Below are 55867 nucleotides of genomic sequence, written 5' to 3'. Positions count from 1 at the left end.
TGTGAGTAATTTCTGTTCCCCCCCTCCCTTTGCCCGTAAATTTAGGGGGGTGAGCTCTTTTGGTAAGGTTCTGGGTTCGGCTGAGGTAATGACAAGATTTGGTGAAAAAACTTTAATATATTTTTCAAGAATTGCCCGAGGAAGTGCAGGGTCTAGGGGGCATACAACATTTTCGCTTGCGAGAGAGGCGAGTAAAAGGGTTGTAAGGGACAGGCTGTTATCGGATAGGATAAAGATCAAATTCCCGGTTTCTCTCGGCAGGACAGAAAGAAGTAGGTCGTGCATTGATCTGATTGTAGAAAAAGAAACTTCTTGGCCGCTGTGCCCGTCGACAAGAGCCGTTTTATCTGAGAAATGATCTAGGGCTGACAGGAGAGTTTTCAAACTCTCAAGCCTCCGTCTACCTGTAGTGTTTGCCCAGTTATAAAAGAAGATTGATCGCTAGCGAGAAACAGGACGGTCTGAGCAATCTCTTGTGCAGAACCCAAACGTTGGAGGGCTGTGTTCGCAATATGATCAGCAATTTGTTCAAGACTTAAATGAGCAATCATGTCGGTCTTGATAAGCCCGGGGGCGATGGCATTAACTCGAATTCCTTGAGGTCCGAGTTCTTTTGCAGCAGATTTTGTCAACCCGATAACTGCGGCTTTAGATGCTGCATATGCGGCTTGTCCTGCTGCACCCTCAACGCCAATGATTGATGAAAGATTGATTACGGAGGCGTTGGAACTTCTTCGCATTAAGCGTGCTGCAAGTTGTAAACAGTGCAGGGTGCCAAAGGTATTAACCGCGAATATCTTGTTGAGATTGTCTTGGGTGATCATTCCTAGAAGACGATCTTCTAAGATGCCGGCATTATTGACCAGAATATCAAGCCGTTTATGAACGGAAAAAATTTCTTTGAACATCCGGGAAATTTCATCTGGATTTGATATATCGGCTGCCATAATAAAGGGACTTTTACCACCGTGAGCAACAATTTCTTCAGCAGTAGTCTGACAGTTTTTCTCGTTAAGGCTGTGCAAGATGACAGTGGCATTTTCCTTGGCGAAGAGGCAGGCAATCTCACGCCCAATGCCTCTGCTTGAGCCAGTAACAAGAGCTATTTTATTTTCAAGAAGTGCAGTCAATCCCGTGTTCTCCGAGTATCAGACAGGCTTTTTCAAAACAACTCATGTCAATGATCTGTTCTGTTTCCATCAATATATCGAACTCGGTTTCAATAGCCGCAACTAGCTGCATGTGGCCAATTGAATCCCATTTGGGGGTTTTGTTATATTCCAATATGTGGAGTGTATTAGAACCGGAGATCTCAAGTGTTTTGGTGAAAACTTGCTTTAAGCGCTCAAGTGTCGTGATAGTCATGTTTAAAGATACTTAATTAATTGCATGTCGAACGTTGTAATCTTCCGAGTTAAGAATGTGTTGCCATCCCAATTGTTTCACAGTGTCAAGAAACAGTGGTGCGCGGATATTCACCGTTTTGGTCAGACCACTCTGTTGGTGTCTCAGAGTTGTAACCAGCATAATGGCAAGGCTCTCGGGCGGTATTGCGAGTTGTTTTATAGCATTAGCCAAATCCTCGTCAGAAATAATGCCGCTGGATAATTCATACGGTTTTAAAATAAAGGTCAAATCTGGCTCATCAATGCACTGGAGAAGCATGAAGCCTTCTAGTACAGGATGGTTAGGAATCGAGAGGCCAAATTCCCGGAATTCTGAAAAGCCTACCATACCTTGGGGCATCTTGATTGTCCGTTCCCGGTCAATCTCCATAACACCGAAGCGGGTCTTCAGGGTTATAATGTTTTTTGGTTTTTCCTCGGTCATCGGCATTATGGTTCCGGCGAAATCCTGAGCTTTGTAATTCGGACTGATATTCAGCATAATGGGCCTTCCCGTTACAATAGGCAACCATGATTAACGAATGGTAAGCGTGAAATCACAAAGACTTATCAGACATAGTTCAAAAGTGTAATTTCATTGATACGTGAAATACTGATGTATGAGGCCTGAAGCTGGACCTGATCAAAGGCCAGTTTACTGGTTGATTCTGCAATATCTACATCTTCTATACCGGAAATTGTATTCTGAACATAGGTTTTGTAATCGGCGTGATTCTTCTTTGTACTATCAAGTACAGAGAGTTGTGCACCGATCTGGCTTCGCATTGCGGTAACACCATCAAGGGCCGTCTGAAGCACGTTATAGGCTTCCTGTAAAACGGTTGTATCGTCATTTAAGCCTGCATACTCAACATATGAAAGGCCCCGTAAAATTTTCTCCACAGTTGGATCATCCGCGGTAATCCCGTATGCCAATGTCGTATCTTGGTCAATACGGTTACTGAGCTTGACGTTGTCTCCCTGATAATAGTCAAAATCCGGAGTGAATGTCCCAGGTAGACCTGCCTGGGGGGTGTAGGCAGGGTCGTTGAGATTAACCGGAGCTGTGTCAGTAAGGCTACCTGAAAACAGATATCGACCCTCATGTTGGGCGTTGAAAACAGCTGTTAACTCGGAACGGTAACCCTGTGCAAATTGCTCAAAAGGAATCTCTTGTATGTTTGAGCCGTTAAGTCCGTTTATGAGGTCTGCCAACAACTTTGTAATACGTTCTGTAGCTGTACTCAAATTTGTTTCCATTATCTCTAAGCGCGTCTGAGTTGACTGTGTATTTCTTTCAAACTGGGTTGTTCTGGTATTGTCTCGTTGCAGATTGACCAGCTCCAGAGATTGTAAGGCAATATTGGTATACTCTTGGGTAACTTTACCACTTGATATCTGTACAGTTCTTTCAGAAACCTTGGCTTGAGTAGATGCCATGTTTGCTTGCAGGACCTGATTTTGAGCATAGCTGGATACGCGAATCATGATTATTCTCCCTATGCCAATTCAATGACGGTATCGAGCATTTCGCCGGTAATCTGGATTACTTTTGCTGCGGCGTTGTATGCATTTTGAAAAATCACCATATTGGCCAACTCTTCGTCCATATTTACCCCGGATTCATTTTGCATTTTGACTTGCAGGTCACCTGTGAGGGTCGATTGAAATTGCAATGCGTTTTGTGATACCTGAGTAGTTGTTGCACTATAAGACAACATAACTCCCGCATATCCGGCTAAAGTGCTTGAGTTTCTGTTTGGGCCATTGGCGATACTGTCAAAAGTGTAGTTTTTTTCGAAAGCAGCAGCCAGCTCTAGAGCTATTTCATTGTTTCCGCTACCGAGTTGTAAGTTCGGTGGTGTTCCGGTTAAACGACCACGGGAAATACTTGAGGGATCTGCAACGATGTCACTCCGAACGAGAAATCCGGATGAAATCCCATTTTGTGAGCCTTGCCCTGCAACAGCTGGTGTCGCTGCAGTCAATTGGGGGGTTACAAAGAAATCATTCAAACCAAAGAAATTGGAAAACCCACTATAATTTTCGGTAGTGCTATCGAGATCTGCGTCGTATTGCACAATACTGTCACCTTGGTTGGCAACTGTTCCTGCGTCTTTTATTGCAAGCCGGACATTACTGTTAAGTTTAATCTCTAACCTTCCGTTGGAATCAAACTGAGCTGTCCCGTTTGCACCAAGAAATGTATTTATCTGTGCCTGAACAGCAGCTGGTGTGGTCGCTCCTGCTGCAATAGTTCCCATGCCGCCAACCATAACACCATTTACATCTAGAAGGACGAGATTAACGTCATCACTAAGTGTCATGGCCTGCGCTGTATTTGTGAAGCTTCGTGAACTGAGGAGAGTTGCTGGAGAGGCCGCATTAGTACCTTTGCCTAAAGGGGTGTTTGCACCTCTGTTATGGGCAAGGTTCACAGCATCGCGGAGTTGAGCGCTCATCAGGTCAAGTTGGTTTGTGACTGCGGGGAGCGTCTTGTCCCTGGCTTCAAACAAACTTGCTAGTTTGCCTCCAGTAAGTCCTGCTGTTATATCGTTTGCAGCAGATGGCGATCCGCCTGCATTAAAATGTACTCCATCCAACGCAGTCGGATATGTTTCATTTGCTGTGATAAAGGGTGTCTCTCTAAAGGAAAGCTCAGCTGTAAAAGCTCCACTGACAAGTGTTTTCCCACTGCCGGTAAGGACATTGATCTGCCCACGATCTGTTTGGAAATATTGAATGTCAACATATTGGGCCAGGGTGTTGATTGCCTGATCTCGTTTGTCTTCAAGGTCTCCTGTTGGGAGGCCTTGGGCTTTTTGACCAGGTATAGTGCCGTTGATTTCGGCAATGATACTTAACTGGGATTTAATTTCCTTCAGAGCTTGAGAAATTTCAGCGTCTGCGCGAATGCGTTCTTTCTGGATTGTATCAGCCATATCCCTAATACGATCAGCTAAATTCACAGCATTATTCACTCCAGTGAAGTGATTGGACGAGATCTCAGGACTGTTTCCAATGTTTTCGAGTGAAGAAGAGAAACTGTTAACCAGATCACCAAGAGCATTTTTATTAGCGACGGAACCAAACATCTGCTGAATTCTATTCAAATAGTTATTCTCAGTTTGAATCGCACTTAGTCGAGTGGTTTCTTCACGAAAGTCTCGTTGCAAAAGAACATTTACACTTCGCTGAATTGCATCTGCGGTAACCCCGGATCCAATTCCTGCAATAACCTGGGTTTCCTGAACCAGTACCTTGCGGGAGTAGTTCGGATTGTTCAGGTTGGCCAGGTTGGTCGATGTAAGCGCCAAAGCACTTTGATTGACCCGCAGACCGCTTAGAGCATTGTTCAGGGCTAGAGATAGCGACATGATGTCCTCGAATTCAGCTGTTCAGTTTCAAAGGCGATCAGCAGTTACAGGCACTGGTTGAGATGCATTGGTGAGGATGACTTGGCAACCTGGGCCGCCAACACGCCTGAGTTTGAGTAGCTTGAGCTGTCTTGCTGTTTTTGCTGTTGAACGGCTGTTACAATCGCCTGCATCAGGCGTTCGTTACTGGCTTTGGCAGCGAGCAGGGCAATCTCGTTTTCTTTGACCATGTGGTTCATCTGGGTGATGACATCCCGAAGCTCCTCTTTGAGCAGGGGGTCAAGATGCTGCATGAAAGAAGGATTGCTTCTCAGCTGTGCAGTGCTTTGTTCGTAAATGTTGACCAGCTCCAGTTTTTCCTTTTGCAGCTGGCTCATTTCCTGGATCTGCATGGCGCGGAGGAGTTCTATCTCGCGACTCATGACAGCAATAAGGCCCTTGACCGTTTCAATCACACTGTGAACGGTTGTTTCGGGATACTCTTTAATCAGGGTTGCTGCAGACATTTATACCTCCTGCATTCTGATGATTTCGCGATATACGGCGTCTGATATTCCTACGCCGCCTGCTTTGGAAAGTGATTTGCCATACTCCTGAACCAGGAGAGAGCGGAAAACCTTTTCGCCGGAGCCACCACCCATGGGGCCGTCGGTTGGAAGGCTTTCAAACATCGGGGTCAGCATCTGGGTTAAAAATACTGCCTCAAAATCTTCGGCTGCGGCCCGGGCAGCTGCTTCGTTTTTCGGGTTGATCCGGGAGATCGCGGCTGCCTTTTCAGACAGGCTGTTCCCGAGGGCACCATCCATATAGTTCTGGGCCATAAAATTTGGGGCAAGATTTCCGGTTTCTATGGTCATTAGAGTAACTCGATATCAGCTTGCAGGGCGCCAGCCGCCTTGATGCTTTGCAGGATTGCAATCATATCCCGTGGTCCGACACCCAAGGCGTTGAGGCCATTGACGACTTCCTGCAGGGTGACACCGGAAGGGAGAACTGCCAGGCGACGGTCTTCATCCTCAGTCACTTCAATCTGGGTGCGATCTACGACCTCGGTATTTCCTGTATTGGAAAAGGCGTTGGGCTGGCTGACCTGCGGGGTCTCGGTAATCTTGACCGTCAGGTTGCCCTGGGCAATGGCGACTGTACTGATGCGCACTTCGTTACCGATCACGATGACGCCTGATTTTTCGTCGATCACGACCTTTGCGGGGGAATCAACCCGAACAGGCAGGAGTTCGATATCTGTCAGCATGGCGACCGTGTTGCCTCTATAACGGTCGGGAACATTAACCTGAACGGTTGAAGGATCTGTGCTGGTTGCGCTGTTGCCACCGAGCTGCTGGTTGATCGCATCGGCAATGCGCTGTGCCGTTGTGAGGTCGGGGTTCTTTAGCGCAATCTTGATGCTCTGCAGTTCTTTGAGGTCAAAATCGATCTCCCGCTCAACAATGGCGCCGTTGGAGATGCGGCCAACAGTCGGAACGCCCCGGGTAATGGTTTCTGCATTACCGGCAGCGCTAAAACCATTGATCGCTATCGGTCCCTGGCCAACGGCGTAAACTTCACCATCGGCACCCATCAGGGGGGTGACGAGCAAGGTGCCGCCCTGGAGGCTATTGGATGTACCGATTGCAGAGACTGTCAGGTCAATCCGGCTTCCCTGACGCGAGAAGGGGGGCAGGTTGGCTGTGACCATGACCGCGGCCACGTTGTCAGTGTCCAGATCATCATCGCGGGCATTGACCCCCAGGCGCTGGAGGACACCGATCAGACTTTCCCGGGTAAAGACGGCATCGCCGATATCATCGCCGGTACCGTTTAACCCCACCACCAGGCCGTATCCGACAAGAAGGTTGTCTCGGATACCTTCGAAATTTGTGATATCCTTGATTCTGGATTGAGCAGCCGCTTCTCCGCCAAACACGACCAGGCAGGTGAACAGGCCGCAAACGAGGGCTGTTGTTCTGGCTAGGACGCTAAGGTGATGCAGTCGGCTCATTTCGCTACTCACTTGGTTAAAGCATATGAAAACAAGATGATTTTCATACTTATCAAGAATGTTCTGTGTACGTTATGCGAATTTCGTGCCAATATAGGAAATGGCTGAATGTGGCTCGAATTTGCCAAATTTCAGGGGATTGTTTTACTTCTGGTCACCGGATGGGTAACAATGGCTCTGTTGACTTGGTAAATCTTGCCGGGGCTCTGGTCACAATTTTCTGACCAGGCGCAAAAGCTGGCGCGATTAAACTTTTATGGACTTGATATGAAGATACAAACGGGTTCTTCCGTCACTTCGACATCGGGGGCACGTTCCAAGAAAAAGACCGGTAGTGCGAGCGGGAGTTTTAGTGAGGCCCTGGAAACAGGCTCGGACGACACCCCTGTAAGCGCGCGGGGTGTTTCTGGGACCAGCAGCCTCGGTGGCCTGCTTTCCATACAAGAGGTTCCGGATGCCTTGACCGGGCGGCAAAAAGCGAAACGCCATGCCGAGAACATCCTTGATGAGCTTGATGAACTGCGCATTGGGTTGCTTTTGGGAACGATCCCAATTCGCCGGCTTGAACGCATCGAATCGCTGGTCGCGAAACGCAAAGAAGAGGTGGATGATCCTCGACTCCTTGAAATTCTTAATGAAATAGAAGTCAGAGCAGCTGTTGAATTGGCTAAGCTTGGACGGTAAGTTGTTGCTTTAATTTAATATAATTCAAAATTGCATAATTTGTTCAGGACAAACTTGTCGTTGTAGTCAAATCGCATATACTGCACGCCGAAAATTGCCAATAGACTAGGGGCGTTGCCATGACGATACCTCTTCCGCATGATTATCGTCCGTCAGAAGACGAAGAGTTTATGAACTCGACAATGCTGGAGTACTTCAAGCAGAAACTTTTGGCGTGGAGGGAGGAGCTGCTCGCTGAATCCTCTGCAACACTGCAATCACTTCAAAACGAAACACTGCAGGAACCGGATCTTGCTGACCGGGCTTCTTCCGAAACCGAACGCGCCCTTGAGCTGCGTACCCGTGATCGGGAGCGCAAACTGATCGGAAAAATCGATGAAGCTCTGAGGCGCATCGATGAAAACGAATACGGTTATTGCGAGATCTCCGGCGAACCAATCAATATCAAGAGGCTGGAGGCGCGTCCTATCGCAACGATGACCCTTGAAGCTCAGGAACAGCACGAGCGGATGGAGAAGGTCCACAGGGACGATTGATACCTTCGCAAAATATACAACAAAAAAGGACCGGCTGATTTTCAGCCGGTCCTTTTTTGTTGTGGCAGATTCTACCGTTCTAGAAGGGGAAGATGATATCGTAGAGTTGCTGGCCGTATCTTGGCTGCTGAACGTCGCTCAGCTGGCCGCGGCCACCATAGGCAATACGGGCTTCCGCAATCTGGTCGTAACTGATTGTGTTGGTCGATGTAATGTCTTCAGGGCGGATCATCCCCGATACGAGCAGTTCCCTGACCTCGTAGTTTACCCGAACTTCCTGACGTCCCGAGATGATCAGGTTGCCGTTGGGCATAACCTGGGTAACCAGCGCCGCAACACGCAGTTTGATACTTTCATTTCGATCAACAGAACCAACGCCTTTTGAAGAACTGCTGCTGTCAGCATCAACCAGAGAAGCGGGATTGAGATTGTCATTAAAGACACGGCCCAATTCGGTTTCATACCCGAGGAAGCTGGAAAGGCCGGCTCCTTCAGCGCTGGCTCGTGTCCGCTCGGTTGTGTTTGAAACTTTTGCTTCATCGGCAATCTGGATCACGACGGTCAGGAGATCACCGATTTGATCCGCACGCTGATCTTTGAGAAAGGCGCGTGAACCGGGACGCCACAGTGAATTGGGCTGTCGCTCGGCAACCTGCGGTGCCGGCATCGGCAAGGAAATGGGCTGAGGAGGGGCTGGGTTTTCGATCTTGCTAAGTTTAGGTTCTTCCCCAATTTGGGAAATCCGGCTCAGAGCATTACAGGCTGTCAGGGACAGGCCGATAAGGACGGCAACAGCACCTTTACCTAATGTGGTTTTGAATAAGTGAGACATGGGTGTTCTCCTAGTTACCGACGATGGTGCTACTGATGAGTTGAACTGTTGCCAGTCCTTCACCGGTGACTGTACCGTTAACAATCGTATTGGATTGGGTGTTCAATATTCTGATGACGTCGCCCATGGCGCCGCTGTCAAGTGCGCGTCCCTGGGTTCTTAGAACCAGCGGACCACTGTTGAGCTGAATCGTTACCAGGCTGTTTTTGTTGACGGCCTTTGGTGTGTCGAGGTCGTTGGTCCGGATCACGCTTTCTGGTTTGATAGAGTGTTTGGGTGTCATGCCAATCAGGCTCTCCAGATCGGTGATGGCATTTTTGCTTAACTTGGTCGATTTGAGAGTGATCCAGTTGATATCGTGATCGCGGATGATATCTCCCTTGCTGAGTCGACGGTTCAGTACAGGCACGTTCACCACCTTGATCAGATATCCTGAGACAACCTTGGTAATAACAGGACGACCTTCTGCGGGAATGACAATCTGGGCAGAAAAGCGGCTTTGGCCTTCGCGATAGTTTATGCTCTCGACGCGCAAGCTAGGTTCAACTTCTGCCGGGATTTCCAGGGCGCGGTCCTTCAGATCAAATTCGATCTGGTGGCCATCGGCGAGGCCTTGCTCCAAAAGTGCAACCTCAACACTGTTTTTGATCTGGTCGGCGTCGATCTTTTGACCGGCACGACTGACAGAGGTGGTGTCAAAGCGGGAATTCGGCTGCCAGTTGACATCATGTTTCTGGGCGAGGGCCCAAAGCCATCTTGCGTCGAGATCAACGTTTTTCCCTAACTCCGGCGCGTGCGCGATGGCGGTGTTCTGTTCTTCTTTCAGGCCAGAGAAAATATCGCTCAGATAAACGATGTCCCCTTCAACCACGATATCGCGGTTCAGGTTAACAACTCCGGAAAAAGCATCTGGTGCTGTTTCTGCCTGTACGGCCTGGCCCAGAAAAGCCAGGCTGGTTGTGAAGAAGAATACCTTGAGTAAACGCATGTCTCATACTCCCTTACTTGGGATTACCTGATGTTCGTAATCGAACGCATCATCTCGTCTGATGCTGAAATAATTTTCGAGTTCATCTCATAGGCCCGCTGGGCGGTAATCAGGCTGGTGATTTCCGAAACCGCATTCACGTTCGAGGTCTCGAGAGCCCCCTGAAGCATGGAGCCAAATCCGACCGAGTTCGGCGACCCTGTGGTTGCGGCGCCAGAGGCTGCCGTTTCGAGGTAGTTGTTGTCTCCGATGGCTTCCAGTCCGGCTTCGTTGGGGAAGATTGACAGGTCAAATTGGCCGGCAAGTGTTGCATTCACCTGACCGTCGAGCTTGATATAGACTTCTCCGGAAGCATTGATGCTGATGGATACGGCATTGGTTGGCACATTGATGCCCGGCTGAACTGTATAGCCATCGGGGGTGACAATGTCGCCTGTAGGAGAGAGCTGGAAAGCCCCGGCGCGGGTGTAGCCGGTTTCTCCCGAAGGGAGTTCGATATTGAAATAGCCTTCCCCGTTGATGGCGACATCAAGGGAGTTGTCGGTTATCTGCATTTCACCCTGGGACGTGATGCGATAGGTTGCGGTCGGTTTGACGCCGAGGCCCAGCTGGATGCCGGTCGGGACAACAGTACCGGTGTCCGAAGAGTTTGTTCCTACGCGCCGAAGATTTTGATAAAGCAGATCACTGAACTCAGCGCGCTGGCGCTTGAAGCCGGTTGTGCTGAGGTTGGCGATGTTGTTGGAGATGACCTCGACATTGAGTTGCTGGGCCAGCATTCCGGTTGCACCGATGTTTAACGATCTCATTTTGCTGTTCCCTCTATGCTCTCATGCTCGCCAGGCTCTGGATAGCCTTGAGCTGGCGTTCGTGTTCACCGTTAATAAATTTGGCCATGGACTCATAGCTGCGCGTGGTATCAATCATGCGCGACATCTCGATAATCCCCTGGATGTTTGATCCCTCGACCGCACCCTGGAGAATCTCTCCGGTGGCGTCTTCTATTGCTTCCTGGTTGTCCGCCGTACTGAACAGGCCGCCAGCTTCCTTGACCAGCAGTTGTTCATCTTCAAAGCTGACCAGTTTCAGTTTCCCGATGGGGCCACTGCTGGCGCTGATGCTGCCATCCCGGGTAATGGTTATATCTGTTGCTCCGGGAGGAAAGGTAATCGGGGCATCACCTTGACCCAGAACATTATAACCACCCGAGGTAACCAGTGTGCCTTCGGGGCTGAGGTGGAAAGATCCGTTCCGTGTGAAACGCTGGTCTCCGTTGACTTCTGCGGTGAAGTATCCCTCGCCGGTAATGGCCACATCCAGCGGGTTGTCTGTCGTCTGCAACTGTCCTTCGGCAAGGTTACGTACCAGGCGCAGATCCTGGGCAAAGCTGAGACGTTCTCCGGTTTTGGTCTTATCAAGATATTCGACAAACATCATCCCTTCACCCTTGTAGGCATTGGTGTTCATGTTGGCGACATTGTTGGCAATAATGGACATTTCACGGCCCAGTGCCATCTGTCTTGATAGAGCGATATAACCTGAATTTTCCATCCTGGATATTCCTTGCCTTCGTGGTTTGCCAGTAATCTATGCAGGATATATGCCAGAACGGGTTTCTTTGGATTAGCAAAGGGATGCGATGATTTGAGGGTGTAAATATCCGAATTCAGGCTGCAGTATTTTCTCAGTATTTTCTGGGGATGGAAACTTTTGCCACCGGCTATGGAAAAATATATCTTTTCCCATGTATTAAGTGATCGTCCGATAAGAAAGCCTGCGGGAATTGAGCAGATATTAACACTTTTCGTATAATCTGCTTTAGGTTACAAACCTATGGTTAGGAAGAGAGAGGCGGCCTCTGGGCAGTTTGTCTCTTAAGTGATTGATTTTGTGGACAGAGTGGTTAACGACTTTTTAACCATCTTGTATCCTTATATGGGATGTCCAACTGGAGGCGTAATAACACTGTATGGCTGATGAATCTGTCCGTGAAGGCGAAGACCTCGAAGTAGAAGCCCGTCCAAAAGGTGGCGCCTCTGGGAAAAAAATAGTTCTGTTTTTTATCCTGCCACTACTGCTGATTATCGGTGGAGGGGCTGGTGCCTATTTCACAGGCTTGCTTGATTCCCTTCTTGGAAAAGAAGAAGTACAGGAAGAGGTTGTTGCCGAAGAAACAATTCCGGCAAATGGTCCGGCTGTGTTCTATGACGTACCGGAACTCCTCGTGAATCTGAGCTCTTCGGGAAGCAAGAATCACTTTCTAAAGATCACCATCAGCCTTGAACTTGCTGTGGCGACAGATGTTCCGGCAGTCGAAGCCGTAATGCCAAGAATTGTTGATAATTTTCAGGTCTATCTGAGAGAGTTGCGGATTGAAGATTTGAGCGGTTCGGCTGGTATCCAGAGATTGCGTGAAGAATTGTTGTTGAGGGTCAATGCTGCAGCCGCCCCTGTGAAAATCAAGGATGTATTGTTTCAGGAAATGCTGGTGCAGTAACCCTGTAAGGTAGGAAATGGCAGACGAGACAGAAGAAGAAGTCGACCAGGAAGCCATGATGGCCGAATGGGAGGCCATGGCAGACGAGGATGGAGACGACGACGACGATGTCTTTGACAACGCCGACGAAGGTCCCGGTGGTACGCGTGTACTCGATCAAAGTGAAATTGACAGTCTGTTGGGTGTCGACAGTAATGTTGATGAGGGCGGTGATCAGTCGGGTATCCAGGCGATCCTCAACTCTGCGCTGGTGTCCTACGAACGTCTTCCCATGCTGGACATCGTCTTTGACCGTCTGGTCCGGATGATGTCGACGTCGCTGCGTAATTTTACCTCTGACAACGTGGAAGTCAGTCTGGACAATATTACCTCGGCCCGTTTTGGTGACTACCTCAATTCAATTCCCCTTCCGGCGATGCTGACGGTCTTCAAGGCAGAGGAGTGGGATAACTACGGTTTGATGACTGTCGATTCCGCAATGATCTATTCGATTGTTGATGTGTTGCTGGGCGGGCGCCGCGGTACGGCAGCGATGCGTATCGAAGGCCGTCCTTATACGACAATTGAACGTAATCTGATTCAACGTCTCGCTCATGTCGTTCTGGCAGACCTTTCCAGCGCCTTTGATCCTCTATCACCGGTAACGTTCCGGTTTGATCGGCTTGAGACGAACCCCCGCTTTGCCACGATTGCCCGACACGAAAATGCGGCAATCGTCATTACGCTCCGTGTGGATATGGAAGATCGCGGTGGCCGGATCGAACTGTTGATTCCCTATGCAACGCTGGAACCGGTCAGGGAACTCCTCTTGCAGATGTTTATGGGGGAAAAATTTGGCCGGGATTCCATTTGGGAAGGACACTTGACTGCCGAACTGTGGCAGACCGACGTTGCAATTCAGGCTGTTCTGGAGCAGGTGAATCTTTCCCTGGGGGATGTCATGAACTGGGAAGTCGGAAGTACGCTGGATCTGTCGGTGTCGCCAGAGTCCCTGGTTGAATTGCGCTGTGGTGATGTGTCCATGTTCAAGGGCAACATGGGGCGCAAGAGTGGCAATATCGCGATTAAGATAGCGAACAAGATTGTTCGTGATGATGGCGGATAAAACAGATGCCTGACTTAACAAACCTTGAACTCGGGTTTAATATCATCGTGGCGATTTTGCTGATCGCGACTATTGGATATGCCGTGGTGCTGAACAAAAAGCTCGATGCTTTACGTGATGCCAAAGCTGAAATGGAAATTCTGATCCGTTCTTTTGCGGAAACAACAGCCAAGGCAGAGAAGAGTCTTGCTGATCTGAAAGTCCACGCATCCCAGACCGGAACCGGTCTTCAGGAGCAGTCCCGCAAAGCTGATGGTATTCTGTCAGATCTCAGTTATCTGGTTGACCGGGCGGAAGTTGTGGCAGACAGGCTTGAAGGCAATCTTGGTGCGGCAAGAAAACAGTCTCCCGAAAGTTTGCTGCCCAAAGGAGTAAAAAAGAATGATCCCGGTGAGAATTTGGGACGAGAAGTTACTGATAAGCTGGCTGCCGAACTGGAGGAAACAATAACATCTCATAAGGCCAGCACTGCAACAAAGCCAAAAGATCTCTCACCAGCGGCCGAGGATCTCCTCAAGGCGCTTAAAGGGATGCGATAGGAGGAAAAGATGCGTTTATTACCTGTACTGATAGCTGTCTCCTCCATGACGTTGCTTGTAAAGGTTGGGGGCGTGTGGGAAGGCTTTAACCAGGCCGGAGAGGCCTTCGCCCAGAATGCCACGCCCGAGACTCCAGCAGCAGAGGCGCCAGCAACACCGGAAACACCCGCCATACCGGATACGCCAGAGAAAATGGCCGGGGATCAGGCCGGCGAGCAGTCAGCTGAACTTCCCAAGGTGCAGGGGCTTGAGGCCGATCCTTTCTCCATGACGGATGAAGAGGTTGTTTTGTTACAATCACTTTCTGCGCGCCGGGAACAGCTTGATGAACGCGAACGCGGAGTTGAGCAGAGGGAAATATTGCTGTTGGCGGCAGAGCAGCGGATTGACGAAAAAATTGCCGAACTCGGAAAACTTCAGAAAACAATTGAAGGTCTGATTGTTCAACACGATGCCCAGAGTGATGAGCAGATGACCAGTCTTGTCAAAATATATGAAAGCATGAAGCCCAAAGATGCTGCCAGAATTTTTGAAGAACTGGATATGGTTGTTCTGCTTGAAGTCGTCGAGAGAATGAAAGAGCGTAAAACTGCTCCGATTCTTGCCAGTATGAATCCCAAAAAAGCAAAAGAAGTTACTCTTGAACTTGCTCAAAGACGGGCGTTACCACTGGCAAAACAATAAAAGAAATCGTCTTTAGGTATTTATGGTTAAGATTTATTCGGTTAGATTTTGACACAGCAAAAGGCCCCGGGTCCTAGGACTTCCGGGGCTTTCTTGTGCTAACTGGTCGAGATAAGAAAAGAAAAGCTCTAAGATCTTGAAAAGCTATGGTTTGTTTACTCTGCGTTAATTCTATGCTGTTAGCTTAAAATCACGATTTGCGCTAATATTGTTTGCATATAGAGATTAGTTAAGGAGTTGCCTATGTCGGAAGTCGACATGAATATGCCAATTCTCATCGTGGATGATTATAAAACCATGCTGCGTATTGTGCGGAATTTGCTCAAGCAGCTTGGCTTCAATAATGTGGATGAGGCGACAGACGGCAGCAGTGCTCTGCAAAAATTGCGGGGCAAGCAGTACAGTCTTGTTATCTCTGACTGGAATATGGAGCCAATGAGTGGCCTTCAGTTGCTGAAGGAATGTCGTGCAGATGCACACCTGAAAGATCTGTCTTTCATTATGGTGACCGCGGAAAGCAAGACAGAAAACGTTATCGCTGCCAAACAGGCCGGTGTGAACAACTACATCGTCAAGCCTTTTAACGCTGCGACTCTCAAGAAGAAGTTGATTGCGGTTTTAGGTAACTTCTAAAGGAAGCTGTTATGACCAGATCGGTCAGGGAAGAGTTGCTGGAAAAGCTGAAGGCAGCAGATGTTGGCCTGAGTAGTGCTGACATTGACAGTCTTGTTGATAGCCTGACCTCCGATGTGGAGGGGGATGCAACTGCAACGAACAAAAAGCTTTTGAGCGAAATTGGTTCGGTTGCAAGCTATATTCATGACACCAAAAGGGAGCTTGCTTCCCTGCGGCCTGATGAAATCAAGAGCGATTATCTTCCTACAGCCGCTGACGAACTCGATGCTATTGTGGGGGCCACAGAACAGGCCACCCACAATATCCTCGAGGCAATGGAACTGCTGGAAGAACTGACAGAGAAGCTTCCAGATGCCGAAATGTCAGAGAAAATAAGCGAAGTTGTTACCCAGGTTTATGAAGCCTGCAGTTTTCAGGATATCATGGGCCAGAGGGTTTCCCGGGTCGTCAATGCGCTTCAGCATGTCGAGCTGAAAGTCGACAAGTTGCTGCAGGCTTTCGGCAACAGCAGCAATCTTCCGGCAACAGATAAACAACCCACACCCAAGCGAGCTGATGGTGTTAATCGGCCTGATGAAGATCTTCTCAATGGTCCACAGCTACCGGGGCAAGGCGTCAGTCAGGATGATATTGATGCCCTTCTCGGGTTTGATTGATTGACATGTTCGGCCCCCTGCTCAGGAAGCAGCACCAGGGGCACGATAGGAATATCGTTGCTCTCTTAAGCCTTAAGCTTCTGCTTTTGGCTTTTTTCATTATGCTTAATGCTCTTTCCTCCTTTGAAGAAGACAAAGCGAAGGCTGTTCTTGATTCTGTCAACAGCACCTTTAGCGGAGATGCCAGCAAGTTCGAGCGTCATGCCCGCTTTGACCAGAGTCTGGATAATCTCGACGACAAGGCAGAGTTGGTCAGCGAAGTGGAGCGCCTGTTCGAAACAACGATTCCTGCTGTGGAACGGGAAAAGGGCAGTACCCAAAACTTCTTGAGGCTCAGACTTCCTAGGGAGAGTATGTTTCCCCAGGGAGAAATGGATCTGGCGTCAGGCCGGGAGCTATTGCTCAAACGCTTGGCAACAACGCTGGGGCGCTTTGCCGATGGGGGCGGTTATTATGAGTTTGAGTTTCTCTATGGGATTGCCGGAACCGGAGCGGCTGCTACCCCTCAAGATCTTGATGTTGCCATAAGAAGAAGTGGCGTTCTGGCCCAGGCAATAGAAAGCGCCGGAATACCGGCAGATAAAGCTGCCATTGGCCTTCAGCCGGATGCCGGAGAAAATGTTTTTTTTGTTATACGTGTGTATGACACGGCAGTTAAAGATATCACTTTCGAAAACTATGCCGAGATTGAGTGATGTCAGAGAAAAAAGATCCTCAATTCACCTATAGAACATCTGGAAAAGATAAAGGCTCTGCTGATAAAGCATCGGCTACAAAAAAATCGACCAAGAAGACTTCGAGCCAGAAAACGGCGGATCAGCTTTATGCTGAAGGTGAAGTCGATGAGGACGTGGCCGTTCAGACAGTCAAGGTAACTGCCCCTGCTATTGTTCAGGAATACTATCTTACCCGCTTGCTAAAGGCGACTGAGAAACACCAGGAGCCTCAGGGGCCGGTGTTTTCTTCCAGCTGGATGGTGACCTTTACCGATCTGGTTGCTTTGATGCTTACTTTTTTTGTTCTGCTCTACTCGATGTCGGTAATGGAGGAAAAGAAGTGGCGAAATCTGGTCGACTCATTGTCAACCAGCTTGAAAGTCGAACGGTTTGTCGTTGAGCCCAAGCCGGCGAAGAGCCTGACCATGGAGCCTGTGGACTTTATCCCGGGGGAAGATCTGGATTATCTTCATTCTCTTCTGGGACAAAAACTTAAGGATGACCCAAAGCTTTCCAGTGTATTGCTGACCCGATTGGAGGATCGGCTCGTTGTATCTCTGCCGGGCGATCTGTTGTTTGAGCCAGGCGATATTACACCACTTGCCGAAACCGAAGCAGCGCTGATCCGGCTGGGAAGAGTTATGGGTTTCATCGATAACAGAATCGAAATAGCCGGTCATGCTGACCCTTCCTTGCCCGGGAATAGTAGTGCCTATCCGTCCAATTGGGAGCTTTCCCTTGCACGAGCTGACTATGTAGCTGTTTTATTGGAAAAATCAGGGTATAAAAATACTATTCTGTCGCGTGGCTATGGTGATTCACGTTATGGTAAACTTTCAGACAAACTGTCAGCCACTCAAAAAGACAAGCTCGCGCGCCGTGTTGATATTATCGTACATCTCTATGCCGGAGAGAATGGTTGAATAAAACCTTGTGCCAAATCTTTCTGGCAGGGGTATTGCTGTTCTTGTTTCCTCTCGCCTCTGTTGCTCAGGACGTGACAGTTCGTGCTGCTGTCCATCCTGGCTATGGACGGATTGTGTTTGACTGGCTGCGCGATGTTCCCTATCAGGCCCGGATTGAAAACAGACAGCTTATCGTCGAATTTGATCAAGAAGCAGATTATCAGTTTGGGGCGCTGGGGCAGGGACTGCGGGGCTATACCGGAAAACCTGTCCTGGCTGACAGTAAAAAACGAATTACCTTTCCTCTTCTGGATGACTTTGTTCAGGAGAGCTCAAAAAGCGGCAGCAAGGTTATTGTTGATCTTCGGATTGGAGATCCTGCAACAACGGTTAATCCGTCACAGCCTTCTGCTACAGCTCAGCCTGCAATAACAAAACAACCTTCCCCACCTGTCGTGGCCTCCAGTCCGGCATCGACAGTAGGTTTTCGCTTTGCCGAACATCCGGATTATAATCGCCTGGTTGTGGACTGGCCATCTGCGGTAAAGGGAAAGCTGTCCCAGCAGGGAGATCGACTGGTCGTTGACTTTGATAAAGCGGCAAAAGTTGACCTTTCTCAGCTTAACAGGACGAGAATGCCACTGGTTCAAGCAGGAAGGGTTCTGGAACAATCACCCGGTTTGAAACTGGAATTTAATCTGACGCCAGGCTCGGAAGCCCGTCTGTTTAATGTTGGCGCCAAGTCTGTCATTGATATCAAGCCTCGGGATAGCCAGAAGGCCGAAAACCAGAAAGCTCCTGAGCCTGCGAAACCTGCTGTGCCTATGCCTGCTGAGACCGCCAAAACAAATGAACCAGCTCAAGCGGAGACTTCGTCACCTCAAGTGACTTTACCCAAACTTGATGAGCTGGCGGGATCCGGGCCTTTGTCTCTTTTGCCAAAACCCGCAGGTGTAGAAGAGGCAAAGCCTGTAGTCGAAACCACGCCAGAAACAGCTCCGGCTAAATCTCCGCCTCTTGTTCCCGGGATTGCAGGTCTGACTCCTTCCGAGCAGGCTCCGTCAAAAGAAACAGTTTCTCCTGTGAATCCTGCTGATGCGACAAAACCGGGGCCTGGTACAACGGCGACAGGTCAGCCTGAAAATGGTCGAAAACGTCTGTCCGGGGAGTCCAGAAACAACACAGGACCGGTCAGACTGTCCGAGCTAAAACTCGTTGATGGCGGGACGGATGGAAACAGGGAAAAAGACAAGTCAGATCTGGTAGCCCAGGATCTGGTAACCTTAACAGAGCCACTGGATATTCCTTTCCTTGTCCCGCCACCGGGAAGGTCGGCAGATTTGTTGCCGCCGACAATATTCAATTTTAACTGGCCTGAACCAACTGGTGCCGCCGTGTTTCGGCGGGGTGAACATCTCTGGCTTGTTTTTGATCGTCAAGGACCAGAGAATTTACATCAGGCAATCGAACAGATGGCGCCACAGTTTGCCCCGGTTGACAGTCTGCCGATTGACGGAGCGACCGTCCTGCGTTTGTCAGCCCCGCAAACACAAGTTCCACGCATGAGTAAGGAGGGTAGTCGCTGGACAATTGACATCCGGCGTCGATCTTCTTTGCCAGTCCAGGCGATTGTCAGTGATCTTGGTCGAGGCGAAGACGGCCCTGAAGTCAGGTTCCTGGTTAAGTCAGTAACACGACTGCTTTCTCTGTCTCATCCTGAACTGGGAGATCGACTGATTGTGGCGCCGATTGCTGAACCCAATCTCGGTTCACCAAAAATTGATGAATTTCTGCAGTTCCGGGCTTTGCCATCCTATCAGGGGGTGGTGTTACAACCCACTGCCGAAGGCCTGATTGTGGCTCTCACACCGAGAGCTGTTGTGGTTCGCTCCAGAGAAGAGCTGCTGGTTTCCGGCGAAACAGCGCGATCCTTGCCCAAGGGTGGCGAGGTGGTGCCTGTTCCTCCGATCAAAATGCTGGATCTGGAAGCTGACCGGCGCGGGAACGAAAAGGTATATCTAAAGAATTTGCAAAATCTCCAGCGAGCGGTGACCGAAGCAACAGGGCTGCAACAAGGATTGGCCCGACTTGATCTGGCCCGTTTTTTCTTTGCCCATGGCCGCATTACCGAAGCTATTGGAATGCTCGAGCTGGTCGCACAGGAAAATCGACGCCTGAGCGAAGATCCTTCATTTAAACTGCTCCTTGGAGCAAGCCAGTTTTTGAGTGATAACTTTGAAGAAGCAGAAAAAACTCTTGCTGATCCTGCTCTGGCTGGTGAATGGGAAACGGCACTGTGGCAAGCTGCTCTGGCAGCTTCAGGGCAAGATTGGGGGCCGGCTGCCATTGGTTTTGCCGAGGCTGATGCTCTGATCTATGATTTGCCGTCGAATGTAGGTAACAGGCTATATTTACTTGCCGCAGATACGGCGTTGCATGTGGGGGATACGGGGGGTGCCAGTCTTTACCTTGGGAAAGTATTGGCAGGTGATCCAACAGAATTCGAAATGGCACAGGCAGATTTCCTCGAAGGTCAGCGTCTGTTTCAGGATGGTATGATTGAAGAAGCCCGGGAAATCTGGAAAGGCCTTAAATACAATCGGCATCGGCCAACCAGTGCGCGTGCCAGGCATGCTTTGACCAAGCTGGGGATTGACGAAGGCACATTAACCCAGGAAGAGGGTATCGAGCAGCTTGAGCAACTCCGCTTTGCCTGGCGGGGGGACAAGTTCGAATTTGCGATCCTCAACGAGTTGGGGGATCGTTATGCGGAAGCACTGGACTATCGAAAAAGTCTTCACTCCCTTCGGCAGGCAGCTTCCTATTTTCCGCATTCAGACCGGGCGGATCAGGTCGCAAAACGAATGAAAGAGATTTTCGAAGGTATGTATATTGAGGATGGCGGAAGCCGTATCCCGCCGCTTTCCTCTATAGCACTTTATGAAGAATTCAAAGAACTCACCCCGCTTGGCGAAAAGGGAGAGATGATGATCGCCAAACTGGCGGACCGTCTGGTAGATGTAGATCTGCTGGAGCAGGCAGGTGACCTGCTTGCAGATCAGGTTTCCTACAGGTTGGAGGGTGAGGAAAAGGCAAGAGTCGGAACCCGCCTCTCGCTCATTCGTTTGCTTGAAGGGACACCAGAACAAAGCCTGACAGCACTGGATGAGACAGAAATCGCTGACATGCCTGATAACCTCAAGCAGCAGCGGCTGCATCTCAGGGCGCGGGCAATGGCAGAGCTTTCTCAGGAAGATCAGGCCCTGGACCTGCTTGCGGGAGATGAAAGCCTTGATGCTTTACGTCTGAAGTCTGATATCCTGTGGAAAATGCGCAAATGGAATGAAGTCGGCAAGAGCCTTGGAAAGCTTATACCTTCATCTCCGCCAACAGATCGTGCCTTGAATGAGGAAGAAAGCCAGGCTGTGATTAATCTGGCAATTGCCCAGACTCTGGCAGGAGATAATGAAGGCCTGCAATTGCTTCGTGATAACTATGGCGCTGTAATGGAGGCGAGCCCTCGAAATGCAACCTTTAGGCTTTTGACAGGTAGCCTCGACAGTGGTGCGGTGAAGTCAATAGCGGATGAGCTGAAGCAGATTACACAAATTCAGGCTTTTATGGATCTCTATCGGGAGCGGCTTGAAAGTACCCCGCTCAGTGCGATTAATTAATACCAAGGAGCAATAATAAAGGCTCATACAGACGCTCTTCCGGCTTTCCCGGTCAAGGAGCGTGTTGCGGCAGCGCTATAGCATAGTGCAAGCAGGGCGCGACGCCGCCCGGGAAAACCGGAAGAGCGCAGTTTCTGTCGCTTCAGTTCGCCGCCTTGATCAGCTGTTGGGGCGGGCGTCAAAAAACCTTGCCGATGCCCTGTATAGCCTGACGCGCATCGCCTACGGCTTTTTCCTGCCCGACAACAAATTGAAGCGATCTGTATGGATCTTTATTATCGCTCCTTGGTATAACCACCAGAAGACGAATATATATACTTGGGGCAAGGCAAATGCCAAAGGCCCTCTCGTCATTCCCTTATTTTCTGTTTCTGGTTAAACAAAAAGTGCTTTAGCCGAAGCTTCTGACCAGACTGCCTGCGATCATATACCAGCCGTCAACCATGACGAAAAAGATCAGCTTGAAGGGAAGCGAGATCATAATAGGGGGCAGCATCATCATCCCCATGGACATGAGGACAGAGGCGACAACCATATCAATAATCAGAAAGGGCAAAAAGATCAGGAAGCCGATCTCAAAAGCACGCCGCAGTTCGCTGATCATAAAGGCCGGGATCAGGGCGCGAAGTGGAGTGGCTTCGGGGGTGGCAACTTCGCCTACGTTAGCCAGGTCCATGAAAAGTCCGAGATCTTTTTCCCTGACATGCTGAAGCATGAAGTTCCTGACAGGTATGACACCTCTTTCCCAGGCCTGGATCTCGTCAATTTCCTCTTCCAGCAGAGGTTTGACTGCGTCGTTATAGACCTTCTCCATCGTCGGGGTCATGATAAAGAGTGTCAGGAACAGTGCCAGGCTGATCAATACGGTGTTGGGGGGAGCCTGCTGAATTCCCATTGCGGTACGAATAAACGACAGGACGACAATGATCCGGGTGAAGGAGGTGACCATCATCAGGATTGCAGGTGACAGGCTCAGGATTGTGAGCAGAGCCAGCATCTGGAGAATACGCCCGCTGCCAGATCCCAGGATCTCATTGTTCAGATCAAGTGTTACTGCCTGTGACCAGGCTGATTCTGGCAGAGCCAGCAGGGTGGCTGTCCCAATGGCCAGACCGGTAAACAGGCTGATTGACAGTTTTTTTCTCATGTCAGCGGTCATTGATCTATTTTGCTCCCGCTCTTTTCTTGGTCGATCTTCTTGTTCTCTCCGCCCTGGAAACTGTCGTCACGATCAGAAGGGGAGGAGAGGTTGCTGTCTATCACAAGATCATGCGTGCCACCAGTCAGCAAGAGGTGCTCACGATCGTCACACCGGACAAGAACCAGTCGCCGGCGGGCATCGAGTGGCCGTACTTCGACAAGTTGAATTCGTTTGTGTTTTCCGCTCTTCTGGATCGGGCTGTTGCCCAAACCAAAACGCCGCGCAAGGAGTGCAATGGCGAGAATCAAGCCAAGTACAAAAACCAGTGACAGAAGGAACTGGACGTAGCTTCCATATTCCATGGATTATTTTTTTCCGGGGGTGTTCGCCGAGGTATAGGCACGCGCGGCTTTGTTGTGAGAGGTGGTCTCTTTCATCTCGATCTTAACAAGTTCGAGGCTGGACTGAATTGTAATGGTCAGATTATCAAGCTCTTCTATCAGTGCCAGTAATTTAGGAGAGAGGCGGGCACGCTCCTTGTCATCAAGTTTGGTGATTTCCTGGCAAAGATAATCGGTGACTTTCGGCATATCTGTAACGCTGAAGACCTGCCCGGATTTGGCCGCGCTGCTGGCATGAGCAACCTGTTGTGATAGATCCGCAATATCTTTTTCTAGTTCAGTATAGCTTGTCATTCAGGGGGTACCGACTTTTCGTGCTGATGTTTCTGTTCGTTATAGACGTAATTCAGAATTGTTGCGACTGCTGTGAGTGCTTCTAAAGGTATCTCACTTTCGATATCAACAGTAGAAAGAATTTCAACCAGATCAGAATCTGTTCGGACTTTTATCCCCTGGGCGAAGGCGATCTGGAGTATCTGCTCTGCCAGTTCTCCGCTACCTTTGGCCACAATTTTGGGGCGTCCAGCGGCATTGTGTTGAATGGCTACGGATGTTTTTGTTTTTTCATCAAGGCGCAGATTTTCGGTCTGGGTATCTTTTATCGATAGGTGACCGTTCGGGAGCAGCTTTGGGGCTGATCCCGGTCGATTTTTCTCTGTACTCTGCTCCCTTGTCCCGTCTGGGGGATCTTCGGTTGCGCTCATCGCGCTTTCTCCGCTAGAGACAGTCATTCCAGATAATTTTGTTCTGTTATATTTAACGACAGATTATCTGAAGGGGTAAAGCCGCAGCTTCTTTGGTTTTACAGGTTATTCTTTTTCTGGTTCAGAATCATCTTGGGGTTCAGAGACATCAAAGTGGAGCCCAAGAGCATCAAGGGCTGCAGTTGCTGCTGCCCGGTTTTCTTCCTGAATACGTTCGTGCAATTCCTGGCGGAGAACTGTTGCATCCTCGGGAAAGGTAAAGCCGATTTTTACAGACTTGCCACGTATATCAACAACCTGAACTTCAATGTTGTTGTTGATGATGACGGACTCACCAATTTTCCGGGTAAGATATAACATGTCGAGGCTTCGGACTCCCTGTCCCTAACGCCAAATACTGACTAAAGGATTAGATAAACTACTTGTTCTTCTGCTACGTCCGTATTTATACGTGGATTTTAGAGAGAGGTCGAGCCCAAGTTACCGACAGCGGGGATTTTTTTACTAGATCTGTCATTCATTAACAGGTTATTAAGGGAGGAAGAGGTAAATTATTCAGGTTTAATGGATCTTTCTTGCGCAAGGAGAGCCAGTTGTGGCTGACAAGCTGAAAATTACGGATGTGCTCGCCAAAAAGATGGAATGGCTGACCCGCCGGCAGGAAGTCTTGTCCCGCAATATTGCAAATGCGGATACGTTGAACTATGTGCCGCTTGACCTGAAAGACAACCACTTCAAGGCTTTGGTTAATCGCTCGGCGCCTCTGATGGCGCAGACATCGACCAAGGCGGGGCATATTACCAACAATCCGTTGCTTGGGGATAATCCAAAATCTTCAAAGTCAAAAGACCTGTATGAGACAGCTCCCGCAGGAAATTCGGTTATTCTTGAAGAGCAAATGATCAAGATGTCCGAAACCCAGCTGGATTATCAGGGGATGGTCCGGCTCTATAAGAAGCATCAGGATATGCAGAAAATGGTCTTGCGTGGGCCATAAGATATTTTTGAGTTGCCAGTTTTTGTTTGGGAAGACTAACGATGTCTGATTTATATAAATCAATGCAGGTTTCTGCTTCAGGGATGAAGGCGCAGGGGACACGTCTGCGGATTATTTCTGAAAACATCGCCAACGCTGATTCAGTGTCTCAGGAACCTGGTGGTGCACCCTATCGCCGGAAAATGGTCACTTTTGGCAATGAACTCAATCGTGAACTCGGCGTTGAGAAGGTTGTCGTAAAAAATATCATTTCCGACAAAAGCGATTTCCAGCGGGAATATCTGCCGGGGCATCCTGCAGCTGATGCAGATGGCTATATTCTGCGCCCCAATGTCAATTCATTGATCGAGATGAACGACATGCGGGAGGCGCAAAGAAGTTATGAGGCCAATCTGCAAGCTATTCAGGCTTCAAAGTCGATGTTGCAAAGAACGTTGGAAATACTCCAGTGAATATGGTGCCGGGTACAAAGGAATAGAGGGTCATGGCGGTAAATTTTTCAGACGCTGTAAGTGCTTATAACCGGATCGCTGGACAGGCGAAGACAGATCTTGGTCAGGATCAGGACCCGGTTGGAGCCGATTTTGCCTCGACTTTGCGCGGTGTTGCTGAAAATACTCTTTCAACAATGCAGAACGCCGAAACCAAGACACTTATGGCAGCTTCAGGGAAAGCGGACGTGACCGATGTGGTTACCGCGATGTCCGAAGCTGAAGTTACTCTGCAGACAGTTGTTGCTGTACGTGATAAGGTTGTCCAAGCCTATCAGGAAATTCTCAGGATGCCGATCTAGATTAGATTAATTAATTTGATACTGGACAAGCTTATCTAACTGACGATTATATTAATTATATAAGCTTAGATGAAAGACAGGCCGCGACGAATGAGCGAAGTCGAAGTTGTTGAGGTCGGGCGTGAAGCTGTTTGGGTAATGCTTAAGATGGGCTTGCCTGTATTGATGGTCGGACTTATCGTTGGGTTGATTATTTCTCTGTTTCAAGCGTTGACACAACTTCAGGAAATGACCCTTACTTTTGTGCCAAAGTTGATTATCATCAGCCTGACAATTATTGCATCAGCACCTTATATGACCCAGACCTTGGGTACTTTCACTGAAATGATTATGGACCGGATCGTGGCGTTGGGTTAGAAGGATGCTTTATGACCTTTTACCTTCCAGTATCTATGCTGTCCTGATTATCTTCGCCCGACTGGGGGGGGCAATGATGCTTCTTCCGGGTTTTGGTGAATCCTATGTATCTCCCCGGGTTCGTTTGGGACTTTCCATTCTGATTTGCATCGTCATAGCCCCGGCGCTTGTTTCTAAAATTCCGCCGATGTCCGAGAGTGTTGCGGATCTGGGACTGCTGATCTTCGGAGAGGTTGTTATTGGGATCTTTATGGGGACCATTGCCCGTCTGTTTCTGAGCGCCACAGCCTCGGCGGGAATGATTGCGGCAAACCTGTCATCTTTGGCAAATGCGCTTATCCAGGACCCGACGGCTGAACAGCAGGCTTCTATCATGGGGACCTTTATGTCCAGTGTGGCACTGGTCCTGATTTTTGTGCTGGATATTCACCACCTGTTTTTGCATGCGCTGGTGGACAGCTATGAGCTCTTTGTTCCAGGACAGTCTTTGCCGACAGGTGATTTTTCGAATATGATTTCCCGGGTAGTAGCCGATACCTTCACACTTGCAGCACGTATGGCAGCCCCTTTCATTGTGGTGGGTGTGATCTTTTTTCTGGGATTGGGCTTGCTCGCCAAGCTCATGCCCCAGATGCAGGTTTTCTTTATTGCCATGCCTCTGCAGGTATTAATGGGAATTGTTGTACTGTTTTTGTCGCTGCCAGTTATGATACGGGTATTCCTGATCAGTTTGAATGAGCACTGGATTATTTTTGTCCGCTAGGAATTCCTGGAAGAATTTCAGGAAAATTCCCTGATATCGAACTTGAGGAGGGGCAGATTTGTCATCTGAAGATACTGACGAGTCCCAGAAAACCGAAGAACCAACAGGCAAAAAGCTCGCCGACGCTCGGGAAAAAGGGGATGTACCTAAATCTCAGGAAATGGATTCCTGGTTCTCTTTTTTTGGTTTCATGATTACAGTAAGTTTTTTTGCAGTTTGGATTGCAACGGGAATTAGTGAAAGTCTGAATATTTTTGTAGAACGGCCGGATATGATCCGACTTGACACAGGTCAGCTAGCCGAGGCTGTTAAAAGTATTATGGCAAATGTCGGCATTCTTTTTATTGTCCCAGCGGTACTCTTTATTTGTTTTGGTATTGCATCAGGCTTGATCCAGCATGGATGGTTAATCTCCGCAAAATCCCTTACACCTGAATTTAAAAAAGTATCACCTTTGGCTGGTGTTAAAAGGCTGTTTTCTATTCAGTCGGTCATGAATCTGGTCAAGGGGCTGGCAAAACTGATTATTGTTGGTTCGATTATCGCTCTGGTTATCTGGCCCAAACGCAGTATGGTTCCCCAGTTGGCTGAACTTGATGTGCCCCAGATGGCCATGGTTCTGTTGGACTGGACAAAACTTGTTCTCGTGGCTGTGGTTGCAGTTATGGCCATAATTGCAGGCCTGGATTTTCTGTTTCAGTATTTTCAGTACATAAAAAAACTGAAAATGTCGAAACAGGAGATCAAGGATGAAATGAAGCAGAGTGAAGGTGATCCCATGGTCAAGGGACGCCTGCGCCAGCTGCGTATGGAAAAAGCACGTCAGCGGATGATGGCTGCTGTTCCAAGTTCTGATGTGGTGATTACCAATCCGACCCACTTTGCGGTAGCGCTGGAATACAAAGGCGAGACAATGGAAGCACCAAGGCTGGTTGCCAAGGGTGTTGATGCCGTTGCTTTTCGCATTCGCAAAGTTGCAGAAGAGAATAAAGTGACCATTGTTGAAAATCCGCCACTGGCACGGGCACTCTATGCCGGGGTGGAAATAGATCAGGAAATACCACCGGAACATTACAAGGCTGTCGCTGAAGTGATCGGATACGTCTTGAAACTCAAGGGGAAAATGAACTAGCAGATGATATACTTTGTCTCTGAAAAAGCCTCTATTGGTTTCTGAAACCATGCTCCAGCCGAGATAACAATTGGGAGGATATGCCCAACTCAATTGTTTTAGATAAATTTTAAGGGTACCTTGATTTAAGCATAAATCCTTACCCGGTAACGGGAAAAGACGTTTCGTGGGGGAAGCATGGAAATGTCAGACTACATCTGGCTAAGTGTATGTGGCTTTTTGATTGCCATTATTGCGGTGTTGTCTGTCGTTGTCTGGCGGCAAAGAGGCATGCTCGCGATCCGTCGCTACGCCTTTGCCGCTGTGCCTCGCCCACGCCAGATTGTCGATCCTGAAGGAAAGAGCCTTTTTGCCAACCCCGCCTTTGAAGATTTTTTCGGGGGAGATTTGAGAGCTGTCCCCGACCTTATTCTTGATGAGAGTCAGGGGGATGAAGACATCGGACGCAAACTGGCAACCCTGCAACTCAATGCCCGTAATGGTGTGTCGGGGCATGTAGAAATTGAACTCCCCCGCAACGGACCGAGTGATCGGGACACCCAATGGCGCCATGTTGCGGCCTATCCCATTCCCAACCGTCCTGGCTATGTTTTTTGGTTCGTTGATGACATCACCATGCGCCGTCAAATGGAGCAGGTGATTAATGATCAGCAGCAACGTTTTGTCGATCTGCTTGAAAACGCCCCGATCGGCTTTTTTTCGGTTGATGATAAAGGTTGTTTTCTCTTTGCCAATCAGACTCTGACGGACTGGCTCGGTTATTCTTCTTCCGAGCTGGAAAGCGGCAAAATCAAATTGCACGATATTATTGCCGATGCCTCGCTGGAGGACGTTCCTGCTTATCATCCCTTTGAAGATGTCGAGAGTAGCGCCGGAGAGGTCTTCCTTAAAACCGGGGACGGGGAAAAACGGGTGCTCGCAGCCATCAGTCAGCATATTGCTGAAGGAGGGGCAGAGAAGGGATTCCGCACGCGGTCCGTTGTCCGGAACCTTACGCTGGAGCGGGAGATGGCAACCGCGCTGGAGCAATCAGAAAAACGTTTCCGGAAGTTCTTCAACGAAGCTCCTGTCGGTATTGTCTTGCTGAACGAGCGGGGCGTTATCACCGAGTGCAACCGGGCATTTCTTGAGTTTCTGGCGACGGAGGAAAGTGCCAAAGGCAAACCGTTACTCTCTCTGGTTGGCGAGGACGAGCGGGATCAGGTTCGGACGGCTCTGGTGTCTGCCTCGACTTTTGAACGTAAAGCCCTTGAGGTCCGCCTCGAAGGCAATCCCAACAGGGTCTGCAGCATGAATGTGACCCATGTTGACGAAAATTCAGGCTTGCCGAGTGGCTATATTCTCAACTTTACCGATACAACAGATCAAAGAAACCTAGAGGCACAGTTCGCCCAATCCCAGAAAATGCAGGCCGTCGGGCAGCTGGCAGGGGGGATTGCCCATGACTTCAACAACCTGTTGACGGCGATGATTGGCTTTTCTGATCTGTTGCTCTTGCGGCACCGCCCGGGCGACCAGTCTTTTGCCGACATCATGCAGATCAAGCAGAATGCCAACCGGGCGGCCAACCTTGTCCGGCAGCTTCTGGCTTTCTCTCGTCAGCAGACACTGCAACCCCGGCGTCTCAATGTAACTGATATCATCGCTGAACTGGCCCACCTGTTACGCCGTCTTATTGGTGAGAATATCGAACTGCGGATTACCCATGGCCGGGATCTTGGGGATGTAAAAGCGGATCAGGGGCAGCTGGAACAGGTTATTATCAACCTGGCGGTCAATGCCCGGGATGCCATGGATCATGGCGGCGTTTTGGAAATCATCACTTCTAACGTCATTGTCGAGAACCCCTACAAGGTAAAGGGAGAGGAAATCCCGCCGGGAGACTATGTTCTCGTCAAGGTTCAGGATACGGGCCACGGTATTCCCGCCGAAATTATTGACAGGATCTTTGATCCTTTCTTTTCCACCAAGGAAGTGGGGGCGGGAACGGGGCTGGGACTTTCTACGGTCTATGGCATTGTTAAACAGTCTGGTGGTTTTGTGTTTGTTGATTCCGCCGCAGATGAGGGCACAGTGTTCTCGCTGTTGTTCCCACATTTTAGAGAAGACAAAAAACAACTGGAAGAAGCCGTGGTAGAGGCTCCGCAAGCTCTTGATCTGACTGGGCGCGGTACAATTCTTCTGGTTGAGGATGAAGATGCCGTGCGGTCTTTCAGCGCAAGAGCCCTGGAAAACAAGGGATACAAGGTTCATGAAGCCAACTCGGGAGAAGCCGCGCTTGAAGTGCTGAAAAGTGACGGTGCTTCAGTTGATCTGATCATTACAGATGTGGTGATGCCACGGATGGACGGCCCGACATTGATCAAACACGCGCTGGAGATGCAACCGGATATGAAGGTGATCTTTATTTCCGGTTATACAGAGGATTCTTTCCGCAAAAGCCTGGATGACAATTCCGCGATCGAATTTTTACCAAAACCTTTCAGCCTCAAACAGCTGGCAACGAAGGTGAAAGAGGTGTTGGGGGCTTGATTTAGATCAGGATTTTTGGAGGAAAAGTTGATTTTGTGCACGCTTTGTTCTTTTTGATTGTTGTTTGAGAACAAAAAGGGTACATTGTTGCCATTGCAGAGGGTGAGGCCCTGTGGGATAAGGAACGCAGCAATGGCACAAAACGTCTTACAGTTAGTGGAGAGTAGCACGGTGGATAAACAGAAGGCATTGGAAGCAGCACTGGGGCAGATTGAACGCGCCTTTGGTAAAGGCTCGATCATGAAGCTTGGTGAAGGCGCCATAGTGNAAGCTGAATCGATTTCCACAGGATCCCTTGGTTTGGATATCGGGCTCGGTATCGGTGGTTTGCCGCGTGGCCGTATTGTTGAAATCTATGGCCCGGAGAGTTCCGGTAAGACGACGTTGGCGTTACATGTAATTGCCGAAGCCCAGAAGGCCGGGGGAACCTGTGCTTTTATTGATGCCGAGCACGCGCTTGACCCTGCCTATGCCAACAAGCTGGGCGTGAATGTGAGCGAGCTGCTGATTTCGCAGCCTGATGCAGGGGAGCAGGCGCTGGAGATTACGGACACGCTTGTTCGCTCCGGTGCGCTGGATGTTCTTGTTGTCGATTCTGTCGCTGCTCTGGTGCCGCGCGCGGAACTTGAAGGCGATATGGGCGACTCACTGCCCGGTTTGCAGGCGCGCTTGATGAGCCAGGCGATGCGCAAACTGACCAGTTCTATTTCCAAATCCCGCACACTTGTGATCTTTATCAACCAGATTCGAATGAAGATCGGCGTGATGTTTGGCAATCCGGAGACAACGACGGGCGGAAATGCGCTCAAGTTCTATGCATCTGTACGTCTTGATATTCGCCGGATTGGTGCGATCAAGGACCGGGATAATGTCACGGGGAACCAGACCCGGGTCAAGGTGGTGAAAAACAAAATGGCGCCCCCCTTCCGCGTTGTTGAGTTTGATATTATGTACGGCGAAGGAATTTCAAAAACCGGTGAAATGCTCGATCTTGGGGTCCAGGCTGGGATTGTGGAGAAGGCTGGTGCCTGGTTCTCTTGTGATGGTCAACGGATTGGTCAGGGACGTGAGAATGCAAAAACCTTCCTGAGGGAAAACCCTGAAGTTGCCAACAAGATTGAAGCCGCAGTCCGGAAAAATGCCGGAATCGTTGCCAATGCAATGCTTGAAGGCAAGGATGATGACGTCGTTGATGATGATTGATCGTCGTTTTGTCTCGGTAAGTAAAAAAGGGGCCGCGGCCCCTTTTTTACTGGATAATTTACGGACTTGCCTTACTGACCAAGAACCTTTGAATAAGCCTTGGTAAAACCTTTCAGGGAGAAGGGAATGGCAATGGTTTTCTTGGTTGCATCCAGAAAGACAACCCGTCCTTCATTCTGCCCCTGAAGATTCTGAACCAGCTCTGTATCCAGTTGGATCTCAGTTTGGCAACCCGACTTGATACAACGCTCAAAAGGGTATTTTCGTTTGAGGGACGCGCCAACTTCCAGGCCAAAGCCTTCGGGAAGGCGTATGCCAAGGGGAAGCGTCAGTATCATTGTGGAAATTTCTGTAGTGCTGTTCGCGGGGCGTCCGACAGCCAGTTCCAGAACCGGCTTGTCGCTTTCGCCAAGTAAAATTCTTTGAACGATATAGCAGGACTTGGCATCTGTTGCCTTACAGAGTGCAGCCCAGTCTCCGTGCTGTTCCACAGTTCGTTGGGCTGCTTCTTGGGCGCTGACCTGTGACAGGGACAACAGAAGGCAGATAGCTAGAGAAAATACAGATCTGGATAGAAGGCGTGGTTTGAAGTATGACATTTTGTCCGCTTCGTTGGTAAGAAAGCAAGCATCCTACAGATTGTCAGGATGCGGTTAAAGTGAATAACGCAGAGTCCCTTGTTTGTCATAAAGGACCATAAGAATTTTAAGGGGCTCATTGTCTTTTTGGGTGAAATCCATTCCTTTAACAGAGCCTCTGGCCGTGCTGCTTTTGTAGCTGGTATTGGCAAAAATGCGATCCTTGCACCTCTGTTTCAAAAAGCTGGAAAAATTAGTATCGGCGATAACCCGAAAAGCAAGCTGACTCTAGACAGTTGGCAAGCAGCACGCTACAACCGCCATTGAGGTTTCCTACCGGGCCGCGATAGGCTTGGTGCCCTGTCCAGCTATTAGGTACGTGAGTGAAATGATTACCGGCAACGAGATCCGCAGAACCTTTCTAGACTATTTCAACAAGAATGGTCATACCGTCGTTGATTCTTCCCCCCTGGTGCCGAGAAACGATCCAACCCTGATGTTCACCAACGCGGGCATGGTTCAGTTCAAGAATGTCTTTACGGGCAATGAGACGCGCCCCTACAGCAGGGCAGCGACCTCGCAGAAATGTGTGCGCGCGGGTGGTAAACACAACGATCTGGAAAATGTTGGCTATACCGCGCGGCATCATACCTTCTTTGAAATGATGGGGAACTTTTCCTTTGGGGATTATTTCAAGGACCAGGCAATTGAGTTGGCCTGGAACCTGATCACAAAAGAATATGGTGTTCCTGAAGAAAAACTCCTGGTCACAGTCTATTCTGAAGACGAGGAAGCAGCAGCTCTCTGGCGAAAAATCGCTGGACTAAGCGATGACAGGATTATCCGGATTCCGACGTCAGACAACTTCTGGTCTATGGGGGAGACCGGACCTTGCGGTCCATGTTCGGAGATTTTCTATGACCATGGAGAACATATTTTCGGTGGTCCTCCTGGAAGCCCCGACGAAGATGGAGACCGTTTTATCGAAATCTGGAATCTGGTGTTCATGCAGTATGAGCAGTTGGACAAGGAGAACCGGATCAATCTGCCCAAACCCTCGATTGATACGGGGATGGGACTTGAGCGCATCACGGCGGTGCTGCAGGGTAAACATGACAACTATGACGTTGACCTGCTCCGGACGATTATCGAGGCCTCTGCCGAGGAAACCGGGGTTGATCCGGACGGCGAAAATGCTGTCTCGCATCGGGTGATCGCCGATCACCTGCGCTCGACCTCTTTCCTGATTGCCGATGGTGTCTTGCCCTCAAATGAAGGCCGCGGTTATGTCCTGCGCCGGATCATGCGCCGGGCCATGCGTCATGTTCACAAACTGGGATCAAAAGATCCTACTCTCTACAAGCTGGTGCCTGCGCTGGTACGGATTATGGGCAATGCTTTCCCTGAACTGTCCCGCGCTCAATCCCTGATTACCGAAACGCTCAAACTTGAGGAAAAACGTTTCGGCCAGACACTGGATCGCGGTATGCGGCTTTTGTCTGAAGAAACGGACAAGCTTTCCGATAAAGGCACTCTCAATGGCGAGGTGGCTTTCAAGCTGTATGATACCTATGGCTTCCCTCTGGATCTGACGCAGGACGTCCTGCGCGGTCAGGGGTTGTCAGTTGATACAGCCGGTTTTAATGCAGCTATGGAGCTACAGCGCGCAGCTGCACGTAAAGCCTGGACCGGTTCTGGTGATCTGGCGACAGAAAAAGTCTGGTTCGAGCTGCAAGAGCGGTTTGGCGGCACCGAATTTTTTGGTTATGACACGGAAACTGCTGAAAGCCAGGTCCTTGCGGTACTGGTCGACGGCAAGGAAGTGGCCAGCGCGAAGGCTGGTGACCAGGTTATGATTATTACCAACCAGACGCCTTTTTATGGGGAAAGTGGTGGCCAGCAGGGAGATCACGGACTTCTGTTTTCTGCTGATGGCGATGAAATTATCATCCGCGATACCCAGAAAAAACTGGGCAATCTTTTTGTTCATATTGGTGAAGTAAGTCGTGGGGCTGTCAAGGTAGGACAGGCGCTGGAGATGAAGGTCGACAGTGTTCGCCGTTCAGCTTTGCGCGGCCATCACTCTGCTACGCATTTGTTGCATGAGGCTCTGCGTCGCCGCTTGGGAACTCATGTCAGCCAGAAGGGCTCGCTGGTCGCACAGGAACGTCTGCGGTTTGATATCAGCCAGCCCCGCCCGCTGGAGCCGGAAGACATCGCAGTTGTTGAAGCTGAAGTGAACGAACGCATCCGCCTGAATGCCGAAGTGACAACCCGTCTGATGACGCCGGAAGAAGCCATTGAAGAAGGGGCCATGGCCCTTTTTGGTGAAAAATATGGTGAAGAGGTCCGTGTTGTTTCCATGGGGGGCGCTGACAGTTCCACGGGCAGTGGTTATTACTCGACAGAACTCTGTGGTGGAACTCATGTCCGTCGCACTGGTGACATCGGTTTCTTCAAGATTGTTTCTGAAGCCGCGCTGGCCTCGGGTGTGCGCAGGATTGAAGCCGTAACCGGGCAGGCGGCACTGGATTATGTGTCATTGCAGGAAAGCCAGCTTGCTGCGGCGGCAGCAGTGATTAAGGCCGCCCCTGCTGAGCTGGAAGCACGGATCAGCAGTCTGATGGACGAACGCAAGCGTCTTGAGCGTGAACTGACCGATGCCCGTCGCAAGCTTGCAGCAAGTGGAAGTGGTTCTTCTGCCGCCGACGATGTAAAGGAAATCAACGGTATCAAGTTTGCCCCTCGCATTCTGGAAGGCGCTCTGCCCAAGGATCTGAAGCCGACAGCAGATGAAATGAAAAAACAGCTGGGCAGCGGTGTGATCGTGCTGATTGCCACCAATGACGGCAAGGCTTCGATTGTTGTTGCGGTTACGGATGATCTGACGGATCGGGTCTCTGCAGTAGAGCTTGTCCGGGCTGGTTCTGCAGCCCTGGGCGGACAGGGTGGTGGTGGTCGTGCTGATATGGCCCAGGCTGGTGGCCCTGATGCCAGCAAGGCGCCTGATGCGATCAAGGCAATTGAAGCCCTGATCTGACCAAGAAGTAGCCAGGAATAAAAAGAAGCCCCGGGAGAAATCTGCGGGGCTTCTTTTTATTTGTTCTGCAACTGTGCTCCTCGCTATTTTTTCCCGCAGGCCAGCTTTATCGCATCAGGATGTTTGCGCAGGCAGGCCATGGCCCAGACCCCGAGAAAAGGCCCGAGGGCCAGCGGGGCAAAGGCGTAGTGCCACCCGAGGAACTCCACGGCATAGGGCATGAGATGAATGGTGACCAGTGTAAGGGTAAAACCAAGGGAGGTTTGCAGGGTTAACATGGTGCCGATAATGCCTGTTTCGGCCAGTTCGGCGATGGAGGCGGAAAATTGTGCTGAATCAGCAACGATGCTGAACCCCCAGATCAGGCAGATGGGAAGAAGCAACCAGGGCGAGGCACCAAAGAAAAAACCGATCCCCAGCGCACAGCTGCCACTGATTAGCATGGCGGTGATGGTCAGAGTGGTCCGGCCCAGTCTGTCTGCAAGATATCCTGCAAGAAGGCAGCCTATGGCACCGATCCCCACTGTGGCGAATGTGGCCAGCTTCGCCTGGTATGCCGCTTGATCCGCAGACATGCTTTGGCTGAAGCTGGCCAAAAGGAAAAGTCCGATCCAGGCCCACATGGCATAGAGTTCCCACATGTGCCCCAGATAGCCGAGGTTTGCCAGCCTCAGGGATTTGATTCGCCAGGCAAAGAGAACCTGACGAATATGAAATTGAGGTGCGCGCCCATAAGCCGGGCCAAGTCTGAAGAAAAGAATGCCCAGTCCTGCTGCGACAGCAGCCCAGGAGGAAGCCTGAATGGTGAAGCGCCAGTCAATGCCCCCCACGGCATTAAAAAGATGTGGTGTTGCTGAGCCTAATGTCAGAGCACCAACCAGAACCCCTACCAGCAGCCCCATATCGCCTTTTGCCCAGGTTGCCGCCATGCGCATCCCGACAGGATAAATTCCGGCCATGCAGACACCGGTGATAAATCTGAACAGCGGGAGCAGGGGGGAGGTTGCCTCGGGCAGCAGCATTGCTGCATTTGCTGCTGCGGCAATCAGGGCCGAGATCAGGAAGAATAATCTTGGAGGCAAGCGGTCTGCCGCACCACTGAGGGTCGAAACAAGGCTGCCGACAACAAAGCCGACCTGAACCGAACTGGTAAAAAGCGCCTGCTGGAACGGGCTGAGGCTATATTCCAGGGTCAGGGCCGGAACGACGGCCGAGGCCGAGAACCACAAGGCCATGGCTGCGACCTGACAAAGTGCCAGAACAGCCAGAAATATCCATTTACCCTGTGATTGTTCCATGCTGTCCTGTGGGGCGATGAGAAGAGAGGTTTGTGACGCTAGAAAAGCAGAGGAAGCTTGTCCAGTCACGTTTTAATCAGATGATTGGTTTTGACGAGAACAAAGAAATTTTGAAGAAGAGATTACAGGGCAGATGAACAAGCCGACTATTATATTTTCAAGCCATGCTTCCCCTCTGGGTGAGATCATGACCTTTTATCATAACGGGGTTATATGTCAGCTCGACTTTGCTGATTGCAGAGCGCGGTGGCAAAAAAGTTTGAAACGTCGTTTCCCGGGTTACATCCTGGAAGAAAACGGAGCACAGGCAGAGGTAGGGGAGAGACTCAGGGCATATTTTGACGGGAACAAAAATGCTTTTTCCGGTCTTGCTCTGGATATGGGGGGCACTGATTTTCAACGTACTGTCTGGACGGCCCTGCAGCAAATTCCCTATGGCCAAAGAATGACCTACAGCGAAATGGCAGCCGTGATCGGCAAGCCTGAAGCTGTTCGGGCCATGGCCGCGGCAAATGCCTTTAATCCCCTTTCAATTATTACCCCCTGTCACCGGGTTCTGGGAAAAAATGGTAATTTGACCGGTTATGGCGGTGGGGTCGCTCGAAAGCTGGCGCTGCTTCGCCACGAAGATCCTGACTTCTCTGTTTCCTGACGTATTTGTTTTCTTGAAAGCACAAAAAAGACCGCGCGAGGCGGCCTTTTTTGTTGTGCAAAGCCACAGGGGTCAGGCCTTGGCTTCCGGGATGAGATGAACATCGCGTTGCGGGAAGGGAATGGAAATACCTTCCTTGTCAAAGGCTTCCTTAATGGCGCGGCGATTGTCGCTCTGTGCTGGCCAGTAGTTGCCAGTATCTGTCCAGTAGCGAACAGTCAGATCAACCGAGCTTTCTCCCAACCCGGTAACGATGACCTGTGGGGCAGGGTCTTTATGTACCCGTGCATCAGCATTCACGACAGCCAGCGCAACCTTTTCAGCTTTTCCAATGTCATCGCCATAACCTATACCGACAACCAGATCCGTACGGCGTTTGCTGTTTCGGCTAAAGTTTGTGACTTTTGCCGACCAAAGTCGGGAGTTGGGAACAGAAATATAAAGACCATCAACGGTGGTCATGTGGGTGACAAACAGGCCAATTTCCTCAACTGTACCGGAAATGCCGTCTGCATCAACAAACTCTCCAATCTTCATCGGGCGTAAAAACAGAAGCATAAAACCGGCAGAAATGTTCTGCAGCGTTCCCTGAAGCGCCAGGCCAATGGCCAGGCCTGCGGCACCGAGAACGGCAATAATACTGGTGGTTTCCACACCGAAACGGGCAAGAACGGCGACAATGACAAAAATCATGATCGTGTAGTGAACGATATTCACGATCATTGGCCGCAGAGTACGGTCGACCCGGCCAGATTTTTCCAGAAGCTTCCGGGTATAGCCACTGGTCTTCTTGGCGATAAAGCGCCCGATGACCAAAATGGCCAGGGCAGCCAGAATTTCCAGTGCCATATCCAGAGCCAGATTGCTGTAGCTCTCGATCAGTTGTTTGTATTCTTCAGTCATGTCTGGATTTCAATCCCTCTGTTTTTGAATCGCGGGGCATACCCGTAAGACAAAACCCCCGCTGTGGATCATACAGCGGGGGTTTGAAAAAATCATCCCGGGAAAATACTTACTGAATATAAATGCCTGGATGTATCAATTACTGGATATCAGCCAGAACCTTGACTGAAACCATGTGGTCCGGATCCGTTACAGAGCCACTGCCGGGAGCTCCGCGTTTGATGCCATCGACATGTTCCATGCCTTCGATAACCCGGCCCCAGACAGTATACTGGGTGTTTAGCGAAGGAGCGCTGTCGAACATGATGAAGAACTGGCTGTCGCCGGAATGCGGGTTCTGGGAACGGGCCATACCGACAATACCGCGGACGAATGGTTCTTGGGAAAACTCTGCACGGAGTTTTTTCCCGGAACCACTGGTGCCTGTACCGGTTGGATCACCCGTCTGGGCCATGAAACCTTCGATAACACGGTGGAATACGATACCATCGTAAAAACCCTCGCGAGCCAGTTCCTTGATCCGTGCAACGTGCGTCGGGGCAAGATCAGGCAGCATCTCGATGACAACCTTACCGGTTTCCAGTTCGATAACCAGGGTGTTTTCAGGATCGGCTGCAGAAGCAGTCGTGGTAGCAACAGTCATGGCAATAAGCCCTACAAGTAGATTACGAAAGATTTTGAACATGCTTATGCCTGATCCATAACTTTTTTCAAGTTTTCATCGATAGCATCCATGAAAGCTTCTGTCGTTAGCCAGCTCTGGTTCGGGCTGATCAGCAGGGCCAGATCTTTGGTCATCTTGCCTGATTCGACGGTATCGATACAGACCTGCTCGAGCGTTTCAGCAAACTTGACGACTTCCGGTGTGTTATCAAACTGCCCGCGGAACTTGATGCCCCGGGTCCAGGCAAAGATAGACGCAATCGGGTTGGTCGAGGTTTCTTTACCCTGCTGGTGCATCCGGTAGTGACGGGTAACCGTACCATGGGCTGCTTCAGCTTCAACGGTCTGCCCGTCGGGGGTCATCAGAACGGAGGTCATCAGGCCAAGAGAGCCAAAGCCCTGGGCAACGGTGTCGGACTGAACGTCGCCATCATAGTTTTTACAGGCCCAGACAAAACCACCAGACCATTTCATGGCAGCGGCAACCATATCATCAATCAGACGATGCTCATAAGTAATGCCCTTGGCAGCAAACTTGTCGGCAAATTCAGCCTCAAAGATTTCCTGAAAGAGATCCTTGAAGCGTCCGTCATAGGCTTTGAGGATGGTGTTCTTGGTGGAAAGGTATACGGGCCAGCCAAGGTCGAGACCATAGTTCATACAGGCGCGGGCGAACCCGCGAATGGAATCATCCAGATTGTACATGCCCATGGCAACGCCGGCCTCAGGGAAGTCAAAAACTTCGCGGGTGACGGCTTCGCCACCATCAGCGGGCTGGAAGGTCATGGTCAGTTTACCGGCACCGGGTACAAGGAAATCAGTCGCTTTGTACTGATCACCAAAAGCATGACGGCCGATGACAATTGGCTGAGTCCAGCCCGGAACCAGTCTTGGAACGTTTTCCATGATGATTGGCTGGCGGAAGACGGTACCGCCCAGAATGTTTCTGATGGTTCCGTTGGGTGAACGCCACATTTTTTTCAGTTTGAATTCTTCAACACGGGCTTCGTCAGGCGTGATTGTTGCGCACTTGACACCGACGCGGTGTTTTTTGATCGCATTGGCAGCATCAACAGTGATCTGGTCATCTGTTGCGTCGCGGCTTTCGACAGAGAGATCGTAATACTTAAGATCAACATCGAGATAAGGCAGAATAAGTTTTTCCTTGATTCTGTCCCAGATGATCCGGGTCATTTCATCGCCGTCGAGTTCAACGATCGGGTTTTTTACCTTGATTTTGGCCATGTTAGCCTCCTTGTTTGTCGGCTTATTGCGTCTGTTTTGGGAAACTCTAGAAGGAAAATAGCAGTCTTTCGCTGCAGTGCAAGATAATGGAGGATTTTCACCGGATACTAATCCAGGTTAAATCCGGATTAAAGGTGGATCAAAGCAGCGTAACGTCCGGTTTTACCCGTGAATCAGGTAGGTTTTCCAGGGTCACGAAGACTTCTTCAATGCTGTTGACAACAGAATAGATATCTTCCGGTTTCTGGCGGAGATAGCCGCACTCAATCTGGTGATTGATCAGATCTGTGAGAGGGGTCCAGAAGTTCTCCAGGTTGATCAGGATAATCGGCTTGTCGTGCATCCCCAGCTGTTTCCAGGTGGCAACTTCGAAAAATTCCTCCAGCGTTCCCAGTCCCCCGGGAAGAATGCAAAAGGCATCAGAGCGTTCGAACATCTGCATTTTCCGGGTGTGCATGGAATCGACAACAACGAGTTCACTGACACCCGTGTGTCCAACTTCAAATCTCTGCAGGTATTCAGGAATAATACCGGTAACCTGACCATTGCCGGTGAGGGCACCGTCTGCGACCCGGCCCATGGAGCCAACGCGCCCGCCACCATAAATTATTTCAATTCCTTTTTCGGCAGCCTGTTGTCCGAGAAGGGTTGCCTGGTCAAGATGTTTTTCGCTTACCGAATTGGAAGAACCGCAGTAGACGCAGATTGAAGTGATACCGCTCAAATCGTTTCTCCTTGAAAATACAGCATAAAATGTTTCAAATTTTGTTTAACTACATAGGGCGTTATAATTATGGCGCGGGTGATAGAAAAGCCGATCATCCGCGCCATCGTGGAACATCATATTCCAATAAGTGGCTTTTATGCTTGTGAAAAAATGATTATTTTGTCCCAAGGGGGATGCTTGCCTGAATGACATCTTGATTTATATCGGGTAAAAGTTGTGTCTTGTGCTTTTTTGCGCAGTCCTTAACCTGTCCACTCAACAGGCATCTTGGAGGAAAATCACCTTTGAGTGTCTGGTCGTTATTGTTCCGGGAGACTATCCTTTGAGTCGCGCCTTCGCCCTTGCTTTCGTTTTTATCCTTGCCCTTGCCGTGATCGGCGGGATGATCTGGTATACAGGTGATGATGATACATCGGCCGGGCTGTCTGACGGCGCTTCTGGAGACGCCGAAGTCGTTACCAAGAATCTCACCCCACGCGGCAAGGTTATCGAGAAAAAAACGGAAACACCAGAACCAGAGACACCTGAAGCTGGTAAGACCGCTGATCCTGATGTCGAGGGGGCTGGCAGCAACGACGTTATCGCCCCGACCGACCTGCCGGAGGCGCAAGCACAGGAAGGTGAGGATCAATCCAGCGAGAACCAATCTGAAGTCTCGTTTGATATTATCCGGGTCGAGAAAAATGGAGATACAGTCCTGGCAGGGCGCGCACCTGCTGACAAAGAGGTTCGGATATTGGACGGAACAACCATACTGGGGCGGGTTGACGCTGACCAGAATGGCCAGTGGGTCTATGTCCTTGAAACACCGCTTGAGCCCGGCACGCATGAACTGGGACTGGAAGTTGAACAGGAAGACGGCAACAAACTGAAATCTGCGGATGTTGCGGTTATTGATGTTCCCGAAGGTGAAAAATCTGCTCTGGCTGTTCTGGTTCCTGCCGACAACCAAGGGGCCAGCCGGGTGTTGCAGCTTCCAGAAAAGGTTGGTGAAGAAGGCATCAAGAGCGGCGAATTGGCGTTGGATAGTGTCGATTATGATGAGGTTGGCAAGACTGTTATCGGCGGAACCTCTACTCCGGGGCAAAAGGTTGTTGGATATCTCAACAACGAATTTGTTGGACAGGGTACTGTCAATGATCAGGGGCGCTGGACCGTCGAGCCTGAAAAAAATGTCGAAGAGGGGCTGCATCAGCTCCGGATTGATCAGGTTGACGAAGCCGGAAAGGTTACGGCGCGTGTTGAAATTCCCTTCTCCCGTTCCGGCAAGGTGGAAACCCGGCCTGATGAGCGGGTTGTAACAGTGCAACCTGGTAATAGCCTTTGGCGTATTTCCCGTAGTATCTATGGCGAAGGTGCCCACTTTGCGGTTATTTATGATCGAAACAAGGACCAAATTCGGGACCCGGACCTGATTTATCCGGGACAGATTTTTGTTCTGCCAAAAGGCGAATGATTTTCTAGGGTTTTTTGGTTGCCTTAAAAAACCTTACATTTGTGGCTGTAATAACGTATTACACAGAATTAACTGCTGCCGGACCTTGTGTGTTGTTGAAGGTTCGGTAGGAAAATTTATGAATCAATGAATGGAGAAGACTGTGCTCAAGCACATACTGGTGCCAATAAACAAAGCTGGATGGCCTTTCGTTGGGGGCGCTCTTGCCCTGAGCGTGATCTTCGCTCTTATCTGGAAGCCACTGGCAGTTGTCGGATTGATACTTGCTGCATTCTGCACGTACTTCTTTCGTGATCCAGAGCGTCAGACCCCGATACGCGCAGGGTTGGTTGTCAGCCCCGCCGATGGACATATCAGTGCCATCGAAACGGCAGCTCCGCCGGCAGAGCTTAACATGGGAACCGAGCCGCTGATGCGGGTTTCGGTTTTCCTCAGCGTGTTTGATGTGCATGTCAACCGTGTACCTGCTGCTGGTAAAATTACTGAGCTGGCTTATCATCATGGTGCTTTTCTCAATGCAGCCCTCGACAAGGCTTCTGAGCTGAACGAGCGCATGTCGGTCAAGATGGAAACCGAAGACGGCAAGGAAATCGCTTTTGTACAGATTGCTGGCCTGATTGCCAGACGGATTATCTGTAACCTGAGCATGGGCCAGGAAGTAAAAACAGGCGAAAGATTCGGCTTGATTCGCTTCGGAAGCCGGACAGATGTCTATCTGCCAAACGGTGTTGCTCCACTGGTTGCTGTTGGACAGCAAATGATTGGTGGGGAAACGGTGATTGCCGACCTGCAATCAGACGAATCTGTTCGTGAAGCCGAGGTGAGATAACATGGCAGGTCTCAAGCGCCGTCACCGCCTTCATGGGTTTTCCATAAACCGTCTGATTCCAAATGCAATCACTCTGATGGCTCTTTGTTCCGGTTTGTCCGCAATCCGGGCAGGACTGGCCCAGAACTGGGAATTGGCGGTTGCCGGAATTGTCGTGGCGATGGTGCTGGATGGACTGGATGGTCCGGTTGCCCGCTTGATGAAAGGGACCAGTGAATTTGGCGCTCAGCTCGATTCACTGGCTGATTTTGTCAACTTTGGGGTGACACCTGCTTTGCTTATCTATCTCTGGGCTATGGATGGCACCGGAGGACTGGCCTGGGCTGTTGCCCTGTTTTTTGCCATCTGTTGTGGCATGCGGCTGGCCCGGTTTAATGCCAGCCTGCAGGACGAAAATCCTCCCCCCTGGGCGACCAAGTTCTTTACAGGTATCCCGGCGCCTTGTGGCGCGGGACTGATCTTGCTACCGGTCGTACTTAGTTTTGAGCTGGGCGATGATTTTTTCCGCTCTTCCATCCTTAATGGTGTGATGCTGGTTCTGGTTGGCGGACTGTTTATCAGTACGATCCCGACCTATTCCTCAAAGCGTATCAGAATTCCCCGTCGCTATGTCGGGTTTGTTCTGCTCGGTGTGGCGATCTGTATCATGCTGCTCTACAGCACCCCCTGGATGTTCCTCAGTGTGGCCGGGCTGGGTTATCTGGTCAGTATTATTCTGGCCCAGTTTTCCTATCGTAACACCAAGGCCAAGATGATGGCGCAGATGACCCCGGAAAACAAAGACCCGGAAAACAAAGACCCCGAAGCAGGACCGGATCAGTCGCCCACAGGGAAATAAACCGAAGCAACCTGACAAAGAATAGGGAAACAGATCTCTATGTTTGATGCCTGGATGCGTAAAAGAATTGACCCGGCCCTTGAGCGGCTGGGTCGTTCTGTTTCGGACAAGGGGATCACGGCTAACCAGGTGACCTGGACCGGATTTGGCATTGGTCTGATGGTCATTCCGGCCCTGGCGTTCGGATACCCGCTGATTGCTCTGGTCTGTATTCTTCTGAACCGTATCTGTGATGGGCTGGACGGAGCTGTCGCACGGATCAGGGGGCTGTCTGATCTGGGCGGATATCTCGATATTACCCTGGATTTCCTGTTCTATTCGGCGGTGGTTTTTGGTTTTGCTTTGCTGGACCCGCTCCGGAACAGTCTCCCTGCTGCTTTCCTGATCTTTTCTTTTGTTGGTACCGGGAGCTCGTTTCTTGCCTTCGCGATCGTGGCAGAGAAACGGGGGATCTCGACAGATATCCGGGGTAAAAAAAGTATCTATTATCTCGGGGGGCTGACAGAGGGGACAGAAACAATCGCCTTGCTGCTGGCCTTGTGTCTCTGGCCGGAAAGTTTTCCCTGGCTGGCCTGGGGATTTGGAGCACTCTGCTGGGTCACCACGGCTTTTCGTATCCATGCGGCGATGACAAGCTTTCGCCCCTGAATATTTTACCCCGATCATATGTGGACGATTGTCAACTTTGGATAGCTATAGAGAAGTGATGAATTTTTTAATAATATCAGTGGTTTATGGTTATTGTCATCGCGTATTTGTTGAGATACACTATCTGGAACGAAAGGTGAATACATGCGCAGACACAGCTTCGAACATGATGATATGGTCTTCTCCTTCCTCGATGCTGGTGGCGAAGGAAAACCCTTACTTGTGCTACATGGTCACTGGATGGGAGGATCTGATTTCGGCGTGTTGGCCGAAGACCTTGCCCCCAACTGGCGGGTGATCGCACTAGACCAGCGCGGCTTCGGCGAAACCGACCATGCCGTGCCACATAACCTGCCTGCTTATGTTTCTGATGTGATTGCCTTGCTGGACCATTTGTCCATTACAGAACAGGTTCCTGTGCTTGGTCATTCTTTCGGGGGCATTGTCGCCTATCATCTTGCGGCTGCACATCCTGATCGTGTTTCGGCGATGATCATCGAAGACATCGGGGTTAACATTCAGGACGATTCAGCACCCTATGTGGAGAACTGGGACGTCACGTTCCGCTTGCGTGAAGCCCTTGAGGAGCATCTTGGCCCCCGCCTTGCCCCATATCTGCAAAACTCTATCCACCGGATTGCTGAGGGCTGGACGCTCAATTTTGATCCTGCGGAATTTTTGGTGTCAGAACAGGCGACCAATGGTGATCATTGGGATATCTGGCTACAGAGCAAGTGTCCGGCTCTCGTTGTGTCGGGGAGTACAAGCCGCATCTCTGACGCAGCAGAATTGCAGTCTATGGCCGAGCGGCGGGAGGACACCAACTTCGTCCAGCTTAACGCGGGGCACTCCGTCCACATTGATGCCCGGGCAGAGTTCGTGGATCTTTTGCAGCAGTTTCTGAAACGCTGGCATTCGTGAACCGCAGTTTTTCTCGGGCTTTCGCCGCCGCAAGAGGGCTCGATAACCTTCTTGCTCTACTGTTGGAATCGCGACTGAATGCAATAGCTCCCGTGTAAAACAGATTGCGAGCTTCATCGCATCCTGACGATCGGGCTTGGCCACCGCCGCATAGTTGTGCGGAATGCGGGAAGAGGCAATCACCGATACTTTGAACTCAGCAGTCATCAACACCGATACCAATAAGAATCCGAAGCGGGCGAGATGTATTGCTTACTTGAGTAAGCTGGAATCTCGTCTGTTTTGAGAACTCCTGCATCGCAGCAGTTATGCGCAACACCATTCAGCGTGGTATTTTTTATATTTTTGCCCTTCTATTCTGCTGCTTTTGGCGGAGGCGAGCTTTCTTCGTCAGGCAAAGAGGTGCGAGCTTTCTTTAATCGCTGTCGAATTCTCTGGACAAGGTTCCGGGTATTGGAGCGGATCATCAGCGAGCAGGGGGTGATGACCAGTGTAAGGATAGTGGCAAAAAACAAGCCAAAGGCAATGGCTGTGGCAAGCTGGGTCCACCACTGGGTCGAAGGCCCGCCGATCTGTACCGTTCTGTTGATCAGGTCGATATTTGTCGAGAGTACCATCGGCATCAGCCCGAGAATGGTGGTGACTGTTGTCAACAACACAGGGCGCAGGCGCTGGGCCCCGGTGCGGATGATGGCTTCCTTCTGATCTTCAAATTTGGTTGCCACATAGTCATAGGTGTCAATCAGCACGATGTTGTTGTTCACCACAATCCCGGCGAGGGCAATAACACCGATCCCCGACATGACAATCCCAAAGGGTTGTCCGGTAATCAGCAGGCCGATCAGAACCCCGATGGTTGACATGATGACGGCAGAGAGGATCAGAAAAGCGCTGTAGAAGCTGTTGAACTGGGTGACCAGAATGATCGCGATCATAAAGAGAGCGACACCGAAGGCCTTGACCAGAAAGTCCTGCGATTCCTGCTGGTCCTGATTTTCTCCCTTGAACTCGACCCTGACAGACGGGTCGATGTTCTGGGTTGCCAGCCAGCTTTCCATCTGCCTGACCATGTCGTCGGCCAGAAGACCTGGACGGATATCCGACTTCACTGTGGCAACACGCTTGCTGTCGACGCGGTTGATCAGCCCGACTTTGGGGAAAGCCGTCCGGGTGATGAAGTTAGAGATTGGGATCAGGCCGACATTGGTCTGGATCTTGATCTGGTCGAGATGTTCGATGCTCCGGTAATCACGGGGCAGGCGCACCACAAGGTCGATTTCCTCATCGCTTTCGTCGGGGCGGTAACTGCCAAGTTTCATGCCGTTTGTTACCATGCGGATATAACTTCCGATCAGGGAGATATCAGCCCCGAATTTGGCTGCCTGGGCGCGATCAACATCTATCCGCCATTCGATCCCGGGAATAGGGAGACCATCTTCAATGTCGATAAAGTCCTCGGATTCCTGAAGATGATTGGCAATCAGCCGGGCTGTAGGATAAACGCCAGAGGGATCGTCGGAAGATACCTCGATCTGGATCGGTTTGCCGGAAGAGGGGCCATCCTGTTCTTTACGTAACTCGATGGAGATGCCAGCCAGCATGGTTGTGCGTTCGCGGATTTCGTCAAGGATTTCATCCGCAGGGCGGCGATTGAACCAGTCGGTAAATTCCATCTGGATGTTGCCGATCACATCTTCAGGCTGATCCCGTCCGGATGAACTTTCCGCATTGCTGTTGGCATAGATGCTGTGGAATTCCTGCTTTTCGTTTTGCAGTTCGATAATGACCTGCTCAACCTGTCGCACCAGAAAATCCCGCTCATCAATCGACATGTTCCCTTGGGCGCGCACCTGCAAAACAACGTTGTCCGGTTCGATGTCGGGGAAAAACTCGACGCCTTTGCCATAGGTTCCATAAAGGAAAATGACACCGATAAAGGAAACGAAGGTCAGGCTGACAACGGTGCCGGGGAAGCGCAGTACTTTCTCCATAAGGGATATGTAACCCCCGGTCAGTCCTTTGACTTTGTGAAGGTCTCCGCTTTCAGAAGCAGCCAGATTTTCCATGGTTTCCTTGTCAGCAGCTCCTCCGGGTTTGCCGATCAGTCCGCCCAGTGTCGGGACAACCACAAGGGCCATGACCAGCGAGGCGCTGAGCGTGGCAATAAGGGTTATGGGCATGAATTTCATAAATTCGCCCATGATACCGGGCCAGAAAATCAGAGGCGCAAAGGCAGCGAGAGTTGTCGCGGTGGAGGCGATAATTGGCCAGGCCATGCGCTGGCTGGCCTGCTTGTAGGCCGCAACCCGGTCGAGACCCTCGCTCATCTTGCGATCAGCAAATTCGGTAACGACAATTGCGCCGTCGACCAGCATACCAACCGAGAGGATCAGGCTGAAGAGAACCACAACGTTTACAGTCATGCCCGCTGCGTGCAGCATCATGATCGAGGCCAGAAAGGATCCGGGTATGGCCAGGCCAACCAGCAGGGAGGATCGGAAACCCAGCGCAGCAACAACGATGATCATAACCAGGATGATGGCCGAAAGAACGTTGTTCTGCAGGTCCTGCAGCATGGTGCGGATGTCAGTTGACTTGTCCTGGCTAAAAGAGACCTCGATGGCTTCTGGCCAGTTTTTACTGGTTTCGTCTACGACGGCACGAACCTGTTCAATGGTCTCGATAATGTTTGTGCCGGTGCGCTTGGAGATTTCAAGCGTCAGGGCAGGGTGGCTGTTAACCCGGGCATACTCTGTCGGATCCTTGAAGGTTTTCCTCAGCAGACCGATATCCCTGACCCGGACAACTGCATCGCCATTGACCTTGACCGGCATGTCCAGAATATCATTTGTATTTTCAAAAAGTCCTGGGACCTGAATGGCAAAACGGCCTTGCCCGGTATCAAGCGAGCCGGCAGCGACAACCAGATTTGATTTGGCGACGGCATTGATGATGTCGTTGGCATCCAGGTTGTAGCTTTCCAGCATCAGGGGATCGACGACGATCTCGATCAGTTCGTCCCGATCTCCGACCAGTTTGGCTTCCAACACGTTGGGCAGGGCTTCAAGCCTGTCCTGGAGATCTTTGGAAATGTTCAGCAAGGCGCGCTCGGGAACCGAACCCGACAGGTTTATGACCAGAATGGGAAAAAGACTGAGGTTGATTTCGTGGACGGTTGGTTCGTCGGCCTCGTCGGGCAGCTCTGCCTTGGCAATATCCACTTTCTCTCTGACATCGGCCAGAGCCTGATCTACATTGAACCCGGCATCAAACTCCATTGTGACATTACCGCCGCCCAGAAAGGCGCTGGAGCTCATCTCCTTGATGCCCTCCAGGCTGCGCAGTTCTTTTTCCATCGGCTTGAGCAGCAGGCGCTCTGCGTCAGCTGGCGAGATACCGTCGTGATGCATGCTGACATAGATCGTGGGAATGTCGATGTCAGGATTGTCTTCCTTGGGAATCGTGACATAGGACACTGCCCCTGCAATCAAAATCAGGATCAGAGAAAGCAGTACCGTACGAGACCGCCCAAGGGCTGCTGAGATAACGCCATTCATGAGTGATCACCGCTTGCGTTGAAAACCTGTAACGTCCGGGCATCAACAGGGGTAACCGTCTGCCCGTCCGTGACCAGCTCCTGGCCGATGACGATAAAGGTCAGGGTTTCGGGCAGGCCACCAAGCCAGAGACCATCTGAAGCATTTTCAAGCACACTTGCTTCGCGGAACACAACCTGGTTTTTGTCGTTGAGGGTTTTGACCCCGACTGCGCCCGAATCAGAAATTGTGAGAATTCCAGGTGAAACCTTGTGAGCACGGGTGGTGTTGAGGTCAATGGTGGTCTCTGCGGTCATACCGTCTGTGATCAGCTGTTTTTCATTGGGGACAGCAATCTCAATCCGAAATGTTCTTGTGGCGGGATCTGCCATAGAGGCGATGAACCGGACAGAGCCCTTGATTCTTTCTCCGGTTACCAGTTTGACGGATGCGGGGTCGCCGACTGAAATAAAGGGCACCAGCCGTTCACTGACATCCGAGGCGACAAGGATTGTCGAAAGATCAACAACAGTGCCGATTTTGTCCCCGACATCGACAAACTCGCCAATTTCAACGCTGCGTTCATTCAGTACCCCGTTAAAGGGGACAGGAATACGGGTGTTGGAGAGAGCGACCTTGACCCGGCTCAGTTCGGCTTCGGCAGATTCCAGTGCGGCCTTACTCGCGGCCAGCTGGGTTTCAGCTTTGAAACCCTTTTGTGACAGGCGTTTGGCTGCTGCGTATTCAATCGCCCTCTGTTCTTTCAGGGCTTCGTATTCGGCGACCTTGGCTGATCGTTCATTCACGTCCAGCCGTGCAATGATTTTACCGGATTCAACCCGCTGTCCCTTTTCATAGGGGAGTTCGACAATACGGCCGCTGGTCTCGCTTTTTACATCCACATACCGCAGGGCTTCTGTCCGCCCGCGAATGGTCAGGTGCCGGGTGAAGTCTTCTGCGCTCTGTTGCAGGACCCGAACCGAAGGGATGCGTTGTTCCTGATTCAGATCAACAGGAGGTTTCTTTATCTCTGGCTGTGCAGAGGTTCCAGCTTCGGAATCCCCTGAGAATTGACCGGATGCCACCCAGGTAATAGATCCTGCAGCAAGAGCGAATGCGAGAAGATAGGATATTTTCATAATACGAGCCTGCCTGATGTCTTGCTGGTTGAGAGCGGCGGGAGGGAAGAACCCTCGCTCGGAAATGCGTGTTTGTGTTGCTCAAGATAGTCGAGCGAAGATTTGTAGATGGTCATGCCCAGACCATGGCAGAGTTGCCGACCCATGGGAAAAGTCGATGGGTCGCAGTCACTCATGCGTTTTATGGTCTCCTGATAAAAAACAATCCGCTTGTCGATAAGCAGACGCATCTGGCGTGGGGGCAGAAGATCAGAGAAATAAAGTAGAAAGAAAAAATCCGAAGTTACTCTATCCGGTGCAGGAGGGGTCATGAGGCTTTCCATCAGCACCAGATTTCCCTTTTCTGTCAGCCGATAGACTTTCTTGTCGGGACGTTTTTCCTGGGCCATCTGGGTGCAATCGACCAGCCCTTCACTGGACAGGCGCCCGAGTGCCGGATAGATCGAGCCAAAACTGGCATCCTGAAAGTGGCTGAAAGGACCTTCTTCAAAGGCTTTCTTTATTTCGTAGCCACTGGCTTCTCCCAGATAGAGGGCGCCGAGGCAGAGAGTTCTAACGTCCATAAAGATTTTCTCGTTTTATCACCTATGTGGATTAAATATAGATCGTTCTGTCATATATCAAGCTGATATATGACAGAACGATGTGCATATCATGAAATTTTTGTTTTCTGCCAATCGCGCAAGGACATGGTCTTTTTGCTTTTGATTTTGGTTATATCGTTGAATTATTGACTTTTAAGTCGGGGATTTATCTAAAATACCCGAAATTGCCAGCGCTCTTGTTCTGGCGTAGAATACAGGAGAGGAGAAGATGTAAATGGACTATTCGATACCTGTATCCGGACTTAAACTGCAGTCTTTGAGAGTGTCTGTATCGGCGAATAATATCGTCAATGCGGGGTCTCTGGACTCTGGGCGCTTGCCGGAAAAGGTACCCTTTACACCGAGTGCTGTTGATGCTGTCAGTACGGAGCCTGGTGTGCGTGGCTCTGTGTATCAGCTCACGACAAATACACCTCTTTCGGCAACGGGACAGGCAAGTGACTTCCTTCAGGTTTTTTCTTCAACAGGTGTTAACATAGAAGAAGAGCTGGTTAATCAGAAACTTGCCGTGACGGCTTACAAGGCAAATGCGGCTGTGATCAGAACTTTTACTGAACTTGACGACGCGTTGTTGGAAATTGGCACGCGTGATACCAAGTAATTCCTTGGGGTGGAAAAGTTTATTCTCTGACTCGTGCTTATTATGCTTGAGCACCATTTTATAGCTATTCTCTGGCTCGGCCCTGCTTCAAGGCATTAACTTTACTGTTTCGATCTAATCTCCTATACTAATGCATCTGATCCTTGTGAAGGGGTTGCTTCCTGGCCTGTCAGCGTCAGGAGATTGAGGCATTGGCTTATGACACAGAAAACGATTGCCGGCTTTACCGGGGACGATCAGCGGCGCTTTCAGCGTATCTCTGTTCTCTGGAATGGCGAGTGCTCGGGTGAAAGCCCGGAAGTATCCAGCAAGTGCGTTATCTTCGACATTTCTGTAAATGGTGTTCGCGCCAGATTTGAACAGGGAGTCGCGGTGGGTACCCGGCTGGTGATCAATATCTCCAATGGTGTCCAGTTTATTTCAGAGGTGGTTTGGTCAAGAGGCCAGGTCGTCGGTTTACGCTTCAAGGACAGCCCTGAAAAACTGGCAAGTATCATGGCGGGTATTCTGCCGCTTCATTGCCTCGAATTTATCTGAACCAGGGTTTCTTTAATACTCGAGGTTAATTGCAAATCTGTACCCGGTTTTGCTTTCCAGGCGCCCCTCCTTAATTTCTATTTTTTTTATGATCGTGTTCCTGCTTGGATTTTTACTCTGGTGTAAAGTCAGGCCTGGCGAGATATCGTGCTTCAGATTTGATAAAGCAGAAAACTGGAGGGCAAAAAGAAAAATTCTGCCCGTGTTGATTATCTTCGTTTGCAGGAGTCTCTCTTCTTTTGGAAAAATCGCTGCTGCCATGAGTTGTTTCATGGAGGGGTGGATGTGATCTATGGCTTCTATAATTCGGGAATACAGCCCTAATATTATTGCTTTTTTTGATGAATTAGGGTTCTATAGTGTCCTTTTTTTGAGTGTGTTCTATCCGGGTTATATTTACTTATCCTTATGATTTATAAATATAATATCTTTTTGTTTCGAGGTGGAGTATGATCCCCGTTCTGTCACAATTATTTTATACAATTTTGTGCCAGCCAGTATCTGCAAATTGACTATGCAACTAGAGATGGATAGCGTAATGCCATCCTTATTTGATTAGGTAACGAGATACCAAAAACAAAAAATAATGCGCATCCTGCGCTGATCTTCGAAATTGGGAGGAGATATCGTGATTAAAAGAGGACTTTTGGCTACCGCGGCTGTCGCCGGTATGCTTGCAATGGGTTCTTTCTCTGCAGCTGAAGCCAAAACACTGGTTTTCTGTTCTGAAGGAAGTCCTGAAGGTTTCACCCCGGCTCTTTACACTGCCGGTACTACATTTGACGCTTCGTCTCGCCAGGTTTTTAACCGCCTTGTAGAGTTTGAGCGTGGTTCCACTACAATCGTTCCCGCGCTCGCAGAGGGATTTGAGGTCAGTGAAGACGGTACTGAGTATACCTTTAACCTGCGTAAAGGTGTAAAGTTCCACACAACAAAATTCTTTACCCCGACACGTGATTTTAATGCTGATGACGTGATCTTCTCGTTTGAGCGTCAGCGTAATGCTGATCACCCGTACAACAAGATTTCCGGCGGGAACTACGAGTACTTCAACGGCATGTCCATGCCGGATCTGATCAAGGACATCGTCAAGGTTGATGACTACACGGTCAAATTCATCCTGAACCGTCCTGAAGCACCGTTCATTGCCAACATGGGGATGGATTTCGCTTCCATTCACTCTGCCGAATATGCGGATGCGATGGCTGCGGCTGGTACCCTGGACGACTTTGACCAGAAGCCTGTCGGTACTGGTCCTTTCCAGTTTGAAGATTACCAGAAAGACTCCCAGATCCGCTACAAAGCGCATCCGGATTACTGGAGCGGCAAGGCGCCTCTGGACAAGCTGGTATTCTCGATCACCCCAGATGCTTCCGTTCGTTATCAGAAGCTGAAAGCTGGCGAATGCCACGTAATGCCTTATCCAAATCCTGCGGATCTGGAAGCAATGGCCTCTGACTCTGACGTAAATCTGATGCAACAGGAAGGCCTGAACGTCGGTTACCTTGCATACAATGCTCTGATGCCTCCTTTCGACAATCCGAAAGTGCGTAAAGCCCTGAACATGGCCGTCAACAAAGAAGCCATCATTGATGCGGTATTCCAGGGTGCTGGTAAAGTTGCCAAAAACCCGATTCCGCCAACAATCTGGTCTTATAATGACGCGACTGTTGATGATGGCTATGATCCAGAAGCTGCCAAGGCTCTGCTTGCAGAAGCTGGTGTTTCCGGGCTGACCACAAAAATCTGGGCCATGCCTGTTCAGCGTCCCTACAACCCGAATGCCCGTCGGATGGCGGAACTTATTCAGGCTGATTGGGCGAATGTCGGTGTGACCGCCGAGATCGTTTCCTACGAGTGGGGTGAGTACCTGAAACGCTCCAAGGACAAAGATCGCGATGGTGCGGTTCTACTTGGCTGGACTGGTGACAATGGTGATCCCGACAACTTCCTCGCAGTTCTGCTTGGCTGTGATGGTGTTGGCGGTTCCAACCGTGCACAGTGGTGTCATAAACCTTTCGAAGACCTGATCCAGAAAGCGAAAACAACCAGCGATTTTGATGAGCGTATCCGGCTCTACGAAGAAGCCCAGATTGTTTTCAAGGAACAGGCTCCTTGGGCAACGATTGCTCACTCCGTTGTGTTCAAGCCAATTCGTCCGGAAGTTGTTGATTTCCGCATCGATCCTTTTGGTGGACACGTGTTCTACGGTGTTGATCTAAAAGAATAAGTTAAGTTCAAATAACTGCTTTTGAGACGGGGAAGGTTCCAGTAACCTTCCCCGCCTTACTATAAGCGAACTGTCAGGATCGCTATGATACGGTTTATACTTACAAAGTTGGGACTTCTGATCCCGACATTCCTGGGTGTTACTCTTGTGGCTTTCAGTTTTATACGGATGCTGCCAGGTGACCCGGTAGAGCTTCTGGCCGGTGAACGCAGTGTTTCCCCGGAACGTCACGCGGAACTTATGGCGGCTTTGGGTTTCGATAAGCCCCTCTGGGAGCAGTATTTCTCCTTTCTGGTCGGCATTCTGCATGGTGATCTAGGGACTTCTTTCTCCAGCAAACAGCCTGTACTTGAAGAATTTTTTGTCCGGTTCCCTGCAACAATAGAATTGGCCACCTGCGCAATTATTTTTGCAGCATTGATTGGTCTTCCTGCAGGAATTGTGGCTGCCGTGAAGCGCGGCTCAGCCTTCGATCATACTCTGATGGGCATCTCCCTTACCGGTTATTCCATGCCGATTTTCTGGTGGGGACTTCTGCTTATCATTCTTTTCTCCAGTCCTGATATGCTTGGTTTGACCCCCGTTTCCGGGCGAATTTCTGCGCTTTTCTGGGTGGATACCGAAACCGGATTTATGCTGATTGATTCGCTTCTCAGCGATGAAAAGGGCGCCTTTAGATCCGCAGCGGCTCATTTGGTATTGCCTACGATTGTTCTGGGAACCATCCCCATGGCGATTATTGCCAGGCAGACCCGTTCAGCAATGTTGGAAATCCTTGGTGAAGACTATGTAAGAACTGCCAAGGCCAAAGGACTTTCCCCGTTCCGGATTGTAGGCATTCACGCTTTACGTAATGCACTGATTACTGTGATCACAGTAATCGGTTTGCAGGTTGGTGTTCTGCTCGCAGGTGCTATCCTGACCGAGACGATTTTCTCCTGGCCGGGCATTGGCAAATGGATGATCGATTCCATTTCCCGTCGTGACTATTTTGCGGTTCAAGGTGGTATTGTTTTGATCGCCTCCATCGTTATGCTGGTCAACCTACTGGTTGATTTCATGTATGGCTTGATCAATCCACGTATTCTTCACCGGAGATCATGATGAGCCAGGTTCAAAACACTCTTGACCAGAATGAAACTCCCCAGACTGAAGCTCCGAAGACGATTAGCCCGTTTCGCCAGCAGATGCGTGAGTTCTGGTTTTATTTTTCTGAAAACAAAGGCGCTGTTGCCGGACTTTTCTTCTTTCTGTTCGTTGTTCTCGTGGCAGTGTTTGCTGATATCATTGCGCCGCATTCGCCGATCGAACAGTACCGTGATTTTATTCTGATCCCTCCGGCTTGGCAGGAAGGCGGTAATGTCGAATTCTTGCTGGGGACAGATCCGGTCGGGCGCGATCTGTTATCTCGCTTGATGCATGGTGCCCGCTTCTCGCTTTATGCCGGCTGTATCGTTATTGTGATCAGCCTTTCCATTGGTGTGATGCTTGGTTTGTCAGCCGGTTTCTTCCGGGGTATGTACGAGACAATCGTCATGCGTGTTATGGATGTGATCCTGTCGATACCAAGTCTGTTGATGGCGCTGGTTCTGGTTGCCATCCTGGGCCCGGGCTTGCGTAATGCCATGATCGCGATTTCGATCACCTACCTCCCGCATTATGTCCGGTTGGCACGTGCTTCTGCTGTTGCCGAATCAGCCCGTGATTATGTGACTGCCAGCCGGGTTGCCGGGGCAGGAACGTGGCGTCTGATGTGTATTACCATTCTACCGAACTGTATGGCTCCTTTGATCGTTCAGGCGTCCCTGAGCTTTTCTACAGCTATTCTCGATACAGCAGCTCTCGGATTCCTCGGAATGGGGGCCCAGCCTCCTGCGTCTGAATGGGGCACAATGCTTGCCGAAGCACGCGAGTTTATTCTCAGTGCCTGGTGGGTTGTGACCTTCCCGGGAGTGGCTATTTTATTGACAGTTTTGTCGATCAACCTGATGGGGGATGGCTTGCGCGATGCCCTTGATCCGAAGATGAAGAGGTCCTGATCCCATGAGTTTATTGGAAATTAGAAATCTCTCCGTCGAATTCGAAACGGCCCATGGTCTGTTCCGGGCAGTTGACAGTGTTGATCTCGAGATTGATCAGGGAGAAATGGCGGCTATTGTTGGTGAATCCGGCTCAGGGAAATCTG

General features: G+C 50.2%; 62 protein-coding genes (2 of these 62 running past the window's edge). 34 read left to right on the top strand and 28 right to left on the bottom strand.

Features of this window, described 5'->3' with window-relative positions; translation table 11 throughout:
• The 9 genes from B152_RS25650 to B152_RS0119990 all read right to left on the bottom strand — a co-directional run.
• A protein-coding gene (locus tag B152_RS25650) for an AMP-binding protein (protein WP_020594238.1) crosses the window boundary here: on the bottom strand, window positions 1–384 show its start. The gene continues 1068 nt to the left of window position 1, outside the view; only the first 384 of its 1452 coding nucleotides appear in the window; its start codon is at window positions 382–384; its stop codon lies beyond the left edge, outside the window.
• Window positions 381–1130, bottom strand: a complete 750-nt coding sequence (locus B152_RS0120025; protein ID WP_020594237.1) for an SDR family NAD(P)-dependent oxidoreductase — start codon at window positions 1128–1130, stop codon at window positions 381–383. The genes B152_RS25650 and B152_RS0120025 overlap by 4 nt, the downstream gene beginning before the upstream one ends.
• Window positions 1114–1365 (bottom strand): acyl carrier protein, encoded by a 252-nt coding sequence (locus tag B152_RS0120020; protein WP_020594236.1) that lies wholly within the window; start codon window positions 1363–1365, stop codon window positions 1114–1116. The genes B152_RS0120025 and B152_RS0120020 overlap by 17 nt, the downstream gene beginning before the upstream one ends.
• Before the next feature lie 12 nt (window positions 1366–1377).
• A complete protein-coding gene (fliW, locus tag B152_RS0120015; protein ID WP_020594235.1) occupies window positions 1378–1887 on the bottom strand; it encodes a flagellar assembly protein FliW in 510 nt (169 codons plus the stop codon).
• Window positions 1888–1955: 68 nt separating this feature from the next.
• On the bottom strand, window positions 1956–2873 hold the full coding sequence (locus B152_RS0120010; protein WP_020594234.1) for a flagellin: 918 nt from the start codon (window positions 2871–2873) through the stop codon (window positions 1956–1958).
• A gap of 11 nt (window positions 2874–2884) precedes the next feature.
• Window positions 2885–4762 (bottom strand): flagellar hook-associated protein FlgK, encoded by a 1878-nt coding sequence (flgK, locus tag B152_RS0120005; RefSeq protein WP_020594233.1) that lies wholly within the window; start codon window positions 4760–4762, stop codon window positions 2885–2887.
• A 44-nt stretch (window positions 4763–4806) separates the two neighbouring features.
• Complete coding sequence (locus tag B152_RS0120000) at window positions 4807–5268, bottom strand: hypothetical protein (protein ID WP_020594232.1); 462 nt, start codon at window positions 5266–5268, stop codon at window positions 4807–4809.
• The gene (locus tag B152_RS0119995; protein WP_020594231.1) at window positions 5269–5619 is read right to left on the bottom strand and encodes a rod-binding protein; all 351 of its coding nucleotides are present in this window, start codon (window positions 5617–5619) and stop codon (window positions 5269–5271) included.
• Entirely contained in the window at window positions 5619–6761 is a 1143-nt protein-coding gene (locus tag B152_RS0119990) for a flagellar basal body P-ring protein FlgI (RefSeq protein ID WP_020594230.1), read from the bottom strand. Before B152_RS0119990 ends, B152_RS0119995 begins: the two co-directional genes overlap by 1 nt.
• A gap of 267 nt (window positions 6762–7028) precedes the next feature.
• Here B152_RS0119990 and B152_RS0119985 point away from each other — a divergent pair, with 267 nt between their 5' ends.
• Together B152_RS0119985 and dksA are read left to right on the top strand one after the other, a co-directional pair.
• On the top strand, window positions 7029–7445 hold the full coding sequence (locus B152_RS0119985) for a flagellar assembly protein FliX (protein WP_026261736.1): 417 nt from the start codon (window positions 7029–7031) through the stop codon (window positions 7443–7445).
• Window positions 7446–7564: 119 nt separating this feature from the next.
• A complete protein-coding gene (gene dksA, locus B152_RS0119980; RefSeq protein ID WP_026261735.1) occupies window positions 7565–7981 on the top strand; it encodes an RNA polymerase-binding protein DksA in 417 nt (138 codons plus the stop codon).
• Window positions 7982–8060: 79 nt separating this feature from the next.
• On the opposite strand, the gene flgH is transcribed toward dksA, so the two are convergent.
• The 4 genes from flgH to flgF are packed head-to-tail and all read right to left on the bottom strand — an operon-like array spanning window position 8061 to window position 11352.
• On the bottom strand, window positions 8061–8813 hold the full coding sequence (gene flgH / locus B152_RS0119975; protein WP_020594227.1) for a flagellar basal body L-ring protein FlgH: 753 nt from the start codon (window positions 8811–8813) through the stop codon (window positions 8061–8063).
• A 10-nt stretch (window positions 8814–8823) separates the two neighbouring features.
• Window positions 8824–9801 (bottom strand): flagellar basal body P-ring formation chaperone FlgA, encoded by a 978-nt coding sequence (flgA, locus tag B152_RS25645; protein ID WP_020594226.1) that lies wholly within the window; start codon window positions 9799–9801, stop codon window positions 8824–8826.
• A 23-nt stretch (window positions 9802–9824) separates the two neighbouring features.
• A complete protein-coding gene (gene flgG / locus B152_RS0119965) occupies window positions 9825–10610 on the bottom strand; it encodes a flagellar basal-body rod protein FlgG (protein ID WP_020594225.1) in 786 nt (261 codons plus the stop codon).
• A 13-nt stretch (window positions 10611–10623) separates the two neighbouring features.
• On the bottom strand, window positions 10624–11352 hold the full coding sequence (gene flgF, locus B152_RS0119960; protein WP_020594224.1) for a flagellar basal-body rod protein FlgF: 729 nt from the start codon (window positions 11350–11352) through the stop codon (window positions 10624–10626).
• A 418-nt stretch (window positions 11353–11770) separates the two neighbouring features.
• Between flgF and B152_RS0119955 the strand changes: the two genes are divergently transcribed.
• The 10 genes from B152_RS0119955 (at window position 11771) to B152_RS0119910 (ending at window position 21592) form a co-directional block, all read left to right on the top strand.
• Window positions 11771–12298: a flagellar basal body-associated FliL family protein gene (locus B152_RS0119955; RefSeq protein ID WP_020594223.1), complete on the top strand. Its 528-nt coding sequence runs from the start codon at window positions 11771–11773 to the stop codon at window positions 12296–12298.
• A 16-nt stretch (window positions 12299–12314) separates the two neighbouring features.
• Window positions 12315–13403, top strand: coding sequence for a flagellar motor switch protein FliM (gene fliM / locus B152_RS0119950; RefSeq protein ID WP_020594222.1), 1089 nt, complete (start codon window positions 12315–12317; stop codon window positions 13401–13403).
• 5 nt (window positions 13404–13408) lie between these two features.
• Entirely contained in the window at window positions 13409–13942 is a 534-nt protein-coding gene (locus B152_RS0119945; RefSeq protein WP_020594221.1) for a DUF6468 domain-containing protein, read from the top strand.
• Window positions 13943–13951: 9 nt separating this feature from the next.
• Window positions 13952–14626 carry a MotE family protein gene (locus B152_RS24520; RefSeq protein ID WP_033406985.1) on the top strand — a complete coding sequence of 225 codons (675 nt, stop codon included), beginning with the start codon at window positions 13952–13954 and terminating at the stop codon, window positions 14624–14626.
• A gap of 243 nt (window positions 14627–14869) precedes the next feature.
• Window positions 14870–15259, top strand: coding sequence for a response regulator (locus tag B152_RS0119935; protein ID WP_020594219.1), 390 nt, complete (start codon window positions 14870–14872; stop codon window positions 15257–15259).
• Between the two features lie 11 nt (window positions 15260–15270).
• Window positions 15271–15918, top strand: a complete 648-nt coding sequence (locus B152_RS0119930; protein WP_020594218.1) for a protein phosphatase CheZ — start codon at window positions 15271–15273, stop codon at window positions 15916–15918.
• 5 nt (window positions 15919–15923) lie between these two features.
• A complete protein-coding gene (locus tag B152_RS0119925; RefSeq protein WP_157231192.1) occupies window positions 15924–16613 on the top strand; it encodes a flagellar motor protein MotB in 690 nt (229 codons plus the stop codon).
• Window positions 16613–17557, top strand: coding sequence for an OmpA/MotB family protein (locus tag B152_RS0119920; RefSeq protein WP_020594216.1), 945 nt, complete (start codon window positions 16613–16615; stop codon window positions 17555–17557). Before B152_RS0119925 ends, B152_RS0119920 begins: the two co-directional genes overlap by 1 nt.
• Window positions 17554–21213 carry a tetratricopeptide repeat protein gene (locus tag B152_RS26145; protein ID WP_020594215.1) on the top strand — a complete coding sequence of 1220 codons (3660 nt, stop codon included), beginning with the start codon at window positions 17554–17556 and terminating at the stop codon, window positions 21211–21213. The genes B152_RS0119920 and B152_RS26145 overlap by 4 nt, the downstream gene beginning before the upstream one ends.
• Before the next feature lie 64 nt (window positions 21214–21277).
• On the top strand, window positions 21278–21592 hold the full coding sequence (locus tag B152_RS0119910) for a hypothetical protein (RefSeq protein WP_211212255.1): 315 nt from the start codon (window positions 21278–21280) through the stop codon (window positions 21590–21592).
• Between the two features lie 12 nt (window positions 21593–21604).
• On the opposite strand, the gene fliP is transcribed toward B152_RS0119910, so the two are convergent.
• The 5 genes from fliP to csrA form a co-directional block, all read right to left on the bottom strand.
• Window positions 21605–22372: a flagellar type III secretion system pore protein FliP gene (gene fliP / locus B152_RS0119905; protein ID WP_020594213.1), complete on the bottom strand. Its 768-nt coding sequence runs from the start codon at window positions 22370–22372 to the stop codon at window positions 21605–21607.
• Window positions 22369–22716 carry a flagellar biosynthetic protein FliO gene (locus B152_RS24515; protein WP_020594212.1) on the bottom strand — a complete coding sequence of 116 codons (348 nt, stop codon included), beginning with the start codon at window positions 22714–22716 and terminating at the stop codon, window positions 22369–22371. Before B152_RS24515 ends, fliP begins: the two co-directional genes overlap by 4 nt.
• A 3-nt stretch (window positions 22717–22719) precedes the next feature.
• Window positions 22720–23049 carry a hypothetical protein gene (locus B152_RS0119895; RefSeq protein WP_020594211.1) on the bottom strand — a complete coding sequence of 110 codons (330 nt, stop codon included), beginning with the start codon at window positions 23047–23049 and terminating at the stop codon, window positions 22720–22722.
• Window positions 23046–23459, bottom strand: coding sequence for an EscU/YscU/HrcU family type III secretion system export apparatus switch protein (locus B152_RS24510; RefSeq protein WP_020594210.1), 414 nt, complete (start codon window positions 23457–23459; stop codon window positions 23046–23048). The genes B152_RS0119895 and B152_RS24510 overlap by 4 nt, the downstream gene beginning before the upstream one ends.
• Before the next feature lie 105 nt (window positions 23460–23564).
• A complete protein-coding gene (gene csrA, locus B152_RS0119885; RefSeq protein ID WP_020594209.1) occupies window positions 23565–23819 on the bottom strand; it encodes a carbon storage regulator CsrA in 255 nt (84 codons plus the stop codon).
• Between the two features lie 235 nt (window positions 23820–24054).
• Here csrA and B152_RS24505 point away from each other — a divergent pair, with 235 nt between their 5' ends.
• From B152_RS24505 to recA, 8 genes are all read left to right on the top strand, one after another.
• Entirely contained in the window at window positions 24055–24456 is a 402-nt protein-coding gene (locus B152_RS24505; RefSeq protein WP_020594208.1) for a flagellar basal body rod protein FlgB, read from the top strand.
• Window positions 24457–24497: 41 nt separating this feature from the next.
• Window positions 24498–24908, top strand: coding sequence for a flagellar basal body rod protein FlgC (gene flgC, locus B152_RS0119875; RefSeq protein WP_020594207.1), 411 nt, complete (start codon window positions 24498–24500; stop codon window positions 24906–24908).
• A gap of 32 nt (window positions 24909–24940) precedes the next feature.
• On the top strand, window positions 24941–25249 hold the full coding sequence (gene fliE, locus B152_RS0119870) for a flagellar hook-basal body complex protein FliE (RefSeq protein WP_020594206.1): 309 nt from the start codon (window positions 24941–24943) through the stop codon (window positions 25247–25249).
• A 90-nt stretch (window positions 25250–25339) separates the two neighbouring features.
• Window positions 25340–25606 (top strand): flagellar biosynthesis protein FliQ, encoded by a 267-nt coding sequence (fliQ, locus tag B152_RS0119865; protein ID WP_020594205.1) that lies wholly within the window; start codon window positions 25340–25342, stop codon window positions 25604–25606.
• A gap of 4 nt (window positions 25607–25610) precedes the next feature.
• Window positions 25611–26369, top strand: coding sequence for a flagellar biosynthetic protein FliR (locus B152_RS0119860; protein ID WP_020594204.1), 759 nt, complete (start codon window positions 25611–25613; stop codon window positions 26367–26369).
• A 58-nt stretch (window positions 26370–26427) separates the two neighbouring features.
• Window positions 26428–27501, top strand: a complete 1074-nt coding sequence (gene flhB / locus B152_RS0119855; RefSeq protein WP_020594203.1) for a flagellar biosynthesis protein FlhB — start codon at window positions 26428–26430, stop codon at window positions 27499–27501.
• Window positions 27502–27684: 183 nt separating this feature from the next.
• Window positions 27685–30033: a hybrid sensor histidine kinase/response regulator gene (locus tag B152_RS24500; protein ID WP_169337443.1), complete on the top strand. Its 2349-nt coding sequence runs from the start codon at window positions 27685–27687 to the stop codon at window positions 30031–30033.
• Between the two features lie 132 nt (window positions 30034–30165).
• A complete protein-coding gene (gene recA / locus B152_RS0119845) occupies window positions 30166–31236 on the top strand; it encodes a recombinase RecA (RefSeq protein ID WP_026261732.1) in 1071 nt (356 codons plus the stop codon).
• Between the two features lie 71 nt (window positions 31237–31307).
• On the opposite strand, the gene B152_RS0119840 is transcribed toward recA, so the two are convergent.
• Complete coding sequence (locus tag B152_RS0119840; RefSeq protein ID WP_026261731.1) at window positions 31308–31727, bottom strand: invasion associated locus B family protein; 420 nt, start codon at window positions 31725–31727, stop codon at window positions 31308–31310.
• Between the two features lie 186 nt (window positions 31728–31913).
• On the opposite strand from B152_RS0119840, the gene B152_RS0119835 reads away from it, so the two are divergent.
• Both B152_RS0119835 and alaS read left to right on the top strand, forming a co-directional pair.
• Complete coding sequence (locus B152_RS0119835) at window positions 31914–32141, top strand: hypothetical protein (RefSeq protein WP_020594199.1); 228 nt, start codon at window positions 31914–31916, stop codon at window positions 32139–32141.
• 61 nt (window positions 32142–32202) lie between these two features.
• Complete coding sequence (alaS, locus tag B152_RS0119830; RefSeq protein ID WP_020594198.1) at window positions 32203–34854, top strand: alanine--tRNA ligase; 2652 nt, start codon at window positions 32203–32205, stop codon at window positions 34852–34854.
• Window positions 34855–34937: 83 nt separating this feature from the next.
• Here alaS and B152_RS0119825 read toward each other — a convergent pair whose 3' ends face one another.
• On the bottom strand, window positions 34938–36152 hold the full coding sequence (locus B152_RS0119825; RefSeq protein ID WP_020594197.1) for an MFS transporter: 1215 nt from the start codon (window positions 36150–36152) through the stop codon (window positions 34938–34940).
• 133 nt (window positions 36153–36285) lie between these two features.
• Here B152_RS0119825 and B152_RS0119815 point away from each other — a divergent pair, with 133 nt between their 5' ends.
• A complete protein-coding gene (locus B152_RS0119815) occupies window positions 36286–36804 on the top strand; it encodes a methylated-DNA--[protein]-cysteine S-methyltransferase (RefSeq protein ID WP_020594195.1) in 519 nt (172 codons plus the stop codon).
• 72 nt (window positions 36805–36876) lie between these two features.
• Here the strand turns inward: B152_RS0119815 and B152_RS0119810 are convergent, their stop codons facing one another.
• From B152_RS0119810 to B152_RS0119795, 4 genes are all read right to left on the bottom strand, one after another.
• Window positions 36877–37707: a mechanosensitive ion channel family protein gene (locus B152_RS0119810; RefSeq protein ID WP_020594194.1), complete on the bottom strand. Its 831-nt coding sequence runs from the start codon at window positions 37705–37707 to the stop codon at window positions 36877–36879.
• Window positions 37708–37846: 139 nt separating this feature from the next.
• Entirely contained in the window at window positions 37847–38392 is a 546-nt protein-coding gene (locus tag B152_RS0119805) for a peptidylprolyl isomerase (protein ID WP_020594193.1), read from the bottom strand.
• 2 nt (window positions 38393–38394) lie between these two features.
• On the bottom strand, window positions 38395–39615 hold the full coding sequence (locus B152_RS0119800) for an NADP-dependent isocitrate dehydrogenase (protein ID WP_020594192.1): 1221 nt from the start codon (window positions 39613–39615) through the stop codon (window positions 38395–38397).
• Between the two features lie 139 nt (window positions 39616–39754).
• Window positions 39755–40339, bottom strand: coding sequence for an LOG family protein (locus tag B152_RS0119795; RefSeq protein ID WP_020594191.1), 585 nt, complete (start codon window positions 40337–40339; stop codon window positions 39755–39757).
• Between the two features lie 325 nt (window positions 40340–40664).
• On the opposite strand from B152_RS0119795, the gene B152_RS24495 reads away from it, so the two are divergent.
• The 5 genes from B152_RS24495 (at window position 40665) to B152_RS0119770 (ending at window position 45034) form a co-directional block, all read left to right on the top strand.
• Window positions 40665–41798, top strand: a complete 1134-nt coding sequence (locus B152_RS24495; RefSeq protein ID WP_020594190.1) for a LysM peptidoglycan-binding domain-containing protein — start codon at window positions 40665–40667, stop codon at window positions 41796–41798.
• 130 nt (window positions 41799–41928) lie between these two features.
• Window positions 41929–42627 (top strand): phosphatidylserine decarboxylase, encoded by a 699-nt coding sequence (locus B152_RS0119785; protein WP_020594189.1) that lies wholly within the window; start codon window positions 41929–41931, stop codon window positions 42625–42627.
• A gap of 1 nt (window position 42628) precedes the next feature.
• Window positions 42629–43465: a CDP-alcohol phosphatidyltransferase family protein gene (locus B152_RS0119780; protein WP_020594188.1), complete on the top strand. Its 837-nt coding sequence runs from the start codon at window positions 42629–42631 to the stop codon at window positions 43463–43465.
• 39 nt (window positions 43466–43504) lie between these two features.
• Window positions 43505–44113: a CDP-alcohol phosphatidyltransferase family protein gene (locus B152_RS0119775; RefSeq protein WP_020594187.1), complete on the top strand. Its 609-nt coding sequence runs from the start codon at window positions 43505–43507 to the stop codon at window positions 44111–44113.
• Between the two features lie 144 nt (window positions 44114–44257).
• Entirely contained in the window at window positions 44258–45034 is a 777-nt protein-coding gene (locus B152_RS0119770) for an alpha/beta fold hydrolase (protein ID WP_020594186.1), read from the top strand.
• Window positions 45035–45387: 353 nt separating this feature from the next.
• On the opposite strand, the gene B152_RS0119765 is transcribed toward B152_RS0119770, so the two are convergent.
• From B152_RS0119765 to B152_RS25640, 3 genes are read right to left on the bottom strand one after another with little or no spacing between them, the layout of a single operon-like run.
• Window positions 45388–48591: an efflux RND transporter permease subunit gene (locus tag B152_RS0119765; protein ID WP_020594185.1), complete on the bottom strand. Its 3204-nt coding sequence runs from the start codon at window positions 48589–48591 to the stop codon at window positions 45388–45390.
• Window positions 48588–49709, bottom strand: coding sequence for an efflux RND transporter periplasmic adaptor subunit (locus B152_RS0119760; RefSeq protein ID WP_020594184.1), 1122 nt, complete (start codon window positions 49707–49709; stop codon window positions 48588–48590). The genes B152_RS0119765 and B152_RS0119760 overlap by 4 nt, the downstream gene beginning before the upstream one ends.
• On the bottom strand, window positions 49706–50272 hold the full coding sequence (locus tag B152_RS25640) for a PadR family transcriptional regulator (RefSeq protein WP_020594183.1): 567 nt from the start codon (window positions 50270–50272) through the stop codon (window positions 49706–49708). The genes B152_RS0119760 and B152_RS25640 overlap by 4 nt, the downstream gene beginning before the upstream one ends.
• Window positions 50273–50528: 256 nt before the next feature.
• Between B152_RS25640 and B152_RS0119750 the strand changes: the two genes are divergently transcribed.
• Window positions 50529–50915 (top strand): flagellar basal body rod protein FlgC, encoded by a 387-nt coding sequence (locus B152_RS0119750; RefSeq protein ID WP_020594182.1) that lies wholly within the window; start codon window positions 50529–50531, stop codon window positions 50913–50915.
• A gap of 198 nt (window positions 50916–51113) precedes the next feature.
• Entirely contained in the window at window positions 51114–51452 is a 339-nt protein-coding gene (locus B152_RS0119745) for a PilZ domain-containing protein (protein ID WP_020594181.1), read from the top strand.
• Between the two features lie 12 nt (window positions 51453–51464).
• Here B152_RS0119745 and B152_RS0119740 read toward each other — a convergent pair whose 3' ends face one another.
• Window positions 51465–51713, bottom strand: a complete 249-nt coding sequence (locus tag B152_RS0119740) for a hypothetical protein (RefSeq protein WP_026261728.1) — start codon at window positions 51711–51713, stop codon at window positions 51465–51467.
• A gap of 409 nt (window positions 51714–52122) precedes the next feature.
• Here B152_RS0119740 and B152_RS0119735 point away from each other — a divergent pair, with 409 nt between their 5' ends.
• The 4 genes from B152_RS0119735 to B152_RS0119720 all read left to right on the top strand — a co-directional run.
• Complete coding sequence (locus tag B152_RS0119735; protein WP_211212258.1) at window positions 52123–53682, top strand: ABC transporter substrate-binding protein; 1560 nt, start codon at window positions 52123–52125, stop codon at window positions 53680–53682.
• A gap of 84 nt (window positions 53683–53766) precedes the next feature.
• Window positions 53767–54786 (top strand): ABC transporter permease subunit, encoded by a 1020-nt coding sequence (locus B152_RS0119730; RefSeq protein WP_020594178.1) that lies wholly within the window; start codon window positions 53767–53769, stop codon window positions 54784–54786.
• Window positions 54786–55721: an ABC transporter permease subunit gene (locus B152_RS0119725; protein ID WP_020594177.1), complete on the top strand. Its 936-nt coding sequence runs from the start codon at window positions 54786–54788 to the stop codon at window positions 55719–55721. Before B152_RS0119730 ends, B152_RS0119725 begins: the two co-directional genes overlap by 1 nt.
• A gap of 4 nt (window positions 55722–55725) precedes the next feature.
• Window positions 55726–55867 carry the beginning of an ABC transporter ATP-binding protein gene (locus B152_RS0119720; protein WP_020594176.1) on the top strand. It continues 911 nt past the right edge of the window, so the window shows 142 of its 1053 coding nt (coding positions 1–142); it begins with the start codon at window positions 55726–55728; its stop codon lies beyond the right edge, outside the window.

Origin of the sequence: Kiloniella laminariae DSM 19542 (genome assembly GCF_000374005.1) — a bacterium.
In the GTDB taxonomy this organism is placed as follows: Bacteria; Pseudomonadota; Alphaproteobacteria; order Kiloniellales; family Kiloniellaceae; genus Kiloniella; species Kiloniella laminariae.
The sequence above is the reverse complement of the archived record's forward strand: the minus strand, read 5'-3'. Positions and strand labels throughout refer to the sequence as shown.

What these genes read in the sequence shown, in the direction of transcription:
- B152_RS0120020 (WP_020594236.1), bottom strand. Translation starts at nt 1,365, where the DNA reads ATGACTATCACGACACTTGAGCGCTTAAAGCAAGTTTTCACCAAAACA.
- fliW (WP_020594235.1), bottom strand. Translation starts at nt 1,887, where the DNA reads ATGCTGAATATCAGTCCGAATTACAAAGCTCAGGATTTCGCCGGAACC.
- B152_RS0120010 (WP_020594234.1), bottom strand. Translation starts at nt 2,873, where the DNA reads ATGATTCGCGTATCCAGCTATGCTCAAAATCAGGTCCTGCAAGCAAAC.
- flgK (WP_020594233.1), bottom strand. Translation starts at nt 4,762, where the DNA reads ATGTCGCTATCTCTAGCCCTGAACAATGCTCTAAGCGGTCTGCGGGTC.
- B152_RS0120000 (WP_020594232.1), bottom strand. Translation starts at nt 5,268, where the DNA reads ATGTCTGCAGCAACCCTGATTAAAGAGTATCCCGAAACAACCGTTCAC.
- B152_RS0119995 (WP_020594231.1), bottom strand. Translation starts at nt 5,619, where the DNA reads ATGACCATAGAAACCGGAAATCTTGCCCCAAATTTTATGGCCCAGAAC.
- B152_RS0119990 (WP_020594230.1), bottom strand. Translation starts at nt 6,761, where the DNA reads ATGAGCCGACTGCATCACCTTAGCGTCCTAGCCAGAACAACAGCCCTC.
- B152_RS0119985 (WP_026261736.1), top strand. Translation starts at nt 7,029, where the DNA reads ATGAAGATACAAACGGGTTCTTCCGTCACTTCGACATCGGGGGCACGT.
- dksA (WP_026261735.1), top strand. Translation starts at nt 7,565, where the DNA reads ATGACGATACCTCTTCCGCATGATTATCGTCCGTCAGAAGACGAAGAG.
- flgH (WP_020594227.1), bottom strand. Translation starts at nt 8,813, where the DNA reads ATGTCTCACTTATTCAAAACCACATTAGGTAAAGGTGCTGTTGCCGTC.
- flgA (WP_020594226.1), bottom strand. Translation starts at nt 9,801, where the DNA reads ATGCGTTTACTCAAGGTATTCTTCTTCACAACCAGCCTGGCTTTTCTG.
- flgG (WP_020594225.1), bottom strand. Translation starts at nt 10,610, where the DNA reads ATGAGATCGTTAAACATCGGTGCAACCGGAATGCTGGCCCAGCAACTC.
- flgF (WP_020594224.1), bottom strand. Translation starts at nt 11,352, where the DNA reads ATGGAAAATTCAGGTTATATCGCTCTATCAAGACAGATGGCACTGGGC.
- B152_RS0119955 (WP_020594223.1), top strand. Translation starts at nt 11,771, where the DNA reads ATGGCTGATGAATCTGTCCGTGAAGGCGAAGACCTCGAAGTAGAAGCC.
- fliM (WP_020594222.1), top strand. Translation starts at nt 12,315, where the DNA reads ATGGCAGACGAGACAGAAGAAGAAGTCGACCAGGAAGCCATGATGGCC.
- B152_RS0119945 (WP_020594221.1), top strand. Translation starts at nt 13,409, where the DNA reads ATGCCTGACTTAACAAACCTTGAACTCGGGTTTAATATCATCGTGGCG.
- B152_RS24520 (WP_033406985.1), top strand. Translation starts at nt 13,952, where the DNA reads ATGCGTTTATTACCTGTACTGATAGCTGTCTCCTCCATGACGTTGCTT.
- B152_RS0119935 (WP_020594219.1), top strand. Translation starts at nt 14,870, where the DNA reads ATGTCGGAAGTCGACATGAATATGCCAATTCTCATCGTGGATGATTAT.
- B152_RS0119930 (WP_020594218.1), top strand. Translation starts at nt 15,271, where the DNA reads ATGACCAGATCGGTCAGGGAAGAGTTGCTGGAAAAGCTGAAGGCAGCA.
- B152_RS0119925 (WP_157231192.1), top strand. Translation starts at nt 15,924, where the DNA reads ATGTTCGGCCCCCTGCTCAGGAAGCAGCACCAGGGGCACGATAGGAAT.
- B152_RS0119920 (WP_020594216.1), top strand. Translation starts at nt 16,613, where the DNA reads ATGTCAGAGAAAAAAGATCCTCAATTCACCTATAGAACATCTGGAAAA.
- fliP (WP_020594213.1), bottom strand. Translation starts at nt 22,372, where the DNA reads ATGACCGCTGACATGAGAAAAAAACTGTCAATCAGCCTGTTTACCGGT.
- B152_RS24515 (WP_020594212.1), bottom strand. Translation starts at nt 22,716, where the DNA reads ATGGAATATGGAAGCTACGTCCAGTTCCTTCTGTCACTGGTTTTTGTA.
- B152_RS0119895 (WP_020594211.1), bottom strand. Translation starts at nt 23,049, where the DNA reads ATGACAAGCTATACTGAACTAGAAAAAGATATTGCGGATCTATCACAA.
- B152_RS24510 (WP_020594210.1), bottom strand. Translation starts at nt 23,459, where the DNA reads ATGAGCGCAACCGAAGATCCCCCAGACGGGACAAGGGAGCAGAGTACA.
- csrA (WP_020594209.1), bottom strand. Translation starts at nt 23,819, where the DNA reads ATGTTATATCTTACCCGGAAAATTGGTGAGTCCGTCATCATCAACAAC.
- flgC (WP_020594207.1), top strand. Translation starts at nt 24,498, where the DNA reads ATGTCTGATTTATATAAATCAATGCAGGTTTCTGCTTCAGGGATGAAG.
- fliE (WP_020594206.1), top strand. Translation starts at nt 24,941, where the DNA reads ATGGCGGTAAATTTTTCAGACGCTGTAAGTGCTTATAACCGGATCGCT.
- fliQ (WP_020594205.1), top strand. Translation starts at nt 25,340, where the DNA reads ATGAGCGAAGTCGAAGTTGTTGAGGTCGGGCGTGAAGCTGTTTGGGTA.
- B152_RS0119860 (WP_020594204.1), top strand. Translation starts at nt 25,611, where the DNA reads ATGCTTTATGACCTTTTACCTTCCAGTATCTATGCTGTCCTGATTATC.
- B152_RS24500 (WP_169337443.1), top strand. Translation starts at nt 27,685, where the DNA reads ATGTCAGACTACATCTGGCTAAGTGTATGTGGCTTTTTGATTGCCATT.
- alaS (WP_020594198.1), top strand. Translation starts at nt 32,203, where the DNA reads ATGATTACCGGCAACGAGATCCGCAGAACCTTTCTAGACTATTTCAAC.
- B152_RS0119825 (WP_020594197.1), bottom strand. Translation starts at nt 36,152, where the DNA reads ATGGAACAATCACAGGGTAAATGGATATTTCTGGCTGTTCTGGCACTT.
- B152_RS0119815 (WP_020594195.1), top strand. Translation starts at nt 36,286, where the DNA reads ATGAACAAGCCGACTATTATATTTTCAAGCCATGCTTCCCCTCTGGGT.
- B152_RS0119810 (WP_020594194.1), bottom strand. Translation starts at nt 37,707, where the DNA reads ATGACTGAAGAATACAAACAACTGATCGAGAGCTACAGCAATCTGGCT.
- B152_RS0119805 (WP_020594193.1), bottom strand. Translation starts at nt 38,392, where the DNA reads ATGTTCAAAATCTTTCGTAATCTACTTGTAGGGCTTATTGCCATGACT.
- B152_RS0119800 (WP_020594192.1), bottom strand. Translation starts at nt 39,615, where the DNA reads ATGGCCAAAATCAAGGTAAAAAACCCGATCGTTGAACTCGACGGCGAT.
- B152_RS0119785 (WP_020594189.1), top strand. Translation starts at nt 41,929, where the DNA reads ATGGAGAAGACTGTGCTCAAGCACATACTGGTGCCAATAAACAAAGCT.
- B152_RS0119780 (WP_020594188.1), top strand. Translation starts at nt 42,629, where the DNA reads ATGGCAGGTCTCAAGCGCCGTCACCGCCTTCATGGGTTTTCCATAAAC.
- B152_RS0119775 (WP_020594187.1), top strand. Translation starts at nt 43,505, where the DNA reads ATGTTTGATGCCTGGATGCGTAAAAGAATTGACCCGGCCCTTGAGCGG.
- B152_RS0119770 (WP_020594186.1), top strand. Translation starts at nt 44,258, where the DNA reads ATGCGCAGACACAGCTTCGAACATGATGATATGGTCTTCTCCTTCCTC.
- B152_RS0119765 (WP_020594185.1), bottom strand. Translation starts at nt 48,591, where the DNA reads ATGAATGGCGTTATCTCAGCAGCCCTTGGGCGGTCTCGTACGGTACTG.
- B152_RS0119760 (WP_020594184.1), bottom strand. Translation starts at nt 49,709, where the DNA reads ATGAAAATATCCTATCTTCTCGCATTCGCTCTTGCTGCAGGATCTATT.
- B152_RS25640 (WP_020594183.1), bottom strand. Translation starts at nt 50,272, where the DNA reads ATGGACGTTAGAACTCTCTGCCTCGGCGCCCTCTATCTGGGAGAAGCC.
- B152_RS0119750 (WP_020594182.1), top strand. Translation starts at nt 50,529, where the DNA reads ATGGACTATTCGATACCTGTATCCGGACTTAAACTGCAGTCTTTGAGA.
- B152_RS0119745 (WP_020594181.1), top strand. Translation starts at nt 51,114, where the DNA reads ATGACACAGAAAACGATTGCCGGCTTTACCGGGGACGATCAGCGGCGC.
- B152_RS0119740 (WP_026261728.1), bottom strand. Translation starts at nt 51,713, where the DNA reads ATGGCAGCAGCGATTTTTCCAAAAGAAGAGAGACTCCTGCAAACGAAG.
- B152_RS0119735 (WP_211212258.1), top strand. Translation starts at nt 52,123, where the DNA reads ATGCTTGCAATGGGTTCTTTCTCTGCAGCTGAAGCCAAAACACTGGTT.
- B152_RS0119730 (WP_020594178.1), top strand. Translation starts at nt 53,767, where the DNA reads ATGATACGGTTTATACTTACAAAGTTGGGACTTCTGATCCCGACATTC.
- B152_RS0119725 (WP_020594177.1), top strand. Translation starts at nt 54,786, where the DNA reads ATGAGCCAGGTTCAAAACACTCTTGACCAGAATGAAACTCCCCAGACT.